General features: G+C 74.8%; 55 protein-coding genes and 2 pseudogenes (1 of these 57 only partly in view). 32 read left to right on the top strand and 25 right to left on the bottom strand.

The annotated features are described in order from the left end of the window. The 8 genes from AB0953_RS31495 to AB0953_RS31460 all read left to right on the top strand — a co-directional run. Window positions 1-1568, top strand: the 3' portion of a protein-coding gene (locus AB0953_RS31495; protein ID WP_366862987.1) for a Pls/PosA family non-ribosomal peptide synthetase. 991 nt of this gene lie to the left of the window's left edge; 1568 of the gene's 2559 nt are visible here — the last part of the coding sequence; the start codon falls outside the window, past its left edge; its stop codon occupies window positions 1566-1568. Further along, entirely contained in the window at window positions 1565-4165 is a 2601-nt protein-coding gene (locus AB0953_RS31490) for an amino acid adenylation domain-containing protein (RefSeq protein ID WP_366862986.1), read from the top strand. Before AB0953_RS31495 ends, AB0953_RS31490 begins: the two co-directional genes overlap by 4 nt. Then, entirely contained in the window at window positions 4162-5211 is a 1050-nt protein-coding gene (locus AB0953_RS31485; RefSeq protein WP_366862985.1) for a TauD/TfdA family dioxygenase, read from the top strand. Before AB0953_RS31490 ends, AB0953_RS31485 begins: the two co-directional genes overlap by 4 nt. Continuing rightward, entirely contained in the window at window positions 5208-6242 is a 1035-nt protein-coding gene (sbnB, locus tag AB0953_RS31480; protein ID WP_366862984.1) for a 2,3-diaminopropionate biosynthesis protein SbnB, read from the top strand. The genes AB0953_RS31485 and sbnB overlap by 4 nt, the downstream gene beginning before the upstream one ends. Window positions 6243-6310: 68 nt before the next feature. Then, the gene (gene sbnA / locus AB0953_RS31475) at window positions 6311-7279 is read left to right on the top strand and encodes a 2,3-diaminopropionate biosynthesis protein SbnA (protein WP_366862983.1); all 969 of its coding nucleotides are present in this window, start codon (window positions 6311-6313) and stop codon (window positions 7277-7279) included. A gap of 87 nt (window positions 7280-7366) precedes the next feature. Further along, window positions 7367-7924: a phosphatase PAP2 family protein gene (locus AB0953_RS31470; protein ID WP_366862982.1), complete on the top strand. Its 558-nt coding sequence runs from the start codon at window positions 7367-7369 to the stop codon at window positions 7922-7924. A 189-nt stretch (window positions 7925-8113) separates the two neighbouring features. Then, window positions 8114-8530 (top strand): CBS domain-containing protein, encoded by a 417-nt coding sequence (locus AB0953_RS31465; protein WP_366862981.1) that lies wholly within the window; start codon window positions 8114-8116, stop codon window positions 8528-8530. A 208-nt stretch (window positions 8531-8738) separates the two neighbouring features. Continuing rightward, window positions 8739-9014, top strand: a complete 276-nt coding sequence (locus tag AB0953_RS31460) for an isoamylase early set domain-containing protein (protein ID WP_366862980.1) — start codon at window positions 8739-8741, stop codon at window positions 9012-9014. 24 nt (window positions 9015-9038) lie between these two features. Here AB0953_RS31460 and AB0953_RS31455 read toward each other — a convergent pair whose 3' ends face one another. After that, window positions 9039-9446 carry an ATP-binding protein gene (locus AB0953_RS31455; protein WP_366862979.1) on the bottom strand — a complete coding sequence of 136 codons (408 nt, stop codon included), beginning with the start codon at window positions 9444-9446 and terminating at the stop codon, window positions 9039-9041. 236 nt (window positions 9447-9682) lie between these two features. Between AB0953_RS31455 and AB0953_RS31450 the strand changes: the two genes are divergently transcribed. From AB0953_RS31450 to katG, 3 genes are all read left to right on the top strand, one after another. Then, a complete protein-coding gene (locus AB0953_RS31450; RefSeq protein ID WP_366863000.1) occupies window positions 9683-12919 on the top strand; it encodes an amidohydrolase family protein in 3237 nt (1078 codons plus the stop codon). A 388-nt stretch (window positions 12920-13307) separates the two neighbouring features. Then, window positions 13308-13733 carry a hypothetical protein gene (locus AB0953_RS31445; protein ID WP_366862978.1) on the top strand — a complete coding sequence of 142 codons (426 nt, stop codon included), beginning with the start codon at window positions 13308-13310 and terminating at the stop codon, window positions 13731-13733. 251 nt (window positions 13734-13984) lie between these two features. Beyond that, the gene (gene katG / locus AB0953_RS31440; protein ID WP_366862977.1) at window positions 13985-16183 is read left to right on the top strand and encodes a catalase/peroxidase HPI; all 2199 of its coding nucleotides are present in this window, start codon (window positions 13985-13987) and stop codon (window positions 16181-16183) included. A gap of 76 nt (window positions 16184-16259) precedes the next feature. Here katG and AB0953_RS31435 read toward each other — a convergent pair whose 3' ends face one another. Next, on the bottom strand, window positions 16260-16904 hold the full coding sequence (locus AB0953_RS31435) for a dihydrofolate reductase family protein (RefSeq protein WP_366862976.1): 645 nt from the start codon (window positions 16902-16904) through the stop codon (window positions 16260-16262). Between the two features lie 219 nt (window positions 16905-17123). On the opposite strand from AB0953_RS31435, the gene AB0953_RS31430 reads away from it, so the two are divergent. The 3 genes from AB0953_RS31430 to AB0953_RS31420 all read left to right on the top strand — a co-directional run bounded on the left by AB0953_RS31430 (window position 17124) and on the right by AB0953_RS31420 (window position 18764). Continuing rightward, the gene (locus tag AB0953_RS31430) at window positions 17124-17822 is read left to right on the top strand and encodes an alpha/beta fold hydrolase (protein WP_366862975.1); all 699 of its coding nucleotides are present in this window, start codon (window positions 17124-17126) and stop codon (window positions 17820-17822) included. An 88-nt stretch (window positions 17823-17910) separates the two neighbouring features. Then, a complete protein-coding gene (locus tag AB0953_RS31425; protein WP_366862974.1) occupies window positions 17911-18282 on the top strand; it encodes a hypothetical protein in 372 nt (123 codons plus the stop codon). A 176-nt stretch (window positions 18283-18458) separates the two neighbouring features. Continuing rightward, a complete protein-coding gene (locus tag AB0953_RS31420) occupies window positions 18459-18764 on the top strand; it encodes a hypothetical protein (RefSeq protein ID WP_366862973.1) in 306 nt (101 codons plus the stop codon). A gap of 43 nt (window positions 18765-18807) precedes the next feature. On the opposite strand, the gene AB0953_RS31415 is transcribed toward AB0953_RS31420, so the two are convergent. The 3 genes and pseudogenes from AB0953_RS31415 to AB0953_RS31405 all read right to left on the bottom strand — a co-directional run. Continuing rightward, the gene (locus AB0953_RS31415) at window positions 18808-19860 is read right to left on the bottom strand and encodes a lactonase family protein (RefSeq protein WP_366862972.1); all 1053 of its coding nucleotides are present in this window, start codon (window positions 19858-19860) and stop codon (window positions 18808-18810) included. A gap of 81 nt (window positions 19861-19941) precedes the next feature. Continuing rightward, the gene (locus AB0953_RS31410; protein WP_366862971.1) at window positions 19942-20313 is read right to left on the bottom strand and encodes a hypothetical protein; all 372 of its coding nucleotides are present in this window, start codon (window positions 20311-20313) and stop codon (window positions 19942-19944) included. Continuing rightward, window positions 20297-20464, bottom strand: a pseudogene (locus tag AB0953_RS31405) (NAD(P)-binding domain-containing protein); the annotation flags it as partial. The gene AB0953_RS31410 and the pseudogene AB0953_RS31405, both read right to left, overlap by 17 nt. Window positions 20465-20490: 26 nt before the next feature. Between AB0953_RS31405 and AB0953_RS31400 the strand changes: the two are divergent. Next, window positions 20491-20706, top strand: a complete 216-nt coding sequence (locus tag AB0953_RS31400; protein WP_366862970.1) for a hypothetical protein — start codon at window positions 20491-20493, stop codon at window positions 20704-20706. A gap of 18 nt (window positions 20707-20724) precedes the next feature. Here AB0953_RS31400 and AB0953_RS31395 read toward each other — a convergent pair whose 3' ends face one another. After that, window positions 20725-21759 carry a helix-turn-helix domain-containing protein gene (locus AB0953_RS31395; RefSeq protein WP_366862969.1) on the bottom strand — a complete coding sequence of 345 codons (1035 nt, stop codon included), beginning with the start codon at window positions 21757-21759 and terminating at the stop codon, window positions 20725-20727. Window positions 21760-21900: 141 nt separating this feature from the next. Here AB0953_RS31395 and AB0953_RS31390 point away from each other — a divergent pair, with 141 nt between their 5' ends. After that, window positions 21901-22734 carry a dienelactone hydrolase family protein gene (locus AB0953_RS31390; RefSeq protein WP_366862968.1) on the top strand — a complete coding sequence of 278 codons (834 nt, stop codon included), beginning with the start codon at window positions 21901-21903 and terminating at the stop codon, window positions 22732-22734. A 29-nt stretch (window positions 22735-22763) separates the two neighbouring features. Here AB0953_RS31390 and AB0953_RS31385 read toward each other — a convergent pair whose 3' ends face one another. From AB0953_RS31385 to AB0953_RS31355, 7 genes are all read right to left on the bottom strand, one after another. Beyond that, window positions 22764-24026 (bottom strand): GNAT family N-acetyltransferase, encoded by a 1263-nt coding sequence (locus AB0953_RS31385; protein WP_366862967.1) that lies wholly within the window; start codon window positions 24024-24026, stop codon window positions 22764-22766. A 192-nt stretch (window positions 24027-24218) separates the two neighbouring features. Further along, the gene (locus AB0953_RS31380) at window positions 24219-24689 is read right to left on the bottom strand and encodes a hypothetical protein (RefSeq protein WP_366862966.1); all 471 of its coding nucleotides are present in this window, start codon (window positions 24687-24689) and stop codon (window positions 24219-24221) included. 156 nt (window positions 24690-24845) lie between these two features. Then, a complete protein-coding gene (locus tag AB0953_RS31375) occupies window positions 24846-25730 on the bottom strand; it encodes an aldo/keto reductase (protein ID WP_366862965.1) in 885 nt (294 codons plus the stop codon). 194 nt (window positions 25731-25924) lie between these two features. Further along, window positions 25925-26503 carry a hypothetical protein gene (locus tag AB0953_RS31370; protein WP_366862964.1) on the bottom strand — a complete coding sequence of 193 codons (579 nt, stop codon included), beginning with the start codon at window positions 26501-26503 and terminating at the stop codon, window positions 25925-25927. Window positions 26504-26593: 90 nt separating this feature from the next. Continuing rightward, window positions 26594-27196, bottom strand: coding sequence for a TIGR03086 family metal-binding protein (locus AB0953_RS31365; protein WP_366862963.1), 603 nt, complete (start codon window positions 27194-27196; stop codon window positions 26594-26596). Window positions 27197-27304: 108 nt separating this feature from the next. Then, window positions 27305-27913: a GPP34 family phosphoprotein gene (locus AB0953_RS31360; protein ID WP_366862962.1), complete on the bottom strand. Its 609-nt coding sequence runs from the start codon at window positions 27911-27913 to the stop codon at window positions 27305-27307. A gap of 190 nt (window positions 27914-28103) precedes the next feature. Then, window positions 28104-29573, bottom strand: coding sequence for an amidase (locus AB0953_RS31355; RefSeq protein WP_366862961.1), 1470 nt, complete (start codon window positions 29571-29573; stop codon window positions 28104-28106). A gap of 188 nt (window positions 29574-29761) precedes the next feature. On the opposite strand from AB0953_RS31355, the gene AB0953_RS31350 reads away from it, so the two are divergent. Beyond that, complete coding sequence (locus AB0953_RS31350; RefSeq protein WP_366862960.1) at window positions 29762-30364, top strand: TetR/AcrR family transcriptional regulator; 603 nt, start codon at window positions 29762-29764, stop codon at window positions 30362-30364. Window positions 30365-30569: 205 nt separating this feature from the next. Here the strand turns inward: AB0953_RS31350 and AB0953_RS31345 are convergent, their stop codons facing one another. Then, window positions 30570-31271, bottom strand: coding sequence for a hypothetical protein (locus AB0953_RS31345; protein WP_366862959.1), 702 nt, complete (start codon window positions 31269-31271; stop codon window positions 30570-30572). Window positions 31272-31806: 535 nt separating this feature from the next. Between AB0953_RS31345 and AB0953_RS31340 the strand changes: the two genes are divergently transcribed. The 3 genes from AB0953_RS31340 to AB0953_RS31330 are packed head-to-tail and all read left to right on the top strand — an operon-like array spanning window position 31807 to window position 35175. Continuing rightward, window positions 31807-32559 carry an ABC transporter ATP-binding protein gene (locus tag AB0953_RS31340; protein WP_366862958.1) on the top strand — a complete coding sequence of 251 codons (753 nt, stop codon included), beginning with the start codon at window positions 31807-31809 and terminating at the stop codon, window positions 32557-32559. Between the two features lie 5 nt (window positions 32560-32564). Further along, window positions 32565-33935: an FtsX-like permease family protein gene (locus tag AB0953_RS31335; RefSeq protein ID WP_366862957.1), complete on the top strand. Its 1371-nt coding sequence runs from the start codon at window positions 32565-32567 to the stop codon at window positions 33933-33935. Next, a complete protein-coding gene (locus tag AB0953_RS31330) occupies window positions 33928-35175 on the top strand; it encodes a sensor domain-containing protein (protein WP_366862956.1) in 1248 nt (415 codons plus the stop codon). The genes AB0953_RS31335 and AB0953_RS31330 overlap by 8 nt, the downstream gene beginning before the upstream one ends. A gap of 13 nt (window positions 35176-35188) precedes the next feature. On the opposite strand, the gene AB0953_RS31325 is transcribed toward AB0953_RS31330, so the two are convergent. Next, window positions 35189-35848, bottom strand: a complete 660-nt coding sequence (locus AB0953_RS31325; protein WP_366862955.1) for a response regulator transcription factor — start codon at window positions 35846-35848, stop codon at window positions 35189-35191. Window positions 35849-35854: 6 nt separating this feature from the next. Between AB0953_RS31325 and AB0953_RS31320 the strand changes: the two are divergent. Beyond that, a pseudogene (locus AB0953_RS31320) lies at window positions 35855-36061 on the top strand (DUF5958 family protein); the annotation flags it as partial. Window positions 36062-36133: 72 nt separating this feature from the next. On the opposite strand, the gene AB0953_RS31315 reads toward AB0953_RS31320, so the two are convergent. Continuing rightward, a complete protein-coding gene (locus AB0953_RS31315) occupies window positions 36134-36460 on the bottom strand; it encodes a hypothetical protein (protein WP_366863002.1) in 327 nt (108 codons plus the stop codon). 299 nt (window positions 36461-36759) lie between these two features. On the opposite strand from AB0953_RS31315, the gene AB0953_RS31310 reads away from it, so the two are divergent. After that, window positions 36760-36990: a hypothetical protein gene (locus tag AB0953_RS31310; protein ID WP_366862954.1), complete on the top strand. Its 231-nt coding sequence runs from the start codon at window positions 36760-36762 to the stop codon at window positions 36988-36990. Window positions 36991-37020: 30 nt separating this feature from the next. On the opposite strand, the gene AB0953_RS31305 is transcribed toward AB0953_RS31310, so the two are convergent. Beyond that, window positions 37021-37434, bottom strand: a complete 414-nt coding sequence (locus AB0953_RS31305; protein ID WP_366862953.1) for a DUF4345 domain-containing protein — start codon at window positions 37432-37434, stop codon at window positions 37021-37023. An 82-nt stretch (window positions 37435-37516) separates the two neighbouring features. On the opposite strand from AB0953_RS31305, the gene AB0953_RS31300 reads away from it, so the two are divergent. After that, the gene (locus tag AB0953_RS31300) at window positions 37517-38143 is read left to right on the top strand and encodes a helix-turn-helix domain-containing protein (protein WP_366862952.1); all 627 of its coding nucleotides are present in this window, start codon (window positions 37517-37519) and stop codon (window positions 38141-38143) included. Between the two features lie 155 nt (window positions 38144-38298). On the opposite strand, the gene AB0953_RS31295 is transcribed toward AB0953_RS31300, so the two are convergent. Continuing rightward, window positions 38299-39420: a nucleotide disphospho-sugar-binding domain-containing protein gene (locus tag AB0953_RS31295; RefSeq protein WP_366862951.1), complete on the bottom strand. Its 1122-nt coding sequence runs from the start codon at window positions 39418-39420 to the stop codon at window positions 38299-38301. A gap of 135 nt (window positions 39421-39555) precedes the next feature. After that, window positions 39556-40779: an erythromycin esterase family protein gene (locus AB0953_RS31290; RefSeq protein WP_366862950.1), complete on the bottom strand. Its 1224-nt coding sequence runs from the start codon at window positions 40777-40779 to the stop codon at window positions 39556-39558. A gap of 68 nt (window positions 40780-40847) precedes the next feature. Here AB0953_RS31290 and AB0953_RS31285 point away from each other — a divergent pair, with 68 nt between their 5' ends. Next, entirely contained in the window at window positions 40848-41609 is a 762-nt protein-coding gene (locus tag AB0953_RS31285) for a TioE family transcriptional regulator (RefSeq protein ID WP_366862949.1), read from the top strand. A gap of 163 nt (window positions 41610-41772) precedes the next feature. Here the strand turns inward: AB0953_RS31285 and AB0953_RS31280 are convergent, their stop codons facing one another. Continuing rightward, entirely contained in the window at window positions 41773-41967 is a 195-nt protein-coding gene (locus AB0953_RS31280) for a hypothetical protein (protein ID WP_366862948.1), read from the bottom strand. A 314-nt stretch (window positions 41968-42281) separates the two neighbouring features. On the opposite strand from AB0953_RS31280, the gene AB0953_RS31275 reads away from it, so the two are divergent. Further along, window positions 42282-42554 (top strand): hypothetical protein, encoded by a 273-nt coding sequence (locus AB0953_RS31275; protein WP_366862947.1) that lies wholly within the window; start codon window positions 42282-42284, stop codon window positions 42552-42554. Window positions 42555-42643: 89 nt separating this feature from the next. Then, window positions 42644-43441, top strand: coding sequence for a polysaccharide deacetylase family protein (locus AB0953_RS31270; RefSeq protein ID WP_366862946.1), 798 nt, complete (start codon window positions 42644-42646; stop codon window positions 43439-43441). 18 nt (window positions 43442-43459) lie between these two features. Here AB0953_RS31270 and AB0953_RS31265 read toward each other — a convergent pair whose 3' ends face one another. Then, the gene (locus tag AB0953_RS31265) at window positions 43460-44698 is read right to left on the bottom strand and encodes an FAD-dependent oxidoreductase (RefSeq protein ID WP_366862945.1); all 1239 of its coding nucleotides are present in this window, start codon (window positions 44696-44698) and stop codon (window positions 43460-43462) included. A gap of 207 nt (window positions 44699-44905) precedes the next feature. On the opposite strand from AB0953_RS31265, the gene AB0953_RS31260 reads away from it, so the two are divergent. Both AB0953_RS31260 and AB0953_RS31255 read left to right on the top strand, forming a co-directional pair. Then, window positions 44906-45784: a MerR family transcriptional regulator gene (locus tag AB0953_RS31260; protein ID WP_366862944.1), complete on the top strand. Its 879-nt coding sequence runs from the start codon at window positions 44906-44908 to the stop codon at window positions 45782-45784. After that, window positions 45781-46998: a glycosyltransferase gene (locus tag AB0953_RS31255; protein ID WP_366862943.1), complete on the top strand. Its 1218-nt coding sequence runs from the start codon at window positions 45781-45783 to the stop codon at window positions 46996-46998. The genes AB0953_RS31260 and AB0953_RS31255 overlap by 4 nt, the downstream gene beginning before the upstream one ends. A 73-nt stretch (window positions 46999-47071) precedes the next feature. On the opposite strand, the gene gap is transcribed toward AB0953_RS31255, so the two are convergent. From gap to AB0953_RS31235, 4 genes are all read right to left on the bottom strand, one after another. Then, complete coding sequence (gap, locus tag AB0953_RS31250) at window positions 47072-48070, bottom strand: type I glyceraldehyde-3-phosphate dehydrogenase (protein ID WP_366862942.1); 999 nt, start codon at window positions 48068-48070, stop codon at window positions 47072-47074. Between the two features lie 120 nt (window positions 48071-48190). Next, entirely contained in the window at window positions 48191-49177 is a 987-nt protein-coding gene (locus AB0953_RS31245) for a helix-turn-helix domain-containing protein (protein ID WP_366862941.1), read from the bottom strand. Window positions 49178-49353: 176 nt separating this feature from the next. After that, a complete protein-coding gene (locus AB0953_RS31240) occupies window positions 49354-50577 on the bottom strand; it encodes a M20 family metallopeptidase (RefSeq protein WP_366862940.1) in 1224 nt (407 codons plus the stop codon). 116 nt (window positions 50578-50693) lie between these two features. Next, a complete protein-coding gene (locus AB0953_RS31235; RefSeq protein ID WP_366862939.1) occupies window positions 50694-52868 on the bottom strand; it encodes a tetratricopeptide repeat protein in 2175 nt (724 codons plus the stop codon). 179 nt (window positions 52869-53047) lie between these two features. Here AB0953_RS31235 and AB0953_RS31230 point away from each other — a divergent pair, with 179 nt between their 5' ends. From AB0953_RS31230 to AB0953_RS31215, 4 genes are all read left to right on the top strand, one after another. After that, entirely contained in the window at window positions 53048-53233 is a 186-nt protein-coding gene (locus AB0953_RS31230; RefSeq protein ID WP_366862938.1) for a DUF6191 domain-containing protein, read from the top strand. A gap of 118 nt (window positions 53234-53351) precedes the next feature. Next, window positions 53352-54092 carry a 3-oxoacyl-ACP reductase family protein gene (locus AB0953_RS31225; protein ID WP_366862937.1) on the top strand — a complete coding sequence of 247 codons (741 nt, stop codon included), beginning with the start codon at window positions 53352-53354 and terminating at the stop codon, window positions 54090-54092. 219 nt (window positions 54093-54311) lie between these two features. After that, window positions 54312-54578, top strand: coding sequence for a GlsB/YeaQ/YmgE family stress response membrane protein (locus tag AB0953_RS31220; RefSeq protein ID WP_366862936.1), 267 nt, complete (start codon window positions 54312-54314; stop codon window positions 54576-54578). Between the two features lie 249 nt (window positions 54579-54827). Further along, the gene (locus tag AB0953_RS31215) at window positions 54828-55001 is read left to right on the top strand and encodes a hypothetical protein (protein ID WP_366862935.1); all 174 of its coding nucleotides are present in this window, start codon (window positions 54828-54830) and stop codon (window positions 54999-55001) included. Window positions 55002-55146: the final 145 nt, after the last annotated feature.

Below are 55146 nucleotides of genomic sequence, written 5' to 3'. Positions count from 1 at the left end.
CGGGCGAGCACTGGCACGGATCCCCGGCGCAGCGCACCGGCACGGACTTCCTGGCGGTCGCCCCGGCCCGGTGCGGTACCGCGCGGAGGGTTCTGCACGGCGTCGTGCAGATACTTGCCGCCCTTCTGGTCTACCTCCCCTTCTCGGCGGCCGCAGTCTCCTTCCTGCTGGCCCACTCCCCCCAGCTCGCCGCCACCGTGGCCCCGGGCCCGGCGGCGATCGCCGACTGGCCGTTCTACGCCGAGGCCCTGGCGGCCACGGCGCTGGTGTTCTTCGGGGGCCTGGCCCTCACGCTCCTCACGGTCACCACGCTGCCGCGCCTGCTCGACCGGGCCCTCACCCCCGACCGGGTCTACCCCTTGTACGGATTCCACTTCGGCGTGTACCGGGCGATCACGCTGCTGACCAACCGGCGCTTCCTGACGCGGCTGTTCGGCGACAGCTCCGCGATCGTGCACTACCTGGGCGCCCTCGGCTACCGCCTGCGCCCCGTGGAGCAGACCGGTTCGAACTTCGGCACGGAGGTCAGGCACGACTCCCCGTACCTGGCGTCCGTCGGGAGCGGCACGATGGTCGCCGACGGGCTGTCGATCAACAACGCCGACTTCTCCAGCACGTCCTTCCGGGTGCACAGGGTCTCCATCGGCCCGCGCAACTTCCTCGGCAACCGGATCGCGTACCCCTCGCGGGGCAGGACCGGCGACAACTGCCTGCTCGCGACCAAGGTCATGGTGCCGGTCGACGGGGAGATCCGGCAGGGTGTGGGTCTGCTGGGCTCGCCGAGCTTCGAGATCCCCCGGTCGGTCTCCCGGGACGGGGCGGTCGACCCCCCGGACGGCGGCCGCCCGCACGGGGCCGCGGCGACGCTGCGGCTGCTGCCGGCGAAGAACCGCCACAACGCGGTGACGATGGCCTGGTACCTGGCGGTGCGGTGGATCCACTTCTTCGTGCTCACGCTGATCCTCACCGTGGCCGCCGAGGCGTACGGCGTGTTCGGCCCCCTGGCCGTCGCGGCGGGCAACCTCTGCGTCGTGGTGTTCAGCATCGCGTACCTGGTCCTCATCGAACGGGCGGTCACGGCCCGGCACCCGACCGTTCCGTTGTTCTGCTCCATCTACGACCCGCGGTTCTGGGAGCGGGAGCGGTTCTGGAAGGTCCCGTCGGAGGGGTACCTGCGCCTGTTCAACGGCACCCCCTTCAAGCCGCTGGTGTGGCGGCTGCTCGGAGTCCGCATCGGCCGCCGCGTCTTCGACGACGGCTGCCACCTGACCGAGCGGACGATGGTGGCCATCGGCGACGAATGCACCCTCAACGCGGGGAGCATCGTCCAGTGCCACTCGCAGGAGGACGGTGCCTTCAAGTCGGACCGCACCGCCATCGGCGCCCGCTGCACGATCGGGGTCGGCGCCCTCGTGCACTACGGGGTGACGGTCGGGGACGGCGCGGTCCTGGCGCCCGACTCGTTCCTCATGAAGGGCACGACCGTCCCGCAGGGGGAGGTCTGGGGAGGGAACCCGGCGCGGCGCCTCCACGGGACCGCCCCCGGGCCGCGAAGGGGCGAGCCGTGACCGCGCCGGTGCAGAACGGGATCCGGGCCGCGCAGGACGCGCCGGGCGGGTTCACCGCGCTCCCCCGCTGGACCCTGACCCCGGTGCCGGGGACGGCGGAGTACCGGATCGCGGTGCCCGGGCCGCTCACCACGACCCTGCGCCGACTCGCGGACGCGTACGGAACACCGCTCGCGGAGGTGGTCCTGGCGGCCCACTTCAAGGTCCTCGACGCCCTGTCCGGCGGAGAAGGGATCACCGGCGGCCACCTCGCCGCGGCCGACGGCACCGCGCGGCCGTGCCCCCTGACGGCCGAACCCCCCTCCTGGCGGGAGCTCGTACGGGCCACCCATCGGGCGGCCGCCGCTGCCCCGGCCCCCGCCCGTCCGCCCGGACCCTCCCCCATGCCCCCTGCGCCCCCCGCGCCCCCGCCCGAGATCGTGTTCGACCCGTACGGCGGGGCCCCCGCCGACCCCGGCACGCCGCTGCGGGTGGCCCTGATCCGGCAGGGCGACCGGCACGTGCTGGAGCTGCGCTATCGGACCGACCTGATCGACGCGGACTGCGCCGCCCGGATCGCCGGCTACCACCTCACCGCGCTGCGGCTGCTCGCCGCCGACCCGGACGCGGCTCCCGGCCCGCAGACCCTGCTGGGCAGCGCCGAACTGCACCACCAACTCGAAGGGCTCGCCGGCCCCGCCCGGGAGCTGCCCGACCTGCGGGTCCACGAGATCTTCGAGCGGCAGGTGCGCGCACACCCCGACCGGATCGCCGCCGTCCACTGCGGCCGGCGGTGGACCTACGCCGAGCTCAACGCCCGCGCCAACCGGCTGGCCCACGCCCTCCTGGCCGGCGGGCTGCGGCGGGAGGACGCGGTGGCCGTGGTGAGCGAGCGCAACCTCGGCTGGCTCGCCGCCGTCCTGGCGGTCCTCAAGGCCGGCGGGGCGTACCTGCCGGTCGAACCGCACTTCCCCGCCGACCGCATCGCCACCATGCTCACCCGCGCCGCGTGCCGGTTCGTCCTGGCGGAGCCCGGGAGCACCTCCGGCCTCGACGGGGCGCTGGAGGCCCTGCCCGGGATCGGCGTCCTCGGCCTCGATGCCGCCCACGACGGTGCGAACGCCCCGGCCGGCCGCTCCCCTGCCGATCCCGACGGCACGACGTACGACCCCGGCCTGCCGATCCCGCCGCACTCGCTCGCCTACATCTTCTTCACCTCCGGATCGACCGGGGAGCCCAAGGGCGCGATGTGCGAGCACGCCGGGCTCCTCAACCACCTCTACGCCAAGATCGACGACCTGGGCATCGGCGAGGCCGACACGGTGGCCCAGACGGCACCCCAGTGCTTCGACATCTCCCTGTGGCAGCTGCTCTCGGCACTGCTCACCGGGGGCCGGACCCTGATCGTCCCCCAGGACGACGTCCTGGACGTCGGGCGCTTCCTCGACACCGTCGTCAGCGGCCGGGCCACGGTGCTGCAGGTGGTGCCCTCGTACCTCGAGACGCTCCTCTCCCTGCTGGAGCAGACCCCGAGGGCGCGGGCCCTCCCGGACCTGCGGTGCCTCTCGGTCACGGGGGAGGCGGTCCAGAAGCAGCTCGTCGCCCGCTGGTTCGCGGCCGAACCCGGGATCAGGCTCGTCAACGCGTACGGCCTCACCGAGACCTCGGACGACACCAACCACGAGGTCATGGACCGGGTCCCCGACACCCCGGCCGTCCCCCTCGGCCGGCCCGTCAACAACGTCCGCCTGTACGTGGTGGACCCGCACCTCAATCCGGTGCCGCTGGGCGCGCCGGGCGAGATCGTGCTGTCCGGAGTCTGTGTGGGGCGCGGGTACGTCAACGACCCCGAGCGCACCCGGCTCGCCTTCGGACCGGACCCGCACCGCCCGGGCAGCCGCCTGTACCGCAGCGGGGACTACGGCCGCTGGCTGCCGGACGGCAAGGTCGAGTACCTCGGCCGCCGGGACACCCAGGTCAAGGTCCGCGGCTTCCGCATCGAGATCGCGGAGATCGACAACGCCCTGCTGCGGGTGCCGGGAATCCGGGACGCCGCCGTGGTCGCCGTCCGGCACCCCGCGCACGGCCGCCACCTCGCGGCGTTCTACACCGCCGCAGCGCCGCTGGAGGCGTCCGGGCTGCGTGACGCGCTGGGCGGCATGCTGCCCGCGTACATGATCCCGTCCGTCTTCCACCGGGTCGCTGCCCTGCCCCTGACCGCCAACGGAAAGACCGACACCAAGGCGCTGGCCGCGCTCGCCGAGTCGGCCCCGCGCGTCGACGCACCGCCCGACGCGGACGGGCACGGCCCGCAGCCCCCGGCGACGCCCGCCGAACGCCGGGTCGCCGCAGCGTGGGCGGCAGCCCTCGGGCTGCCCGAGACGCAGATCGGACGGCAGGACCGGTTCTTCGACCTGGGCGGCACCTCGTTGACCGCCCTCAGGGTCGCCGTCGCCCTCGACCGGGCGATCACGTTCAAGGACATCACCGAACACCCGGTCCTCGCCGACCTCGCGCGGCTGGTCGACGGATCTCCGCCGCGCAGGACGCCGGGCCCCGCACCGGCGGCAGCGGCCGGTCACCCTTCCACCGCCGAGCCCGACAGGAGAGCCCCATGACCTCCACAGCCTCCGTACCCCCGCCACCCTCCGGTTCCGCTCCCGTCGCGGTGCCCGACACCGGCGCGCAGGACGCCGCCGGGGCCGGGGACGTCCTCGCGCTCCTGCACGTGCCGGACACGGCCGACGCCGCCACCTGGCTGCAGGAGCAGCGCCACGCCCTGCGGGCCGCGGTCCTCGAGCACGGCGCGGTCCTGGTCCGCGGCCTCGGCATCGAGGACCCGGCGGAGGTGGGGCGCGCCCTGCGGCAGCTCGGCGCCGCCCCGGTGGCGGAGACGGAGGCCTTCGCCTCGCGCCAGACGTACGGCGAGGGCGTCTACTCCTCGGCCGGCTGGCCGCCGAACCAGCCGATGTGCATGCACCACGAGCTGAGCTACACCACCGAGTTCCCCTCTCTGCTCCTCTTCGCCTGCCTCACGCCGCCCACCGCGGGCGGGGCCACCACCGTGGCGGACGCCGCCGCCGTCTTCGACGCCCTGCCGGCGGAGGTCACCGAGCCCTTCCTGCGGGAGGGCTGGCTCCTCACCCGCACGTACGGCAACGACATCGGTGCCTCCCTGACCGAAGCGTTCGGATCCGACGACCGCGACGCCGTCGAGCGCCACTGCCGGGCCCACGCCATCGCGTACGCATGGCGCCCGGACGGCACGCTGCACACCCGGCAGCGGCGCAGCGCCGTACTGCGGCATCCGCAGAGCGGCCGCCGGTGCTGGTTCAACCAGATCGCGTTCCTCAACGAATGGACGCTGGACCCCGACATCCGTGAGTACCTCGTCGACACCTACGGAGCCGAGGGCCTGCCCTTCAACACCCACTACGGAAACGGCGCCCCACTCGACCGGGACACCGTGCGGCTGATCAACGAGGTCTACGAGGCGCACACGGTGCGCCGCCCCTGGCAGGCGGGCGACCTGATGCTGGTCGACAACCTCCGCACCGCCCACGCCAGAGAGGCCTTCCAGGGCCCGCGGCGGGTCGTGGTCGCCATGGCCGACCCGCTGCGTGCCGCCGACTGCGAGCCGACCATCGAGGTGACCCTCACATGACTGCCGAACGACGGGTGCCGCCCTTCGCCGTGCTTTCGGGCGCGCAGGTCCAACGGGCACTGGACGGGAACGAGAAGCACATCGTGGACCTCGTCGAGCAGGCGTACCGGCTCCACGGCGCGGGCCGCTGTGTGAACCCGCCCTCGCTGTTCCTCCGCTTCCCGGACCGCCGCTCCTCGCGCATGATCGCACTGCCCGCCTCGCTCGGGGGAGCGAACCGGGTCGACGGGCTGAAGTGGATCTCCAGCTTCCCCGAGAACACCGAGGCCGGCCTGCCCCGGGCGTCGGCGGTGCTGATCCTCAACGACCCCCTGACCGGCTACCCCTTCGCCTGCCTCGAGAGCTCCATCATCAGCGCCACGAGGACGGCGGCCTCAGCGGTCCTGGCCGCCGACTGGCTCAGCCGGGGCCGCAGCCGGCCGACCCGCGTCGGGTTCTTCGGGGCGGGGCTGATCGCCCGCTACATCCACGGGTTCCTGACCGCCACGGGATGGGATTTCGAGGCGATCGGGGTGCACGACCTGTCGCCGCGCAACGCGGCCGCCTTCCGTACGTACCTGGAGCAGTCGGGCAGCACCGGGCTCATCGCGGTCCACGACAGCCCGCAGGACCTGATCCGTTGCAGCGACCTGGTGGTCTTCGCCACGGTCGCCGCCGAGCCGCACGTCGACCATGCGGCCTGGTTCGGCCACCACCCGCTGGTGCTGCACATATCGCTGCGGGACCTCGCTCCCGAAGTCCTCCTCGCCGCCACCAACATCGTCGACGACGTCGACCACAGCCTGCGCGCCGGCACCTCCGCGAACCTGACCGAGCAGCTCGTCGGAAACCACCGGTTCCTGCACGGAACCCTGGACGACGTCATGGCCGGCCGCGTGCAGGTGCCGCCGGGCCGGCCGGTGGTGTTCTCGCCCTTCGGCCTCGGGATCCTGGACCTGGCCGTGGGCAAGTACGTCTACGACGAGGTCGCCGCGGCCGGGGAGCTGCAGATCGTCGACGGCTTCTACCACGAGGTGACCCGCTACGGATGAAACGGCACCCCCATCAGCCCTCCCGCACTCACCCGCGCACACGAAGGACAGGCCAAGAGGAGGCCGACGTGCCCGTCATATCCGCTCCCCACGCCTTCAACGAAGAAGACCTCTACGTCGACCTGCAGCCCGTTCTCGGCTGTCGGCTGTTCCTCAAGTGCGAGGGGTTCAACTTCGCCGGCTCCGTCAAGCTGAAGGCCGCGGCCTCGATGGTGGAAGCGGCCGAGCAGGAAGGTGTGCTGACGCCCCGGTCCGCCCTGGTCGAGTCCTCCTCGGGGAACCTCGGGGTCGCCCTCAGCGTGATCGCGGCGAGCAAGCGCTACAGGTTCCTGTGCGTGACGGACTCCCGGTGCAACCTGGCGACCCGGCTGATGATGGAGGCGCTGGGCAGCCAGGTCCACGTCATCAACGATCCGGGCCCCCACGGCAGTTACCTGGCCGCACGGCTGGACTACGTACGCACGCTGTGCGCGTCCGACAGCCGCTGGGTCTGGCTCAGCCAGTACACGAACCCGGCCAACTGGCGTGCGCACTACCGCAGCACGGCGCCCGCCATCGCCCGGCAGTTCCCGCAGCTGGACGTCCTCTTCGTCGGCGCGGGGACCACGGGGACGCTGATGGGGTGCGCCCGGTACTTCAGGCACTGGCACAGGCCGGTGCGGATCGTCGCGGTGGACAGCGTCGGCTCGGTGACGTTCGGCGGCGCACCCGGCCGCCGGCTGATCCCCGGCCTGGGCATGGGCGTGCACCCGCCCCTGCTCGACGAGTCGTACGTCGACGAGGCGATCCTCGTGGAGGAGGCCGACACCATCCGCAGCTGCCGCCAGCTCGCCCACCGCGGCTTCCTCTTCGGCGGCTCGACGGGAACGGTGGTCAGCGGGGCCAGGCACTGGCTGGACCACCACGGCGACCCCTCCGTCACGGCGGTCGCGATCGCCCCCGACCTCGGCGAGCGCTACCTCGACACCGTGTACCAGGACAACTGGGTCCAGGCCCTGTACGGCGACGCCGCCGCCCCCACGCACCAGCGCCGCTGACCGGCGCCTGCCCGTGCACGTACGGACCTCCAGGGCGCATGCGCCGGGCGGGAGTGGAAAGGCGCCGGGCTGTGGAGGTGGCGGGAGATGAGGATGCCGGAAGGGCTGCGCAGCCGTGACCACCGGCTGACCCGGCGCATCGCGGCCTGTGACGCACCGGTGGCGCGCCGGCTGCTGCCTGCGGTCGAGGAGGCGGCCGAGCACACGAAGCTGTGGTGGGCCGCGGCCCTGGCGATGGCGGCCTGGGGAGGCTGGAGGGGCCGCAGGGCCGCAGCGGCCGGCGTCCTGGCGATGGCGGCGGCGGAGGTGTGGTCGAACGGGCTCGCGAAGCCGTTGGTCGAACGGCGCCGGCCCCCGGCCGAGTGGATCCCGCACGAAGGGGTCGCGGACCGGCCTGACAGTTCCTCGTTCCCCTCCGGGCACACGGCCGCCGCGGTGGCGTTCACCGCGGCGGTCGCGAGCCGGTGGCCGTGGGCGGGGGCCGCGTGCGCGGTCCCGACCGCCCTGGTGGCCGTCGAGCGGGTCCACAGCGGGGCCCACTACCCCTCCGACGTGGCCGCCGGAGCGATGATCGGTGGCGCGGCCGCCGCCCTGGTCCGCACGGCGCCCCGGGTCCTTCTCCGCCTTCTCCGCTTCCGGTGGTGACGAGGCGCGGAGGGCGGGCGGCTGCCGTTCGGCGGCGGCTGCCGTCCGGAGCCCGTGGTGCCGTTCAGGCGTGCGGGTGGAGAGTCGGCGTACGGCGTTAGGCCGGGGCACCGCTGCGGCACCCATGTCCCCGGCGCCCCCGGCCCGGGTGCGCGACCCCCGTGTACGAGGACGAAGGAGTGCTGCCGGATGACGACGGCCCGCGAGATCATGACCGAAGGCGCCGAGTGCATCGGCGCCGAGGAGACGGTGCTCGACGCCGCGAAGAAGATGACGCAGCTGGGAGTGGGTGCCCTGCCGATCTGCGGCACGGACGACAAACTCAAGGGCATGCTCACCGACCGCGACATCGTGGTGAAGGTCCTCGGCGTCGGCAAGGACCCGGCCACGGTGAAAGCCGGGGAGCTCGCCCAGGGCGAAGCGGTCACGATCGGCGCCGACGACGACGCCGGGGAGATCCTGCGCACCATGGCCGAGCACAAGGTCCGCCGCCTGCCCGTCATCGACGGTCACCGGCTGGTCGGCATGGTCGCCCAGGCGGACGTGGCGCGCGCGCTGCCCGACCCCCAGGTCGGTGACCTGCTCCAGGCACTGTCCACGGACTGAACCGGCCGGGCCCCCTGCGGCGCGGCCCGGCGCCGGCCGTGGGTGTCGGCGGTCGCCGGCGCGAGTGCGCGGTCGTCGCCGCCGACCGGGCGCCGACCGCCGGTCGGGTGACGGGACCGGGGCCGGCGGCGTGTACGCCGTCCGGCCCGCAGGGAGGGCGCGAGGATGCTCGGGTTCCGCTCACCCCCTGATCGGCTGGAGTCCGTCCGTGCTCGAACGCAAGAAGCTCAAGGGCCGCACCCAGGTCACCTTCGTCCTGCCCGAGGACACCCCGGCCGGGCCGGTCAGCGTGGTCGGCGACTTCAACCACTGGGACCCCTACGCCCACCCCCTCACCCCCCGCGGCGACGGCACCCGTACCGCCACCGTCGCCCTGTCGGCCAACAGCAGCCACGCCTTCCGCTACCTCGCCGCGGGGGACTACTGGTTCAACGACCCCGCCGCCGACCACCACGACGGCGCCAACAGCCACCTGCGCACCTGACCTCCGGGCCGGGCGGCGCCTGCTTCAGGCAGCCCTCTTGGGAACGTGGGCGTGGATGGTCTTGCCGCCCGCCTGCGTGGAGCGGACGTCCACCTCGCCGGCGAGTCGGCGCACCAGCCGCCAGCCGTAGCCGCCCATCGAACCGGTCGGGTCCATCGCCCGCAGCCGGGGCGGGTCGGGACTGGGGTCGGTGACGTCGATGTCGATGCCGTCCCCCGACCAGGCCAGGTCCAGTGAACACGAGCCGCCGGCGTGCCGGACGGCGTTGGTGACCAGCTCGCTGGCCACCAACAGGGCCGTGTCCGCCACACCGGAGGGGACCGGGTGTCCGCTGTGCACGGCATCGCGGACGAACCGGCGGATCTCCTCACGGGCCCGCGCCGCGGCGCTGCCGCCGCCGCATTCGCAGTGCCGTTTCGGCGGGTCTCCCACAGCCCCTCCTCGCCTTTGCACCCCGGGTCCATCAAGGCACCTGCCCCGTACCCCGTCCCGCTATGCCCCGTACGCCCGGATGCAGCCGGGAACCGCACGGGACGTTGCCCGGGTGGTGCGGGTACCGGGGGCCCGGGGGATCGAGCGCGCCCTCGTCCGACGGCGTTTCCGGCGACCGTCCTGATCGTTGAAGCGCCTGTCGGGAGAGTCTCCGGGAACGAGAGCGGGTGGCCGCAATGCCAGTGGCGCGCAGGACGGTCCTCCGGGCGGCGGCATCGGCGGGCGCGCTGCCCGTGCTGCCGGCACCGGCGGAGGCGGCAGCCGGGGAGCCGCCCGTGCGGGGCCGGGGTTCCGGGCGGCCGGCCGCGGACCGCGTGCGGCTGCTGTTGACCGCGGCCACGAACGGGGCGGCCACCGCCGTCGGGGAGCGGGTGGTGGCCGAGGTCCAGGGCGTGCTCTGGTCGGTGCCCGCGGACGGCTCCGCCGCCACCGCCCTCACCCCGGCCGACCTGGAGCCGAGCCGTCCGGTGCTCTCCCCGGACGGCGGGCAGGTGGCGGTCAGCGCCTACCGGAGCGGGAATTTCCACATCTGGCTGCTCGGAGCGGACGGTTCCGGCCTGCGCCCGCTCACCGAGGGCCCGTTCGACCACCGGGCGCCGGCATGGTCCCGGGACGGCCGCACGCTGGCGTTCTGCTCCGAGCGCGGCGGTGACCCGGTCGCCGGAAGCCCGTACCGGATCTGGACCCTGTCCGCCTCGGGAGGGGTGCCCCGGCAGCTGACGGGGCTCTCCGGGCAGCAGGGTCCGGGCCAGGGCGGGCCCTGGGAGGACTACGACCCCGCCTGGTCCGCGGACGGGCGCCGGGTGCTGTTCGTCCGGGGCACGGTGACCGGGGACGGCCTGGTGGCGCGCGTCCTGGCCTCGGTGGCCGCCGACGGCAGCGGCCCGGTCCGCACCGAGTACACCGCGCCCGAAGGCCGGCTGCTCGCCCCGGCGGTCTCCCCCGCCGGCCGCACGGCCTGGCTGTGCGCCCTGCCCGGCCCGCGCCGGGCGGAGACGCTGACCCTCTGGGCGGACGGCCGGCACGTCCCGCTCGACGGCGATCTCGCCGCCGCTCCCCCGCGCTGGCTCGGCGACGACCGCATCCTGCTCACCCTGGACGGGCAGTTCCGGGTGGTCCGCCCCGACCGCGGCGCCGCCGGCCCCGAGCCGGACCGGATCCTGGCCTTCCGCGCCGAACTGGACCTGCCCCGCCCGCGCTACCGGGTCAAGGACCACGAGCTGGAGGCCGGGCAGCGGCGCCCGGTCCGGGGGATCCACCTCCCCTCCCTGTCGCCGGACGGCCGGACGGTGGCCTTCGCCGCGCTCGGCGCCCTGTGGACCGCTCCGGTGGCCGGCGGGGCGCCCCGGCGGCTGGTCGGGCTCCCGCCCACCGCGTACGTGCAGGGCCCGGTCTGGAGCCCCGACGGCCGGGGCCTGGTGTACACGCACGACCGGGACGGGCTGAACGCGGTGTACCGCAAGGAGCTGTCCGGCGGCCCGGAGGAGGCGCTGACCCCGGGGGGCCGCGTGTACGGGACCCCCTCCCCCGACGGTACGCGGCTGGCGGCCCTCGACCTGACCGGGCGGCTGCTGGTCCGGGACCTCGCCACCGGCAGCGAGCGGTCCCTGGCGGCCCCGCTGGGCGGAGGCGGGCTGCCCGGCATGCCGAGTTGGTCGCCGGACGGCCGCCACCTGGTCCTCTGCGACCGCAACCGGCTCAACCAGCGGTTCCGCGAGGGCTACAACCTGATCCGGGTCGTCGACGCCGCCGGCGGCGCGGCCCGGCTGTACGCCCTGGCCCCGCACGTCTCGCTGTCCGACCGGTACGCCTCCGGCCCGGTCTGGTCACCGGACGGCCGGCACCTGGCCTGTGTCGCGGAGTCGGCGCTGTGGCTGCTGCCGGTCGCTCCGGACGGCACCCCCTGCGGCCCCGCCCGCCGGATCACCGACGAGCCGGCCGATCACCCCTCCTGGGCCGGGGACGCGCGGACCCTCCTCTACCAGTCGGGCGCCCGGCTGCGGCTGCTGCGCCTCACCGCGGACGGCTCCCCGGACGGACCCGCCCGGACGGTACCGGTCGCCCTGGACCGCCGCCGGCCCGAACCGGTGGACACACTCGTGCGCGCCGGACGGTTCTGGGACGGCACCGGTGCCCCGCCGCGCACCGAGGTGGACGTCCTGATCCGCGGCGGGCGCATCGCGGCCGTCGAGCCGCGGCGCGCGGGCGGCGGCACCCGGCGCCGCGCCGCGCGGACCGTGGACGTGGCGGAGGGCACCGTCCTGCCCGGTCTGTGGGACGCGCACGTGCACCCGTACTGCAACACCTACGGCGCCCGCCAAGGGGTGGCCGCCCTCGCCTACGGGGTCACCACGACCGTCTCCCTGGGCGGCTCCGCCCACGAGCAGGCCCGTCTGCGGCAGGACGTCCTGGCCGGACTGCTCGCCGCGCCGCGGCTGCTGACCTGCGGGGAGCACCTGGACGGCAGCAGGGTCGCGTACACGATGAGCCGCGCCCACCGCACCCGGGAGGGGGTGGCCCGCTCGCTCGCCCGGGCGGCGGAGCTGGACTGGGACGTCCTCAAGACGTACGTACGGGCGCCCGGCTGGCTGATGGCGGAGGCCGCCCGGTTCGCGCACGAGCGGCTCGGCGTGCGGGTCGGCTCCCACCTGTGCGCTGCGGGGATCGCCACGGGGCAGGACCTGACCACGCACCTGGTGGCCACCGAGCGCGCCGAGACCGGGCACGGCGCCACCGCCCAGGGGTTCACGTACGAGGACACCCTGGAGCTCTACACCCGCGGCCGGTTCCATCTGATCGCCACGCCGTTCACGGCGCTGCCGCTGCTCGGCGAGGATCCGGCGGCCGCCGAGGACGAGCGGGTGCGGACGCTCATGCCGCCGTGGGACGTGGCCGCCGTACGGGCCGCGGCGGCCGCACCGCCGACCGCCGGGCAACTGCTCGCCCTGGAGCGCGAGGTGTCGGTCTACCGGCGGATCCTGGCGGGTGGCGGGCTGGTCGCGCTGGGCACCGACGCCCCGCTCGTGCCGGTCGGCCTCCATCTGCACCTGGGGCTGCGGGCCTTGCACCGGTACGGCCTGAGCCCTGCCGAGGCCCTGGCCACCGCGACCCGCATCCCGGCCCGGGTGTTCGGGGTCGAGGACCGGCTGGGCACCGTCGAGCCGGGCAGGATCGCCGACCTGACGGTCGTCGACGGGGATCCGTTCACCGACTTCGCCGAGCTGATCCGGGTGAGGGCGGCGGTCCGCGGCGGGGTGGTCCACGAGCGTGCACGGCTCCTGGCTGCGTTCGCGGGCGGCGGTGCGGACGCGGCCCCGGAACCCGAGGGCGGGTGGCGCGGCGTCGCCCGTGGTCTGCTGCGGGACGCCTGCTGCGGCGAGGCGGTCGGCTGGGGCGCCCCGGGCCCCGCGTGATGCGCAGCCCGGTCAGGAGAGGGGGAGCGTCCCGGGCCGTTCCGGCCCGACTCCCCGCCGCAGTGGGCGTGTTAGCGTCTCCTCGGGATCACACAGGGGGCCGGGGGGGACCATGTACAGGCACGCACAGGCACACACGCGCACGGGCAGGCGTCGGCACCCGCGCGGGCGATCGCACCTTGCGGTCGCCCTTGCCGCGCTGACCGTCCTCTGCGCCACGGCATGCGGCAGCGACAACGGCGGCGGCCGCGCCTCGGGTCCCGCCCCCGAAGCGCCGCAGAAGGCGGCCACCGCCACGGCGTCCGCCCAGCCCACGCCTCCCCCTTCGCCCACGCCTCCCCTTTCGCCCGCGCCCGGCCCGAGCCGCGGCACGCCGGCCGAGGTGAAGGTGCGGACGCCCGCGGACTTCTGCGCGGACAAGGACGCGCTGCTCGTGCCGGCGGTCCGCATCGTCGTGCGGATCGTCGGCGTCGAGCAGCAGAAGCAGGGCGACGCCCACGTCCTGGGTGCCACCGAGCCGGAGCTGAAGTGCGGCCCGGGCGTCGACAACGACGGCTACTTCGACGCCGACACGCCCCTCGGCCCGTACTACCTGGCGCCCGACGCCGCCATCCGCCTGCTGACGTACGACGAGAAGGCGCAGCGCATGGGACTGACCGACCCGGTCCCGGTCGCGACGCTGCGGGACGTGCTCAAGGCGTGCAAGAGCGGCAAGCAGCCCGGCACGCCGTACACCTGCTCGGGCGGCTTCTTCCATGCGGCCATGGACACGAAGGGCGTGATCACCGAACTCACCGAGATCTTCCAGTCCTGAACGGGCGCAGATCCTCTTGAACGCGTTCAGAATGGTCGGCAGCCTCGGCCCGTTTACGGCCGGGCCGAGGCGACTAAAATCGGGTCCGGAATTTCGGATCGCACGGACACGGGTTGCTGTGCGTGTTCTCGTGGCTCTGAAGTCCGACGTGCCATACGGTCGTCGCCGGACGACCCGGCACCCCACGGGCGACGTCACGCGCGGGCAGTAGCCGGCAGCAGGAAAGAGCGCGACAGGAAAGAAGGACGGACATGTCCGGCAGCGAAAGCGAGAACCCGGTAATCCCCTCCCCGACCCCCACCGCGACGCGGCCCCGGACGAACCGGGACTGGTGGCCGAACCAGCTGGATCTCCAGGTCCTCCACCAGCACTCGCCCCGCTCCAATCCGATGGGCGAGGAATTCGACTACGCGGAAGAATTCAAGAAGCTCGACGTGGACGCGCTGAAGCGGGACCTGTTCGAGGTCATGACCGACTCGCAGGACTGGTGGCCCGCCGACTACGGCCACTACGGGCCCCTCTTCATCCGTATGAGCTGGCACGCCGCGGGCACGTACCGCATCGCCGACGGCCGCGGCGGGGGCGGCGCCGGAGCCCAGCGGTTCGCCCCGCTGAACAGCTGGCCGGACAACGCGAGCCTGGACAAGGCGCGCCGCCTGCTGTGGCCGGTCAAGCAGAAGTACGGAAAGCAGATCTCCTGGGCCGACCTCCTGGTATTCGCCGGCAACTGCGCTCTGGAGTCGATGGGTTTCAAGACATTCGGATTCGGGTTCGGGCGCGAGGACATCTGGGAGCCGGAGGAGATCTTCTGGGGACCCGAGGACACCTGGCTGGGAGACGAGCGCTACAGCGGAGACCGGGAACTCGCCCATCCGTTCGGCGCCGTCCAGATGGGCCTGATCTACGTGAATCCGGAGGGCCCGAACGGCAACCCGGACCCGCTGGCCGCCGCCAGGGACATCCGCGACACCTTCGGCCGGATGGCGATGAACGACGAGGAGACCGCCGCGCTCATCATCGGCGGCCACACGTTCGGAAAATGCCATGGCGCGGTCGACCCGCAGTACGTCGGACCGGAGCCCGAGGGCTGCCCCCTGGAAGCGCAGGGCCTCGGCTGGCCGAACACGTACGGCACCGGCAAGGGCGTCCACGCGATCACCAGCGGACTGGAGGGCGCCTGGACCAACAAGCCCACCACCTGGGACAACGGATATCTGGACAACCTGTTCCGGTACGACTGGGAGCTGACCACCAGCCCGGCCGGCGCCCATCAGTGGACGCCGAAGAACCCCGAGGCCCAGGGCACCGTGCCGGACGCCCACGACCCGTCGCGGCGGCACGCTCCCATGATGCTGACGACCGACCTGGCGCTGCGCGCCGACCCGATCTACGAGCCCATCGCCCGCCGCTTCCACGAGGACCCGGACGCCCTCGCCGACGCGTTCGCCCGGGCCTGGTACAAGCTGCTCCACCGCGACATGGGGCCCCTCTCCCGCTACCTCGGCCCCTGGGTCCCCGAACCCCAGCTGTGGCAGGACCCGGTCCCCCCGGTCGACCACGACCTCGTCACGGACGCGGACGTCGCCGCCCTCAAGGAGAAGATCCTCGCCTCCGGGCTGTCCGTCTCCGACCTGGTCTCGACGGCCTGGGCCTCGGCGGCCAGCTTCCGCGGCACCGACAAGCGCGGCGGCGCGAACGGCGCCCGGATCCGGCTCGCCCCGCAGAAGGACTGGGAGGTCAACGCCACCCCCGCGCTGGGCAGGGTCCTGCAGACCCTCGAGGGGATCCAGCGGGACTTCAACGGCACGGACGGCGCGCAGGCCGGCGGCACGAGGGTCTCCCTCGCCGACCTGATCGTGCTGGGCGGGTGCGCGGCCGTCGAGCGGGCCGCCAAGGACGCCGGGTACGACATCACGGTCCCGTTCGCACCGGGGCGCACCGACGCCTCGCAGGAGCAGACGGACGCGGAGTCGTTCGCCGTGCTGGAGCCGCGGGCGGACGGGTTCCGCAACTACCTGCGGGCCGGCGAGAAGCTCGCGCCGGAGACGCTGCTCCTGGACCGGGCCAACCTGCTGACGCTCACCGCTCCCGAGATGACCGTGCTGCTCGGCGGCATGCGGGCGCTGAACGCCAACGTCGGGCAGTCCCGGGACGGCGTCCTCACCGACCGGCCCGGGAAGCTGACGACGGACTTCTTCGTCAACCTGCTGGACATGGGCACGGAGTGGCACGCGTCCGAGTCGGGCGAGAACCAGTACGAAGGCCGGGACCGCGCCTCCGGCCAGGTCAAGTGGACCGCCACCGCCGTCGACCTCGTCTTCGGCTCGCACTCGCAGCTGCGGGCCATCTGCGAGGTGTACGCCTCCGCGGACGCGGGCGAGAAGTTCGTACGCGACTTCGCGGCCGCCTGGGACAAGGTCATGAACCTCGACCGGTTCGACCTGCGCTGAGCCCGGGCCGGGCCGGTCGGCGGTCGGCCGGCCGGCCCGGACGCCCCAGGCTCCGCTCCCGGGAGGGCGCGGCGCGTCACTTCCGCCAGAACAGGTGGTGGGTCACGCCGCTCGGGCTGGGCACGACGTCCAGGTGGAAGCGGTCGAGCAGTTCCTCCGGTGACTCCCACAGCCGCAGCCCCGACCCGAGCTTCACCGGCGAGACCGCCACGTGCAGGGTGTCGACGAGGTCCGCGTCGAGGAACTCCCTGATGGTGGTGACCCCGCCGCCGAGCCGGACGTCCTTGCCCTGCGCGGCCTCCCGCGCCTGCGCCAGGACCGTGGCGGGGTCGGCGTCGACGAAGTGGAACGTGGTGTCGGAGAGCGAGAACGACGGGCGCGGGTGGTGCGTCAGCACGAACACCGGGGTGTGGAACGGCGGCTCCTCGCCCCACCAGCCGCGCCAGTCGTGGTCCTGCCAGGGCCCGCGCTGGGGCCCGAACTTGTTGCGGCCCATGATCTCGGCACCGATGTTGTTCGCGAAGTCCCGGGTGAAGTAGTCGTCCAGGCCCCGGCTGCCGCCGGGGTCGGTGCGGTTGGGCCAGCTCGCGGTGGCCCCGGCCCAGGCGAACAGCTTCCCGGGGTCGACGTGCCCGAACGGCCTCTCCAGGCTCTGGTCCTCGCCGGCGGCGACGCCGTCGCTGCTCACGTTGAAGTTCTGGACCCTCAGCAACTGAGCCACGTGCTCCTCCTCTGTGGTGGTGGACGGTAGGGCAGACTCCCGCGGCCCGGAAAACTCATCGCCGGCCGGGCCGGGAACACCCGCCGCCGCCCGGGCCGGGGCCGGCCCCGTCACCCGCGCGTGCGCCGAAACGTTCCTGGAGTGAATACGGGCCTCCGAGCGGGTGACCGCGGCCGCCGCCGGGCCGCCCTCCGCACGGCGGTTCACTACACCCTTACCGTGAACACCGACATCCTGCGCGTGGTACCCGCCCTCGCCCTCGCCCTCTCGGCGACGTTCCTGCCGCGAACCGCCTCGGCCGAGCCGACCGCACCGTCCGGCGGCGTGCGGGACGCGCGCCCCGATCCCGTCGTCTTCGTCCACGGCTGGAACTCCGACGGCTCGACGTGGGACCGCATGGCCGCACGCTTCCGGTCCGACGGCTGGCCGGCCGACCTCCTCGACCAGTGGACGTACCCGACCGGCCAGTCCAACGCCACGACCGCCACCCGGCTCGCCGCCGAGATCGAGCGGGTGCTGGCCGCCACCGGCGCCGCCAAGGTCGACGTCGTGTCCCACTCCATGGGCTCGCTGTCCTCCCGCCACTACCTCAAGAACCTCGGCGGTGACTCCAAGGTCGACGCGTGGGTCTCCCTGGCCGGCCCCAACCACGGGACCAACACCGCCTACTGGTGCGGCGGAGCCTCCTGCACCGAGATGCGGCCCGGCTCCGCCTTCCTCACCGCGCTCAACACCGGCGACGAGACCCCGGGCTCCCCGCGGTACGCCACCTGGATGTCGCCCTGCGACACCATCATCAACCCGGACACGACCGTCGCCCTTGCGGGAGCGGTGAACCACCGGACGGGCTGCCTGGGACACACGGACTTCCCCCTCGACGCGGAGGTCTACCGCGAGGTCCGGGCACACATCCGCTGAGTCGATGTGGTGCAGGGCTCTCGACGTGGGTGGAGGCCGGCCCGGGCGGCAGCTGCGGGCCGATGGCGTTGTTGTTGACGCGGGTTCGGTGCCCCGGCACGCGCAGACGGCGGAGCGGGAAGAGATCCTGGCGGACCTGTGGGAGACGGGCGAGCCGAAGCCCGCCGGGCTGTCGGAGGCGGGGGCCCGGGTCCTGCCCTGGGCGTTCGAGGAGGGCACGGGGGCGTTCCTGTACTGGCTGGTCCGGCCCGGACAGCATCCCGACGAGTGGACCGTGCTCTACAACGAGGGGCGCGGCCCCCTGTGGGAGCACCACGGGCCGGGGTGCACCGCCTTCCTGCTCGCGGTGCTCACGGGAACGGCGCAGACCGAGTACTTCGGCCACCTCTACGAGGTGCTCAAGCCGACGGAGCACCGCTTCGAGACGGCCGGCCAGACCCCCGGAGCCGCCCGGGCCTGACGCCGCCGGGCCGTCCCCGGCGGGCCCCGGCCCGGATCCGCCGCAGCAGCGCGGCGCGGAGGGCCTGCTGCGGGGTCGCCCGGCGGCCTGCGCGGAGTTGCCGCGTACGCCGGCCGGTGCTTGCTTGGACAGGGAGAGCTCCCGGCCGGCGGGAGCGCCGCGGACCGGGAGGTCCCATGACGTTCGCGCAGATCATCGACTTCGAGACCGAGCGCGCCGACGAGATTCGCGAGCTCATGCACCAGTACGAGCAGACGGCCGGGGCGGGAGGCCGCAAGCTCGGCCCCAAGCACCGCACGCTGCTGCGCGACCGGGCCAATCCGAACCGCTATCTGGCCGTGGTCGAGTTCGACTCGTACGAGGAGGCCATGGCCAACAGCGACGCGCCGGAGACGACCGAGCTCGCCCGGCAGCTCTCGGCGCTCTGCACGCGGCCGCCCGCCTTCACGGACTGCGACGTGGTGGAGTCCGGGGACCTGTAGCGGCGAGGCCCCGGCCGGACGGGGAGTACTCCGGTTCGGCGGGTCAGGCGAGTACCAGGCAGGCCGCGGCCGGGACCTCCAGGCGGCCGGCCCGTTGCAGGCGGCCCGTCACCGGATCGGCCTCGAACCACGTGACGTCGCCGGACCACTCGTTGCACACGTAGAGCCGGCGCCCGGACGGGTCGGTCACCAGGTCCCGGGGCCAGCTGCCGCCGCACTGCACCGAGTCGACCGGCTGCGGCTTCTCGGCGCCGTCGGCGAGGGACAGCGTGACGACGAGGTCGGCGCCGCGGACGGCGGCCCGGAGGAAGCGCCCGTCCGGTGAGACGACCGGCACCGACGGGTACGGGCGCGGGTCCGACGGCGCGTCCGCCGGCAGGACCGAGACCTCGCCGACCGGCACCAGCCGCCCCTCGGCCGCGTCCCAGCGGCAGACGGTGAGCTGGGGCTCCAGCTCGTGCAGCACGTAGACCACCCCGCCGGCCGGGTGGAAGGCGAGGTGGCGCGGCCCGCTCCCGGCGCGCAGGGCGGTCTCGGCGTGCAGGCGCAACTCCCCGCTTCCCGGGGCGAGCGAGCAGACCCGTACCGAGTCGGTGCCGAGGTCCACGCTGAGCACCCAGCGGCCGGACGGGTCGGGCAGCACCTGGTGGGCGTGCGGCCCCTGCTGCCGGTCCCGGTCCGGGCCCGCACCGCGGTGGGCCAGGACGGAAGGGGGCCCGCCGGGGGTGCCGTCGGCGCCCAGGGGCAGGCTGCTCACCGTGCCGGAACCGTAGTGCGCGGCCAGCAGCCGGCCGCCGGCCACGCTGAGGTGGGTCGGGCCGCGGCCGCCGGACGGGACGGGCCGGCCGAGGGGCGTCAGGCCCTCCGGTGTCGGCCGGTACGCCGCCACGGCGCCCTCGTCGGTCTCGCTCAGCGCGTACAGCACTCCGCCACCGGGCGCGAGAGCCAGCCAGGCGGGGTTCGGCAGGCCGTCGGCGACGCCGTCGAGCGGGGTCAGCGCTCCGCTCGCCGGATCGACGGCCGCGGTGGTGATCCCCCGGCCGCCCCCCGAGGTGAACGAACCGATGTACGCGCGTGTGCTGCCGCCCTCGACCATGGGGCGAAGGTAACAGCAGGGACCGCCGCGGCCGGGGAGGCCGCTCGGTCCTTCGGCCGTACGGCGGGGGGTCGAAACGCGCTAGTGCGGCGCGGTGGGGTTCACGGTGCTCCAGTCCTCTTCGCCGCGGCCCTCGGCGAGGGCCTCGGCGAAGAGCGAGAGGACGCCGTCGAGGAGGGGGTGGTGGCTCTGGCCGGCTCCGTCGGCCAGGCGGGCCGCGTAGGCGAGGTCCTTGCGGGCCCATGCGGCGGAGAAGTTCAGCGGCTCGGGCGGGGTCAGGTAGCTCTCCCAGGCGAGCCGGGTGACGACGCCTCCGGGCCGGTCGAGCAGGGCCTCGCCGACCTGTGCCGCAGTTCCCGGGCGATCGCGTCGGCCACGGGCGGCAGCGCGGCCAGGCCGTTCGCGTCGCCGCCCGCGAGGAGCACCAGGTTCCCGTCCGGGCCCCGGCCGCACCGCCGGTGAGCGGCATGTCGCAGAAGGCCGCGCCCTGCCGGGCGCACCGTGCGGCCAGTTCCTCGGCCCAGTCGACGGGCAGGGTGGCGGAGGTGATGAGCACGGCGTTGCGGCCGGCGCCCGCCAGGATGCCGTCGGACCCCTGCCTCACCGCGCGGGAGGAGGCCTCGTCGGCGGTTGCTGCGGATGCTGGACATCGTCGACCCGTGCCCCGCGTACGTACTCAGCCGGGCCAACGACCTCCTCGCCGCCAACCCGCGCGGCCTGTGCCTGCTGCCCGGCATCGACGCATGGCCGCAGAACCGCCGGACCACCGCCCGCTACACCTTCCTCCACCCCGCCGCCCGCAGCCTCCACGGCAATTGGGAGGACGTGGCCGCGGCCACCGGCTGATCGTCTACCTGCGGACGCTCAGGGGCGCCCGGCGGCCGCGGTGCGGCGGAAGGCGGTGCGGTAGGCGCTCGGGCGGTGGCCGGTGTGGCGGGCGAAGAGGGCGGCGAAGGTCCCCGGGTCCCGGTAGCCGACGGCCGCGGCCACGGCGGCGACCGTGCGGTCGGTGGTCTCCAGGAGGTGGCGGGCGCGGCGGATGCGGGAGGCCTGCAGGTGGGACAGCGGGCTGCGGCCGGTCTCCGCGGCGAAGCGGCGCAGCAGCGTGCGGGTGCTGACCCCGAAGGCGTCCGCGAGCGCGGCGAGGTCGTACGGCTCGGCGAGGCCCTGGTCGAGCCGGCGCATGACCCGCTGGGAGAACTCCCGGCCGGGCTGCGGCAGGAGGCGGTGGTCGACGTACGGGGTCTGCGAGGTCCGCGCGTCGTCGACGAGCGCCACCCGGGCGGTGGTCCGGGCCACCCGGGCGCCGCTGTGCCGGCGCACCAGGTCCAGCGCGAAGTCGTACATGGCGGAGAAGGCGGCCGTGGTCGTGACCCCGGCGTCGGTGAGGACCAGGTGCTCGGGCTGCACGTCGGCGCCCGGGCAGCGCCTGGCCAGTTCGCCGGCGTGCAGCCAGGAGGTGGTGGCCCGGCGCCCGTCGAGGAGCCCGGCATCGGCGAGCAGGAACGCGCCGACGCAGAGGGAGACGACGGCGGTCCCGGCGGAGGCCTGCGCGCGGATCGCGGCGATCTCGGGCGCGAGGCGGGCGAGGCGGGCGTCGGGGTCGGTGTCCGGGAGCAGTTCGAAGCCGGGGACGACGAGGACGTCGACCTCGCGCAGGGGGCGCACGTCCAGGGCGGCGCCGCCCGAGGCGACGACCCGGCGGCGGGGCGAGAGGACCGACACGCGGTAGCCGGGGGCGTCGGGACCGGCGATGTGGCCGGCCATCGTCAACAGGTCGGGCACGCCGAAGACTTCGGACGCGAAGCAGTCCGGGTACGCCAGGATCCCGACCCGCAGGGCGCCCGGTCCCGCGCCCGGGCCCGTACCGTCCTGCGGCGGTCGCGCCGCCTCCGCCATGCTGCCGTACCCCCTGGTGTCCCCGCCGCCCGCGTGGCGGCGGCCGTGTGCCGCCCGCCCGGCTCGCGTGGGCGAGATTACCCCCGGCCTTGGCGGTCCCGCCCCTCACCCGGCGCCCGGTTCCGGGGCCAGGCTGGGCCCATGAGCGACGACGACCCGATCGACGACTTCACCCGCCGGAGCATGGCCGTGGAGGGGGTGGAGAAGACCGTGTACGTGGCCGGGGCCGGGCCCGCGGTCGTGGTGCTGCCCGAGATGCCGGGCATCAGCCCCGACGTCCTGCGGCTCGCGCGCTGGGTGCGGGACGCGGGCTTCACCGTCCACGTGCCCTCGCTGTTCGGGACCGACGGCGCCTTCCCCACGGTCGGGGGCGGCCGGGAGGTCGTCCGCCGGGCCTGTGTCAGCGCGGAGTTCCGTGCTTTCGCCGGGGGCGGGACCAGCCCGGTGACCCTCTGGCTGCGCGGCCTGGCCCGCCAGGCCCACGCCGCCTGCGGCGGGCCGGGGGTGGGGGCGATCGGCCTGTGCTTCACCGGCAACTTCGCGCTCACCATGGCCCTGGAACCGGCGGTGATCGCCCCGGTGGTCAACCACCCCTCGCTGCCGCTCGACGACCCCGGCGGACTCGAACTCGACGCGGCGGACGCGCGGGCGGTGCGCGACCGGCTGCACCGCGACCGCCTCACGGTCCTCGCCTACCGCTTCGAGGGCGACCGCTGGTGCACGGGGCAGCGCTTCGCCGCGTACCGGGCGCTGCTCGGCGAGGCCTTCGACGGGCGCGTCCTGCCGGACAGCGCCGCCCACCCGGCGCCGCCGCCCTTCTTCGCCGAGCTGGTGGGGACCCCGCACAGCGTCGTCACCGCCCACCTCGTGGACGAGGCCGGCCACCCCACCGTACGGGCCCGCGACGAGATCCTGGCCTTCCTCGCCGACCGCCTGCTGGACCCGTCCGGAACCCGGCCGCAGCCCGCCGGCTGAGCGGGCTGCGGGCCGACGGGCCGCGGGGGTCAGAACCAGTGCAGGCAGTGCGGCGAGCGCTCGGCGCGGAAGAGGGCGTCGGCGCGGAGGGCGGCGTCCGGGCGGTGGGCCCGGATGTGTCCGGCCCGCACGAGCGTGCTCGGGGCGGTGCCGCCGAGGTAGACCGAGCCCAGGTCGCCGACATCGAGGGACAGGTCGGGCCCGCGGTCGGTCGGGACGCATTCGGCCTTGCCGTCCCGCACGGACAGCAGGTAGCGGCCGTGCTCGCCGAGGAACGGGTCGTCGACGTCGAGGACGAGCTCGCCGTCCGTGGACCAGCCGCGCGCGGTCAGTGCACGCGGGACGTCCAGCAGCCGCACCCAGAGCCAGTCGGAGGCGCCGCTCACCTCGCCGGCGCGGAAGTCCGCGAGCTGCCAGCGCAGCGGGTGGTCGGTCGGGACGTGCTTGAAGGCGACCTCGGAGACCAGGTCGTGGCCGAGCAGGAAGCGGGCCAGGGCCGTGTGGACGGCGTCGTCGGCGGCGATGATCTCGTCGACCTTCAGGGACCGGGCATCGCCGATCGAGTAGCAGGCGTACCCGTCCGGGGTGCCGGCGGCGTCCCGGTGCACGGCGATGTACCGCGGCGCCGGAGCGATCGGCGGCTGTCCGGCGCCCGAGGTCCACCAGCGGTGCGGCCGGGACAGGGCGCCGGGCTGGGCGCGGCGGTACCGGTCGTACACCTCCTCCAGGATGTCGCCGCACTCGGCACGCCGCATCACCTCGACGGAGCCGGTGTCGGAGCCGGTGTCGGAGCGGGTGTCCGAGCCGGGCGCCGGGGCGTCTCCCGCTCCCCCGCCCGCCCGGGGAAGGGCGAGGGCCGCCCGGTGGCGCTGCACCGTCAGGTGCGCCGTGTAGGTCGCCGGCCCGTAGCCGAACCTGCGGTAGATCAGGGCCTCGGAGGCCAGCAGTACGGAGAGGCACTCCCCCCGGGCCCGCAGTGCGGTGAGCTGATGGCGCATCATCGCCGTGAGCACGCCCCGGCGCCGGTGCGAGGGAAGGACCCCGACGGCGGTGACCCCGGAGGTCGGGACGAGGACCTCTCCGGGGAGGGTGAGCTCGAAGGAGTACGCACCGGCGGTGCCGACGGGCCGCCCGTCCGCCGTCACGGCGAGCAGGCTGCGGTCCATTTCGTACGCCGCCCAGAAGACCCCGCCGCCGTCCTCGCGCGGGGTCTCCCGGAAGAGCCCGAACGCCGCGTGCACCGTGTCGACGAAGACCTCGCGGTCCTGCTCGGTCGTGGGACGAATGTCCATTGCTGCTGCTGCCTCCCCTGGATCCGGGCACCACGCCCCGCGGTGCCCCGCCCCAGTGCAGCGCCGGCGCACCGCCGGGTCAAACGGTTTACGGGCCCCGTGGTTCCCGGGCGGCGGGGGGCCGGTCGGCCCGGCGATGCGTCCGTGCGCGTCGCCGGGCCGACCTGGGAGAGTGCGCCGGGCGCAGGGGCGTCAGCAGGTGAGGGTGACCTCGTGGACGACCGGCCGGGCCGACCAGGGGAAGGAGGCCACGCCGAACGTGCCGCGGACCGTCGCGCCGCAGGGGGCGGTGATCGCCGGACCGTGCACCTCGAGCGTCGTGGAGGTGAAGACGACCGGCCTGTCCTGCGTGACGGGCGGGGTGCCGGCGCCCACGACCTCGACGGACAGCGTGGTGAAGAGCTCCTTCGGGGCCGGCGTCGGGCTGCCGGGAGAGGGCGGCCCGGCGAGGCCGACCCTGCCGTGGAACTCCACCGCGGTACCGATGACCTCCGCGCACAACCTGGTGGCCAGGCCTGCCTGGAGGCCCGAGTTCCCGCAGGTGGTCACGGTCTGGTCGGCGGCGGCCGCGGGGGTCGCGGCGGCCGGGCTCGCGGCGGCCGGGCCGGCGGCCACAACGGTCAGGCCGGCGACGCCGACCGCGAGAAGGGCTAAGCGGTTCATGGGGACGTGCGCTCCTTCGTCTTCCTCGATGCGTGACGGGTCATCAACCCGCTCTGTGAGATGTGATATTTCACATCCCACAAGAATACGAGATGATCGCGCCCTGAACGCCTCCCGTCCGAGGGTGAACAGTTCTCCAGCGGCCAGCTCCCGAGGTCAGCGCGGGGGTTCGCGGTCGAGCAGCGCCAGCTCCGCCTCGCTCAGCTCCAGGTGCGCGGCCCGAGCCGAGTCCGTGATGGAGGCCGGGCGGCTGGCTCCCGGCAGCGGGATCACGGCCGGGGAGCGGGTGAGCAGCCAAGCCAGCGCCACCTGCTGCGGGCTGACGCCGCGTCCGGCCGCGACGCGGTGGAACGCGGTGCCCGCGGAGGTCGGGCCGGAGGGTCCCTCGAGGGAGCTGCGGGAGAGGCCGCCGAGGGGGCTCCAGGGGAGGAACGCCAGACCCAGTTCCGTACTCAGCCGCAGCTGGGGCTCGCTGTCGCGGACGGCGGGCGAGTACTGGTTCTGCACGGAGACGAGGCCGGGACCGAGGATCGCGTGCGCCTCGCGGATCTGGGCGGTGGTGACGTTGGAGATGCCGGCGCTGCGGATCGTGCCGGCGTCGAGGAGTTCGCGCAGGGCGCCCACGGACTCCGCCCAGGGCACGGCCGGGTCCGGCTTGTGCAGCTGGTACAGGCCGATCGCCTCGGCGCCCAGCCGCCGGGCGGAGGCCTCGGCGGCGCGCTTGAGGTGCTCCGGGGTGCCCGTGACGGTCCAACTGCCGTCGCCGGGGCGGCCCCGGCCGCCCTTGGTGGCGACCAGGACGCCGGAGGTGTCGCCGCCGTAGCGGGCCAGGGCCCGGGCGATCAGCAGTTCGTTGTGGCCCTCCTCGCCGGCGTGCCAGTGGTAGCTGTCGGCGGTGTCGATGAGCGTGACGCCGGCGTCGAGGGCGGCGTGGACGGTGGCGATGGCCCGGCTCTCGTCGGGACGGTGTTCGATGGACAGCGGCATGGCTCCCAGGCCGATGGCGCTGACCGGGATGTCTGCGAGGGTGCGGTACTGCACGGCGGTTCGTCTTCCTTGGCGGATGGCCGGTCCGGGGTGGGCGGCAGCGGATGGATGCCTCCACCCTGGACTCCCGTCGCCATCAGCAGAAGTAGCGACTTACTGCACACGTCTTCAGCCGTACTGTTGACCGCCCGTGCCGGCACCGGTACGGGCACCGGCACCGCGCCCTTCGCGGACGGCCGGCGCCGCCCCTAAGGACGGCGGCCCTGTGCCGCCGGGGCGGCTCCCGCGCGGGAACGGCGCAGCAGCACGTCGAAACAGTGGTGGAGATCGCCGGCCTTGTCCGGCGGGACGGCGTAGGCGGTGACGGATCCGTCGGTCCGCTGGACCGTCACGACGGCGCCGGCACGGGGATCCGTGTGGTGCCACACTCCTGCGAGGACCGCGCCGGGCACCCATCCCGGCTCGCTCTCCGGGCCGCCGCCGCCCCACCTGCGCTTCACCGCCCGCCGGTAGCCGGGAATCAGCAGTGCGGGGAGTGTCGCGACGACGAAGAGGAAGAGCAGGGCGTTCGCGACCACCCCGGCGGTCCAGTGCAACAGCACCAGCAGCGTCCCGTAGCAGACCGCGGCGATGAACACCCACATGCAGGCCGTGACGGCGGCCTCCGGTGCCCCGGTCCTGCGGAGGAAGGTGAAGACCCCGATCGATGCGAGCAGCACCAGGGCGGTGACGCATCCGGCTTCCTCGCCGAAGAACGTGTCGGCCGTGCGGCCGCTGCGCCCGTCCGGCCTGACGACGAAGCCGTGGTCGTGGAACCGGAGGGTCATGCGCCCTCCTGGCGTGGCTGTCACGCCGTTGATCTCGTACATGTGATCACGCTAGCGGCGGTGTACGCCCGTTCGGTGGCCGCCCCCTGGTCACCGGTTGCCGGGCGGGGACCAGCGCGGATCGCGCCCGCTCAGTCCCACGGCCCGGTCCAGCAGCGGGGCGTCGTCGGGTACCGGCACGACGGGGCCGAAGATGCCCCCGCCGCGGCTCTCGTCCTCGGCGGCCGCCAGCAGGAACGCGTACGAGGCCTGCAGCGCGGCCCGGTCGGGTGCGTACGCCTGGCCGGTGGCCCGGGCCAGGTCCCAGCCGTGGATGACCAGTTCGTCGGCGGCCACCCTCCCCGCGACGTCCCCGGGCAGGTCCACGCCGCCCGCGCGGGTCATGCCGGTCCATGCGGACGGATCCCGCCAGGCGTCGGCGAGCTCACCGAGGACCCGGGGCAGTTCCTCGCGCCAGGAGGACGGCAGGGAGGGGGCGGTCGCGCCGGGGGCCGTGTCGGTGGTGGGGCCCAGGTCCTTGCGTGCGGCGTCGCGGAAGGCGGCGGCGAGGTGCGCGAGGTGGCCCAGCAGGCCGTCGACCGCGTACCCGGGGCAGGGCGTCCGGTCGGCGAGCCGGTCGTCCGTGACGCCCGCCACGAGACGGGCCACCGCCTCGGCCTGCGGCCCGAGGTCGAGAGTCGCCGCATCGGTCATGTACCGCTCCCTCCGAAACGATGGCTTCGAAGCGTAGACCGCAGCCGCGCCCCCGCCCCGGCGCAACGCGGGCCGCCGGTCCGCGAGGCCCGCCGAGTGGCGCAGGGCCTACGGAAGCCGCCACACGTTGGCGAAGGCCGCGTTCTCGATGGAGCGCCGCTGGCGCACGGCTTCCAGTTCCGTCACCGCGTCGTTGACGGCGGCCAGCACGGTCGACACCGCTTCGTCGTCCGGGCCGGCATCGTTCTCGGGGATCCCGCTGCGGCGGATGCCGACGGCCGATGCGAGGGCCCTGAGGACGGGTTCGTCCTCCTCCCAACGGCTCTGCGCAAGACGCCGGGCGGGCGTGTCGACGAGCTCCATGCGCTCGGCCCCGAAGTTCAGGCGGCCGCGCCGCGCACGCGCCAGCAGGCCGTCCTCCTCGAACGCGGCCTGGTAGGCCGCCGCCAGGTCACGGCCCCTGCGCCACAGCCAGTCCTCGACGTGTTCATACGGCTCCTGCCGAACGAGTGCCGAAGCCGCCGCGCCCAGCAGCCGGTCGTCCGGGACCGACTGCGGGCCCGGCACGATGAGATCGCCGTCCAGGTCGATGGCCTGCGCACGGAGGAGGTCGACCAGTTCGGCGCCCGCGAGGGACAGGGACAGGTCACCCTGCCCCACGGAGTGCTCGGGATGAGGCTCCAGGGCAATGGTGAACAGGTCTTTTGCCGTGGTCATGTACGGCTCCCTTGTCGTCGGCGGTACCCGTCCCGCCGAGGGGCGGGCTGCGGGTCAAGCATCGCTCAACCGCTGCCCGTTCCACCGCACGTCCGGGCCCGCGCAGCGCCACGAGGTGGCGCGTGTCGTGCGGATGGCGGTGGGGTGGCAGCGGTCGTCGTCCGTGAGGGACCATGCTCGCGTACGGAGGTCAGTGACTGGTCCCGGAGCGGCCACAGGGGCCAACACCGTTGGCGTACTGGCCGGCGCGGCGGGGGTCGACCGGTGTGAGGACGCCGAGGCGGTCCTCGACCGCCTCGGCGGCGGCCAGGCAGAGGTCCTCGCGGAAGGCGCGTCCGATGATCTGCACTCCGGCGGGGAGCCCCTCGCGCAGTCCGGTCGGGACGGCGACGGCGGGTATCCCCACGAAGCTGGTCGCGGTGCACAGGCGCATGCCGGAGGCGACCCGGTCGCGGCCGGCCCGGTCGCGCGACTCCAGGCCCGGCTCGACCGGCGGCTCGGTGAAGGACGGGCCGAGCACCAGGGGGTACGTGTCGAGGAAGCCCGCCCAGGAGCGGCGGATGTCCAGCCAGGTGCCCATGAGCTTCACCAGTTCTTCGGCGGTGGCGGGCGGCGTCCGTTCCATGGCCAGCTGGATGTAGCGGTCCCCGCCCTCGCCCAGGAGGGTGCGGACCACCGGCCAGGTGGGGGCGAACTCGGTCACCGTGATCCGGTCGTACGCCTCGAGGGCCTCGTCCAGGCGCGGGACGTCCGGGACTTCGCACACCTCGTACCCGGCGTCGCGGAGCGCGTCGGCCGCGTCGGCGACGGCCGCACGGACCGCGGGGTGGACCCCGCGGCCGCCGGGGTCCGCCACCACGGCGACCTTCACCGGTCCGGGGAGCGGGGGTCCGTACGCGGGTACGGGTACGGCCCTCGGGTCCCGCGGGTCGGTGCCGGCAAGGGCCTCATAGGCCAGGCGGAGGTCCGCCACGGTACGGGCGAACGGGCCGTCGGTGACGAGCATCTGGGACGCCGGGCCGGGGTCGTCGGGGCCGAGCACGCGGTGGTCGGCGGGGAAGCGGCCGGTGGTCGGCTTCAGTCCGGCCACGCCGCAGAACTGGGCGGGGACGCGGATGGAGCCGCCGGAGTCGTTGCCGAGGCCGAGGGCGGCCATGCCCGTGGCCACGGCCACGGCGTCGCCGCCGCTGCTGCCCCCCGGGGTCCGGCCGGGGTCCCACGGGTTGGCGGTGTCGCCGAAGAGCTCGCTGCGGGTGTGCATCCCGGCCAGGATGAGGGTGGGGACGTTCGCGTGGCCGATCGGGATGGCCCCGGCGGCGCGCAGCCGGGCCACGGGGGGCGCGTCGGCCCGGGCGACGAGGTCGCGGAAGCGCGGCACGCCGAAGGTGGTCGGGACGCCCTCGACGGGGGTGGTCTCCTTGACCGTGAACGGCACGCCCGCGAGGGGCCCGAGCCGCTCGCCGGCGGCGCGCCGGCGGTCCGTGAGTGCCGCGTCGGCGCGCGCCCGATCCGCCATGAGCTGGGTGATGGCGTTCACCGTGGGGTTGACCTCGGCGATGCGCTCCAGGTGGCTCTCGACCAGTTCGACGGCGGACACCTCGCCGCTGCGCACGGCTTCCGCCTGGGCGGCGGCCGGCTTCTGCCACAGGGCTTCCCGCATGGGTCGTACTCTCCCGTCCTCGTTCTCGATGTGTGCGGCGCGTTGCGTTGCGACGCGTTGGGATGCGTTGTGATGCGCCCGCATCGGAACGGTACAACGGAATCGATGCGACCGCATCGAATAAGCTGTGCGGTGCGCCCCTCCGCGGTGGACGGGGACCGCGGCAGGAACGGGGAGGCGAGGCGGACATGCCCAGGCAGGTGGACCACGAGGCCCGGCGCCGGCTCATCGCCGAGGCCGTGTGCCGGCTCGCCGACGAGAGCGGGCTGGAGGGCGTGACCCTGCGCGACGTCGCCGACCGGGCCGAGGTGTCGATGGGCGCCGTCCAGCGCTGCTTCCGCACCAAGGAGGAGATGCTCGCCTTCACCCTCGGGTACGTGGGCGAGCGGATCGACGCACGGGTGCGGGCCCGGCTCGTACGGAGCCCGGCCCAGTCGGCTGCGTCGGCCCTGGGCCACGCGGCCGCGGAGGTCGCCCTGCTGCGCGAGGAGCACCGCGCCGAGGCCCGGGTCTGGCTCGCGTTCGTCGCCCAGGCTGCGGTCAGCGCGCCGCTGGCCGAGACCCTCCGGGCGAACTACGCGGCGCTGCACGAGGTGTTCGCCCGGCTCCTGGCCGAGGCCGCAGAGGGCGGCGCCCCCACCGGGCCACTCGGCCCGCAGCACGAGGCCCGCACGCTGCTCGCCCTCGCCGACGGCCTCACCACTCACGTCCTGATCGGGCACCTCACCGCCCGGGAGGCCCAGGACGTCCTCCACGCCCACCTGGCCCGCCTCTGGGGGAACGACGCGTGACCGGATTCCCCGAGGTCACCGCGGGGGCCGGGCCCTACTTCGCCGTGAGCGGTTCCAGGACCACGGAGCCGGGCAGGGCCGCTGCCATGTCGTGGGCGTAGACCCCGGGCCGGACCCAGATGAACCAGTTGCCGGCGGCGACGACGGTCTGGCCGTACGGACCGCTGCGCCGTGATGCGATACGGGCTTGCGTGTGTGCATTGAGTCAGTTGCTCCTCGGGGGCCTGGGCGCAGGCCCCGGGCTCGGGGAGGGAGTGCCGGGTTCCGCGGGGCCGGTTCCGGTTCCGGTGTGCGGGCCGCCGCCTTCCTGGTAGAACGTCCCGTCCGGCAGCGTGAACGCCCTGCGGTGGTTCTCCATCACCGCCCGCGCCGTGTCCGACTTCATGTGGGTGATGCCCAGGGACTTGTCCGGCTTGAGTGACTGCTGCAATGTCCAGTTGAAGACCCGTCCGGCCTCGGCCAGGGGGCCGGTCAGGCCCGGGCTGAAGTTCTGGTACCCCTGCTGTTCCTGCCACAGGATCGCGAGCAGCAGCTTCCGGCTGACGCCCGTCTCGGCCGCGGCCCGGTCGAGGGCGGGGAACTGGGCCGGGGAGACGTTGATCGGGTGCAGGCCGTCGGTGCCGCCCGACAGGGCCAGGGCGATGGCGAGCGGGGATCCGGGCGTCAGGGCTTCCTGGGCCAGTTTCGGGTCGGAGACGGCGGTGAGGCCCTCGATCGTGCGCAGGGCGCGGGCCGTGTCCGCGTCGGCCCGGGGGGCCTTGCCCAGGGCGTCGGCGATGATCCCCTGCGGGTGGTTGACGGGTTCGAGGTGCTCGGTGCTGCCCTGCGGCACCATGACGGGGTGCGACAGCTGCACGCGGCCGCTGTCGTCGACCTTCAGGCCGTGGGCGGGCGTAGTCCAGGGCACTGTTGAGGTCCCGCTGTGCCGCCGCGATCACGTCGGCCAGGTCGTCGTAGGCCTTGGCCATGGCGCGCAGGGCCAGTGCGGACGTCTCGTAGTCGTCTGCGTGCTTCACGAACCGTTCGGTTGCGGTGCGGCCGGCCTCGCCCACCCAGCACCGGCTGATCGTCCGGGCGACGTCCTGGCGCGCGTACGAGGCGAGGCCGTCGCACTGCTTCGCCACGGCCACCGCGTCGTCCGCCGCGGAGCGCCACTTCTGCGGGTCCGCCTTCCTCAGCTCGGGTACGGACACCATCAGGCGTCCTCCAGTGCGCCCCCGGCGGCACGCAGCCGGCCTGCTATCGCCTGGTCCTCCGCGCTGATGGCAGCGGTACCGGCGGCCAGGGCGTCGGCCGCGTCGTCTGTGACGCGCGCGGGGACCCTTTCTGACCGGACGTCCACATCCAACGGGCAGGGCCGCGCCCGGCGTTCGGTTTTCCACACCCTCGATTCGGGTGGGGACACGATCGATTGCCGTGGCCGCGCCTTCGAGGATGGGCGCATGGTGGAGATGGTGAATGAGGTCGGTCCGGGGAGCGCCGCACGGGCGGACGGGCTGCATCGGGAGTACGGGCGGGGCGCCGGCGCCGTCCGGGCGTTGCGCGGAGTGTCGGTGGCCCTGGCGCCCGGGACGTTCACGGCGGTGATGGGGCCGTCGGGATCGGGCAAGACGACGTTGCTGCACTGCCTTGCCGGAATGGACCGGCCCACGCGCGGCACGGTGTGGTGGGGATCCACCGAGGTGACGGGGCTGCCCGAACGGCGGCTGGCGCAGCTGCGGCGCAGCCGGGTGGGGTTCGTCTTCCAGGCGTTCAACCTGATGCCGGCCATGACCGTCGCCCAGAACGTCGAGCTCCCCGGACGGCTGGCGGGGAAGCGGCCCGGCCGGGACCGGGTGGCGGATGCGCTCGCCCGGGTGGGACTGGCCGGGCGCGAACGGCACCGGCCCGGGCAGCTGTCGGGCGGGCAGCAGCAGCGGGTGGCGATCGCCCGGGCCCTGGTGTCCCGGCCCGAGGTGCTGTTCGCCGACGAGCCGACCGGTGCGCTCGACCGGGCCACCGGGCACGAGATCCTGGCCCTGCTGCGCGACGGGGTGGACCGGGACGGCCGTACCTGCGTGATGGTGACCCACGACCCGGTGGCCGCCGGGTACGCGGACCGGGTGCTGCTGCTCGCCGACGGCTTGGTGGTCGACGAGCTCGACCGGCCCACCGCCGGCCGGGTCGGCGAACGCCTGAGCCGGCTGGGCGGGTGAGGGCGGTGGTTGCGATCGCCCTCGGCCAGATGCGCCGGCGTCCGGCGGCCTTCGCCGGCCTGGCGGTGGCACTGTTCCTGGCCGTCGCCACGGTGACGCTGTTCGGCTCGCTGTTCGCCGCCGACCTCGCGGCCCCCGCGGCGGGCCGGGCGGCGGTGGACGGGCCCGGCCTGAAGGTGATCGCCGTCGCCTTCGGTGAGATCGCCGTGCTGGTGGCGTTCTTCGTCGTGGTCAATGCGCTCGGCTTCGCCCTGCGTCAGCAGCACCGCGAGCTGGCCTTGCTGCGTACCGTCGCGGCGACTCCCGTCCAGGCGCGGCGGCTGGTGCGCGGCCAGGTCTTCGCGACCGCGGTGCTGGTGGCCGTGCCGGGCTGCCTCGTCGGCGCGGCGGCGGCCCGGCGGCTCCTGGCCGAGCTGCAGCGCCGCGGTATGGCGGCGCCGGGCGTGCAGGTGCCGGGGACGCCGGTGCCGATGCTGGTCGCGCTGGCTGCGGCGCTCGCCGTCGGCTTGGCCGCCTCGGCCCTCGCGGCGTGGCGGATCTCCCGCATTCCGCCCGCGGCCGCCCTCACCGCGAGCTCGACCGAGCAGGGGCGGACGGGTGCAGCGCGCCTGCTCGCCGGGATCGGCGCGCTGGTGGGCGGCGGGCTGCTGCTGCGGCTGGCCGCGACGCGGCCGGTGGAGCAGCTGGACAAGGCGGGGCAGGCGGCGTTGCTCGGCTCGCTGGTGCTGCTGGTCGCGGTCGCCCTGCTGGGCCCGCTCGCGGCGCGCATCCTGGCGGCCGTGCTGGGTGCGCCGGTACGGGCGCTGGCGCCCGGGGCGGGTTGGCTGGCCGATGCCAACCTTCGCGGGTACGCGCGCCGGCTGTCCTCCGCCGTGGTGCCGGTGGCACTGCTCGTGGGCCTGTCGGGCACCATGGTGATCATGACCCACACCGCCGGGGCCGGAGCCCCGGGCGCGGCCACGCGCGTCACCTCCGCGACCGATGTCTGGCTGCGCCAGGCGGAGTTGGCGCTGCTGGTCTGCTTCGCCGCCGTCTCCACCGTCAACACGCTCGTCGCCGTGACGGCCGACCGGCGCCGCGAGTTCGCCCTGCTGCGGCTGGTCGGCGCGACCCGCGCGCAGCTGATGCGCATGCTGACCGCGGAGGCCGTGCTGACCGCAGCGGTGGGCGTGCTGCTCGGCGCCGCCGTCGCGGGCGCCTCGTCCGCGGCGTTCAGCGCGGCGGTGACCGGCTCTGCGGTGCCGGCCGTACCGGTGGCCGCCTGTCGGTGGATCGTTGCGGGTGCTGCGGCGCTGACCGTCCCGGCGATCCTGGCCACGGGCGTGCGGGCGGTACGCGGCCCGGCGGCGGAGCTGGTGAGCGGTGGCCGTGACTGAGCAGGAGGGGGCGGCGAAGGCCCGGCGGCGGTGCCGTCCCTCCGTCCGGGCCGGCGACTGGGCCTTCGCGGTCGTCGGGATGCCGCTCGGGCTGGTCGGCGGCGTCTATGCACTCGCCGTGCTGTACGCGGGGGCCCTGCTGTCGCTCACCGTGCTCGGCCTGCCGTTCGTGGTCGCCGCGCTGCTGGGGGCGCGCGGCCTCGGCGCGCTGCACCGGCGCCTGGTGGCGCGGATGCTCGGCGCGTACGTGGAGGGGCCGGGCGAGTTGGCCCGCCCGGCGGGGGTGGTGGCCCGGGGCCGCACGGTGCTGACCGACCCGGTCGCCTGGCGGACGCTGCTCTACCTGGTGCTGCGGCTGCCCCTCGGTCTGCTCGGGTTCGCCGCCGCCGTGGTGCTCCCCCTCGCCAGCGGCTGGCTGATCGGCTTCCCGCTCTGGGTGCGCCTGCTGCAACCGGGCCCGCGGCCGGCCGGCTGGCCGGATGCCGCCTGCGTGGTGCTCGGCCTGCTGCTCCTGTCCGCCGTGCCGGGCGCGGTCCGGGCGCTGAGCGGGGCCGAGCGGCGGCTCGCGCGGCTGCTGCTCGGCCCGGCCCGGGCCCAGCGGCGGGTGCGGGAGTTGGAGGCCGCCCGCGCCACCCTGCTCGCGGAGAACGCCGACCGGCTCCGCCGCCTGGAGCGTGACCTGCACGACGGGACCCAGGCCCGGCTGGTCGCCCTGGCCATCACCCTGTCGCTGGCCGGGGACGCGCTCGCTCCCGCCGCCGGCCCGGATCTGGGGCGGCTGCGCGTCCTGGTGGACCGGGCCCGCGGCCAGACCGACGACACCATCGCCGAGCTGCGGCGGCTCACCCGGGGCATCCACCCGGTGGCGCTGGACGGCGGTCTCGAGCAGGCCCTGCCGGGGCTCACCGCCACCTCGCCGGTGCCCGTCGGCATCCGCCTGGACCTTGACGTGCGGCCCGACCACGCCGTCGAGCAGGCCCTGTACTTCTGCGCCGCCGAGCTGCTCACCAACGTGGCCAAGCACAGCGGTGCCGGCTCGGCCGAGCTGACGGCACAGACGGCCGGCGGCCGCATCCGCCTCAGCGTGCGCGACGACGGCCGCGGCGGCGCGGCCCCGGGCGCCGGCAGCGGCCTGACCGGTCTGGCGGAGCGGCTCGCCGTGGTGGACGGCGTACTGCGGGTCGACAGCCCGCCCGGCGGCCCCACGGTGGTCACCGCCGAGCTGCCCGTGCGTCTGTGACGGGCGACCGGCCTCAGCTCTCGGCCAGGTAGGTGAGGACGGCCTTCACCCGGCGGTTGTCGGCTCCGGTCGCCCGCAGGTCGAACTTGGTGAAGACGGCGGCCACGTGCTTCTCCACCGCCCGTTCCGAGACCACCAGCAACCCGGCGATGGAGCGGTTGGAATGGCCTTGGGCCATCAGCTGCAGCACCTCGCGCTCGCGCGGCGTCAAGGAGTCCACCCGGCTGCGCCGTCCCCCGCGCATCAGCTGGGTGACCACCTCCGGGTCGAGCGCCGTGCCTCCGTCGGCGACGCGGTGCAGGGCGTCCACGAACTCCGAGGTGCGGGCGACCCGTTCCTTCAGCAGATACCCGATGCCGGCCGCTCCGTCCGCCAGCAGCCGGGACGCCCAGGCGGTCTCGACGTGCTGGGAGAAGACCAGGATGCCGGTCCCGGGCGTCCTCGCCCGGATCTCGACGGCCGCGCGGATGCCCTCGTCCGTGTGGGTGGGCGGCATCCGGATGTCCACCACGGCCACGTCGGGCCGGTGCTCGGCCACCGCGTCGAGCAGCTCGGCCGCCGTCCCCACCGCCGCCGCCACTTCGCATCCGCGGGCACCCAGCAGCTCCACCATGCCGTCCCGCAGCACGACGGAGTCCTCGGCCAACACCACCCGCACGCACCTGTCGATCACGGACCCATTATCGACCCGGGCCGGCAACCGTTCGGCGGCCGGGGCGGAGGCAGTGGGCGCCTGCCGACCCGCAGGAGGGACCCGCCCCGCTACGGGTTCGCGGGGCTCCCCGCCGACGAACACGTGACGGCGTTCCGCGTGCTCGTCTCGGTGTTCGCCGTGGCCGACAGCCGCCGCAGGCAGACGCACTGCAAGGGGAGTTGCGGGCACTTCTGGCACAACCTGGGTGCGGCGGACGGGGATGCGCAGCAGGGGCCACTTCGGCCCGGGGCGGGCGGTCGGGTCTCACGTCGGGATGCGGTGGAGGGCCTTGGGGGCGTCGCGGACGCCGCGCGAGAGCCGCTCGGCGATCGCCGCGACCATGGTGCGGGGCCGGCGGGGCGCCAGGTGGGCGGTCACCGCGTGGCTCAGGCCCGCGGTGACGTACGCGCGGTCCGCGGCCAGGCCCCGGTCGGCCGGCTCGGCGCCGATGCGGCGGGCGGGCGTCCGGTGCGGTGAGGTCCCGTCCTGGGACCAGGACGTGGGCGTCCACCCCGTGAGCCGGGCCGCGTCGGTCGGAGGGCGGCCAGGCGGTCGGCGGAGCGGGTCCTGGCCGAGAATCCGGGCGTCCATCGAACAGGTCGCCGAGGCGGCCGGAGTCACCCGCACCACCGAGCACCGGCGGTTCGCCAACCGGCAGGCCCTGGTCGACGCCCTGGCCGCCGAAGCCGCACTGAAACTCGCCGAGGCCATCGAGGACGGCCACCCCGAGACCGCCCCGCCGCTGGTCGCGCTGCACCCCGCCACGGCCAACGTCCTTCGCGTCAAGGGCGCTTGGGGCTTCGCCCTCGGGCCTGCCGCGGCCCGCAGCCAGCGGGCCGCCCGGACGCACGAGGAGATCGCTGCACCGCTGCACCGAACCGCTCGGCCGGATGCAGGCCGAGGGCGTGATCGCCCCCGACGCGGACCTGGAGTGGGTGCGCCGCGTCCTCTACGCGCTCATCAGCGAAGCCCTGCACGGAGGGGCCGACGCCGGCGGCGGCTGTGGCGAGCCCGCCTCCGCCCCCGATCCTGATCCCGACCCCGATCCCGATCCCGATGCGCTGGCGACGCGCATCATCGACACCCTGCTCCACGGAGTCGGCCCGCGCCGTACCTCCTGAGCCCCCGCGGGCCGGGCGGCCGGGCGGGCGTCACACGCGGACCCGCCCACCGCCCCCGGCGAGCGCCTTCTCCTCCGCGTCCGCCAGCCACAGGAACACCGGCGCCAGCACCAGTTCGACGACCGTCAGCACCACCTGGAACCAGTGCGGCCATCCGGACGCCGCGAGCGAGAGCAGGCGCCCGACAGCGCCCAGCAGGAACACCCCGGCCAGCCCGCGCACGGCCGCCGCCGGAATGGGCGAGCGGCGGGCCGCCCGGAGCCAGGCCAGCCCGTATCCCGCGAAGATCGCCCCGAAGAACCGCCCGAGACTGTCGATCGTCGGGCCGGCCGAATCGGCGCCCGGGATCGACCGGTTGCCGAGCAGCACGTGCCCGATCCCGATGGCGAGACACGCGTACCCCATCGCCCGCACGAGTCCCCGCAGGATCCTGGCCTTGGCCATGACTGGTCACCCCTCCGCCTACTAGACGTGTGTCCACTAAGCTAGCCGCCACTACTGGACACATGTCAAGTAGGCTGGATCCGTGCCTCCCCGCCAGCGACTCAGCCCCGCCGAACGCCGCTCCCAACTCCTCGGCGTCGCCGCGCAGCTCTTCGCCGCGCACCCCTACGACGACGTGTTGATGGAGGACGTCGCCGAGCGCGCCGGGGTCTCCCGCGCGCTGCTCTACCAGCACTTCGCGACCAAGCGGGAGCTCTTCGCCGCCCTCTACCGGCAGGTCGCCGAGCACCTGCTGGCCCGTACCCGCCTCGACCCTGCGGACACCCTGGTGGAACAGCTCACCGAGGGACTGGACGCCCACATCGCGTACTTCGCCGAGAACCGCAACACGGTGTTGGCCGCCAACCGCGCCCTCGCCGGCGACCCCGTGATCCAGACGATCATCAGCGACGAGCTCGACGCCCTGCGCGAGCGCCTCCTCGGCGTCCTCCCCCTCGCGGACGGGGCCGCCCGGCAGGCCGTCTCGGGCGTCCTGAAGAGCTGGCTGGTCTTCGTCCAGGTCCTGTGCGTGGACTGGCTCGCGCAGACGGCGGAGACGAGGCAGCCGAGGTGTACGCCTGCCGAACTGCGTGACGTCTGCATCGGCGCCCTCCTCGGCGCCGTCCGCCCCCTCCTGGACGAGGACCCCGCCCCCGACTGGCCGCGCTAGCGCGGGCCTTGCTGCCGCCGCCGCGGCAACCGGCCCGCACAGACGCGCGGCCCGGCTGCGCGTCTGGGGGGTGACCCCCCTCGTGCAGCCGGGCCGCACACCGCCTCGCGGGCACCCCCAGGGGCAACCCGGCCGCCGCGCCGGGTTCGCCGGGCCTAGGAAGCGGCCAGGGCCTCCAGGGCGGGGACCGATGCCGCCGGGGTCGGCAGGGCCGCGTTCTCGGCCTGAAGGCGTGCAGCGGCCTCGCGCAGCTCCGCGTCCCCGATCAGGCGGTTCAGCAGCGCGGCGTCGACGTCCTCGGAGGCGGAGCGCAGGGCGGCGCCGGTCGCCGTGAGGGCGTCGGCGTTGGCGAAGTGGTCGGCGCCCTGGGGCAGCAGGAGCTGGGGCAGACCGGCCTGCAGGGCGGTGAGCAGGGTGCCGGAGCCGCCGTGGTGGATCAGCGCGTCGGAAGCGGTCAGCAGCTCGGCCAGCGGGACCCAGGGCAGCGGGCGCACGTTGTCCGGGAGGGTGCCGAGCGGTGCGAGGTCGGCGTCGCCGACGGCGAGCAGGAACTCGGCGTCCACCGACGCGGCGGCCTCGATCAGCCGGACGATGGCGCGGACGCCGTCCATCTCGGTCAGCACGGTGCCCAGCGTGACGGCCACGCGCGGGCGGGTGCCGCGGCGGAGCAGCCCGGCCGGGATGGTGCCGCCGCCGTTGTAGGCGACGTAGCGCATGCGCAGGCCGCCCGGGTCGCCGCCGAGGGAGGCGGGGACGATGTTCAGCGGGGTCGGCGCGGCGGGGCCGGCGACCTGGTACGTCTCGTACGCCTCGGTGAAGTGCGCGGCGATCCGGCCGACCATGTCGAGGCCGGAGGTGACGCCGAAGTTCTGGATCGCGGACGGGATTTTCAACTTGGCGGCGACCAGCGGGGCGGAGGCCTGGAAGGAGTCGTAGACCAGCAGGTCCGCGCCCCACCCGTCGGCGACGTCCAGCAGGCCTTCTACCGTGGGCCGGGAGACCAGGGCGAAGCCGTGGGCCGCCCGGTCCAGGATCTGGTCCGTCGTCATGTCGTGGGCGACGTACCGCACCTCCTCACCGGTCGACTGCTCGAACACCTCCCGGACGGTGCGGCCGTCACCGATCTCGACGATCGGAAAACCCGCCTGGCGGAGCTGGGCCAGCGGCTGCGAACCTGCGAACAGCACCTCGTGGCCCGCCGCGCGCAGCGCTTGCGCCGTCGGAACCATCGGGAAGAGGTGGCCGGCCGCTGCGGGTCCGGTGAAGAGTATGCGCACGGTGTCTCCTTGCCCATGATCTGTCTTCCGGGGCGGGTCGTGCGGACCCGCCCCGGTTCCCCTCGGTGAACTCGCGGAAAGCGGTGGTGTGTTCCCCCTACAGGGATCGAAATCCGGACAATCGCCCACCGGTGGTCACGCCGAAGCGGCCTGACCGCCCTCACCGCCGCTGTCCCTGACGAACACCAGGCCGTCGACGTGCGCCAGGTGGGCAGGGTCGAGGGGGGCGTAGCCGAACCAGGGGGACGTGCGGTGTGCGGGAGGTGCGGGGGCGAGGGCGGCGGCCAGGCCCCGGGGGTCGACCAGGTGGTGGTCCCCGGGGAGCGCGTAGAGGAGGCCCTCGACGGTGTCCGGCGGCGGGGCGTCCACTCCGCGGTGCCGGATCGTGCCGAGGGCCGTGGCCACGAAGGCGTACGCGCTGCCGAGCCGGGCGCCCACCAGGGCGCCGGCGCCCCACCAGTGCAGCGGCGCTCCGCCCATCCGCATCGTGCTCCTGTCCCGCTGGAGGTGGGAGTTGTGGGCGTGGACGAGGGCCGGGCCGCGGGCGGCGAGGGCGAGGAGGTTGTCGGCCATCATCTGGTCCCGTGCGCTCACCAGCCGGGCCAGGCGGGCCGGCGAGGTGTCGGCCATCCAGTGGTGGTAGCGCAGCAGGCCGGTGGCGGTGCGCGCGTACAGGTGGGCCCGCTCCCGCTCCTCGGGCGAGGCCGCCGTGAGGAGGTGCGGAGCCTGCTGGTCGAGCAGCGCCGTCAGGTCATCGGCGAGCAGCCGCAGCCGGCGGGCTTCGTCCGACCGCCCTGCGGACCGGCCCGGATCCCTCATGGCGGCGGGGTCGGTCCAGCGGTCGTCCGTGCCGAGCAGGGCGTCGAGCGCGTCCCGGGTGCAGGGGAGGAGGTCCGGGTCCAGGTGGGCCGCGAGGTGGTCGTGGAGTGCGGTCAGGGCCTGCCGGGGGCTCTCGGCGCCGGTGATCTCCAGCGGGCCGTCGAATCCGGCGAAGCGGAGCTGCTCGGGCGCGGGCCGGCCGTCGTTGTACGCGCGCATCCAGCGCACGAGCTCCCGGTTGCCGGCGAAGGCGCCCCAGCCGTGGCTGAATCCGTGCTCCATCGCCTCCTCGAGCGTGCCGGTGCCGGAGGTGACGTAATCGTCCACGACCCGGCCCTTCATGCAGTCGACCTCCATGGCGATGGTCCGGTAGCCGGCCTGCTCGACGAGCTGCCGGAAGAGCGCGTTGCGCAGGCCGAGCAGGGTCTCCTCGCCGTGGGTGGGCTCGCCCAGGGCGAGCAGTCGGGGTCGGGTCGGCAGCAGCCCCATGACGGAGGCAGCGTCGACGGCACGGGCGGTGTCCTTGATGTCGGTCGCCATGCCTTCAACGCTATCGTTGAACCCCCGGTTGAAGGTTCGGCGGTCAGCGGGCCGATATCGTCGGCCGCATGGGGAGAAAACTTCAAAGCGGGGAGCGGCTCCGGCCGGTCGATCTGGCGCGCGGGCACGGTCTGTCGACGCAGGCGGTGAGGAACTACGAGGAGGCCGGCATCCTTCCGGCCGCCCGGCGGACGGCCCACGGCCACCGCACCTACACCCCGCTGCACGCGGGGGCCCTGCGGGCGTTCCTCGCCCTGGTGCCGGGCCACGGGCACCGGGCGGCGACGGCGATCATGCGGGCCGTGAACGAGGGCGCGACGGAGGAGGCGCTCCGCCTCGTCGACGAGAGCCACGTCCAACTCCTCGACGACCGGCGGACCCTGGGGGCCGTGGAAGCCGCCCTGCGCGATCTGGAGCCCGGTGCGGGGGCCGGGGCGGGCGCGGGGGCAGGCGCACGTGCCGGTTCCGCCGGGTCCGCCCAGTCCGGCGGCACGTTCATCGGGCCGCTGGCCCGACGGCTCGGCATCCGGCCCGCGACCCTGCGCGCGTGGGAGCGCGCCGGGCTGGTGCGCCCGCGCCGCGACGCGCTCACCGGGTACCGCGTCTACGACGAGGCCGACGTACGCGATGCCCGGCTGGTCCAGCAGCTCAGGCGGGGCGGCTACCTGCTGGAGCAGATCGCCCCGCTGATCACCGAGGTCCGGGCGGCAGGCGGTCTGGAGCCGCTCCAGACGGCGCTGGCCGACTGGCACGGCCGGCTGTCCGCCCGCGGGCGGGCCCTGCTGAGCGGGGCCGCCGCGTTGGAGGCGTACCTGCGTGCGCGCGGGTGAGGGCCGGGCGGCGCCACGGACGCGGGGTCGAGCCGAGGGGCGCTCACCTGGCCGTGCCGATGCCCCGTGCAGGGGCTCCCGCATCGTCGCGCCGCGGCCCGGTCGCGTCCAGCGCAGCCGGGGCTGCCGCCGGGAACGGGTCGGCGGGGGGCGCCCCGGTCCGTCAGCCGGCGTCGGCCTCGGGGTGGGTCTGCGTCCTCAGCGTCCAGTACTCGCCCAGGCACACGTCCGGCAGCGGCGGGAACCGGTGGCCCTTCACATCGGTGCTCCAGTGGTGCTCGCCGCCGCAGTCGCACTCGTAGATGCCGCTGGAGGGCACGATCTCCCCCGGGTGCCACGACGTCTTCTCCTGGCTCATGCCACCAGGTCTACGTCGCCGCCGGCCACGGCGCCACCCAGGCCCCCGGGCGGCCGGTCGACCGCTCCCCCCGCCGGCTGCGGCCCCCTCAGATGCCGGATCGGCCTCCAGGCCCCGCCGGGCGGGCTGAAGCGGCCGGCCGACACCTGGCGCCCGCCTCTGGCCGTGCAGCGGGCGGCGGCCGAGACCGGGCGGGCCGGGGATCCGCCGCCCGAGAAGGTGGCCCGGGATCCGGGAGCGGCTCCCCGCACAACCGGCCGGGCGGCCGGATCGAGGTGGCCGCGGCGCCGGGCCCGGCCGGAGGCGGCCTGACGGTGTCGAGCACCAGGCCGGTGATCGACCGGGAGGACGCGCCCCGCCTGCCGGAGCCGTTCCGGCGCCGGGCCGAGCCCCGCCACAGGGCGGGCGAGGGCGCCGGCCTCGGCCTCTCCCCGGTCGCCTCGATCGCCCGCGCCCACGGCGCCCGCCCGGAGGCGGAGGCGGGCCCGGCGCCGGTCGGGGGCCTGACGGTCCGCGTCCGCTTCGAGGCCGCGGACGGGCCGGCGCCGCAGTCGCTCCGCCCGAATCGCCCGATCCGCGGCATGTGAGGAGTCCCACCCTTCCTTGACCGGGGCAGGAGGGGCTCCCTAGCGTCGATCGGGGGAACCGATCGTGGAGGAAGAACGCGCCCATGGGCATGAGCAGCAGTTCCGTGCGCCGCCGACGGGCGGGAGCCGCAGTGGCGGCGACCGCACTGTGTCTATTGGCGGCGGCCGTACCACCGGCCCTCGCCGCGGCGGAGGACTCCTCCGCCGGCCACGCGCGCACGGCGGCCTCCTCCGGCTCGGCCATGCATTCCGGGTCGGGCCCGGCCCGCACGGTCATTCCGCCGGACATCTCCCGGCTGGCCCAGGGCACGGGCCGGGACATCGCGATCACCATCGACGACGGCCCCGACCCCACGTGGACCCCGCAGGTCCTGCGGGTGCTCCGGCAGAACCACGTCAAGGCCACGTTCTGCATCGTGGGCACCCGCGCCCAGGAGCACCCCGAGCTCGTCCGCGCGGTCGCGGCCGACGGACACCAGCTGTGCGACCACACCGTCGACCACGACGTGACGATGGACCACAAGCCGGTCGCCTACCAGCGGCAGCAGATCCTGGACGGCAAGGCCATGATCGAGAAGGCCGTGCCGGGCGTCGCGGTCACCTACTACCGCGCCCCGGGCGGCGCCTTCACCCCCGAGAGCCGCGCCATAGCCGCGGCGAACGGGATGCGGCCCCTGGGCTGGAGCGTGGACCCCAAGGACTGGAGCCGACCGGGCCTGCCGGCCATCGTCTCCGCGGTGGAGGGCACGCTGCCCGTGCGCCCCACGGTCCTCTTCCACGACGGCGGCGGCGACCGCAGCCAGACCGTGGCCGCCCTCGCGCAGTACCTCCCCTGGCTCAGGGCCCAGGGCTACACCTTCGCCTTCCCGGCCCGGACCGGCCCCTGAGACCCTGAGGCCGGCGGGTCAGCGCAGCGATTCCCTCGGCGGCCGCTCGCGCAGCGCGCCGTACGCGAGGAAGTAGGCCGGGAGCCGGTTCAGCCACCGCGAGTCGGTGACCAGCTCGGTCAGCCGCTTCGCCTTCCTCGGGTCGCCGAACGCGGCCCGGCCGGCCAGCAGCGGCTCGATGACCTGGGCGTGGGCGAGGCGCTGCAGGCCCTGGGTGGCCACGGTGGTGGGCCAGCGGCGGTGCTGGACGCGGCGCACGTCCCGCAGTCCCACCGAGCCTTCGCGCAGCGGGCCCACCAGGTACCGGGCGGCGGCGACCGCGTCCTGTACGGCCAGGTTGATGCCGATGCCGAAGACCGGTGACATGGCGTGGGCGGCGTCCCCGATGCACAGCAGCCCCGGCCGGTGCCAGCGGCGCAGCCGGTCCAGGCGTACGTCGAGCAGCTTGACCTCGTCCCAGGAGGTGACGGCGTGGGCGCGGTCGGCGAGCCAGGGGGCTGCGTCGGTGAACTGGGCCATGAAGCGCTCCAGGCCCGCGGCGCGGCGCTCGGCGTCGGTCCCCTTGGGGATGAGCGCGGCGCACTGCCAGTAGTCGCCGCGGTCGATGAGCGCGGTGAAGAACCTCTCCCCCAGGGCGCCGACGAGCCCGCTGGGGTCCTCCTCGCGGCGCGGCAGCCGGAACCACCAGGCGTCCATCGGGCACGGGAAGCCCTGCAGCCCGAGCTCGGGCAGCTCCCTGGCCAGCGAGGTGCGGCCGTCGCAGGCCACGGTGAGGGTGGCCCTGAGCTCACCGGTGCTGCCGTCGGCGGTGCGGTAGCGCACGCCCGTGACCCGTCCGCCCTCGTTCAGGAAGGACGTCGCCCCGGTGTCCATGCGCAGCCGGAAGGTCGGTTCCCGGCCCGCTTCGTCGGCGAGGAGGTCGAGCAGGTCCCACTGGGGCACCATCGCGATGTAGTTGTACGGGCCGTGCAGCGCTGCGATGTTGCCGATCGTCACCAGGGAGCGGTCCGGGGCGAGGGGCAGCTGCACCGAGGACACGTGGCGCTGCGGCAGCCGGGCGAAGCGTTCGGCGAGGCCGATGTCGTCGAGCAGGGCGAGCGTGGACGGGTGCACGGTGTCGCCGCGGAAGTCGCGCAGGAAGTCACCGTGCTTCTCGAGCACCGTCACCTCCACGCCGGCCCGGGCCAGCAGCAGGCCCAGGACCATGCCGGCGGGCCCGCCGCCCACCACGCAGCAGGTCGTTCGCTCCACGGCCATCCCTTTCTCCGCAGGCCCAGGACGTGGCCCGGGGGACCGCTCCCGCGTCGCGCACGCGTTGCACCGGGTCGCCGTGGGGGGTCTTCCTACCGGTACTGTCCACGCTCCGGACCCGAAAGGGCGCCAGGCACGCCCGGCAGCCGCCGTCCGGGTTGACCCTCCCCCTGCGTCAGGCTCGAGGCTGAGGACGAACGAAAGGGCAGGTCCATGGGATACACGGTGGGTCAGGTCTCGGCTTTTGCCGGGGTGACCGTACGCACGCTGCACCACTACGACAGGACGGGACTGCTCTCGCCCGGAGACCGCAGCCGGGCGGGCTACCGCCGCTACGACGACGCCGACCTCGCACGGCTCCAGCAGATCCTCTTCTACCGGGAACTGGGCTTCCCGCTGGACGAGATAGCCCGGATCCTCGCGGATCCGCAGGCGAACGCGCTGGAGCACCTGCGGGCCCGGCAGCGGCAGCTGGCGGAGGAGATCGGCCGGCTGCAGCGGCTGACCGAGGTGGCCGAGCGGGCGATCGAGGTCCAGCAGACCGGCGTGTCCCTGACGCCCGAGGAGCGCTTCGAGGTCTTCGGCGAGATCGCCTTCGACCTCACCTACGCCACCGACGCGCAGCTGAAGTGGCAGGGTTCCCGGGGGCACCGGGAGGCGATGGCCCGGGCGTCCGCGCACACCAAGGAGGACTGGCGCCGGCTCATGGGCGAGGCCGCGGCCTGGCGGACGGAGCTGCTCGCCGCCTTCGACGACGGCGAACCCGCCGACGGGGAACGGGCCATGGACGTCGCCGAGGGCCACCGGCTGCACGTCTCCCGCTGGTTCACGCCCTGCCCGCCTGACATGCACCGGCGCATCGCCGACGACTTCGCCGTCGACGCGCGCGCCTTCGCGCTCGTCGTGCCGCCGACGCAGCAGCGCCCGGGGCTGGCCGCGTACCTGGCCGGGGCGGTCCACGCCAATGCGTCCCGCCGCACCGGAGCCGACGCCGGCCCGGACGCGGGCGCCGACGCGGACGCGGAGGCGGGTGCGGGAACCGGTTCCGCCGCATCCGTACCGCACGCACCGCAGGTGGGGAAAGACCGATGAGGATCCTGATCGCCACGGCCGGATCGCGCGGCGACGTCGCGCCCTACACCGGGCTGGGCGCCGCCCTGCGCCGCGCCGGGCACGAGGTCGCCCTGGCCGCCACGGAAGCCTTCGCGCCCCTGGCGGCGGAAGCCGGGCTGGAGTTCCGGCGGCTGCCGGCGGACCCCCGGGCGCACGGCGGTGTCCGCTCGCAGCGCGAACTGCTGCGGGCCGCGTCCGCGTTCATGACGGAGCTGGGAGAGGGGTTCGCCGGTGCGGTGGCGCAGGGTACGGACCTGCTCCTGCTGTCCACGACCACCGCCCCGCTCGGCTGGCACGTCTCGGAGGCGACCGGGATACCGGGCCTCGGCGTGTACCTCCAGCCGACCGCGCCGACCGGTGACTTCGCCCCGACCGTGATGGGGACCCGGTCCCTGGGCCGGTTCGGCAACCGCGCCGCCGGGCGGTTCGCGCTGCGCATGGCCGACCGGGTCTTCGAGCCGGCGGTGGCCCGGCTGCGCGAGAGCCTGGGGCTGCCCGCGCTGACCGCCGTAGGGATGCGCCGGCGGCAGGAGCAGGCCGGCTGGCCCGTCCTGCACGGCTTCAGCACGGCGCTGGTGCCGCGCCCCTCCGACTGGGCGCCCGGGCTGGAGGTGACCGGCTCCTGGTGGCCGTACGCCGACCCGCACGGGCAACTCCCCGCGGAGCTGGTGGACTTCCTCGAGGCCGGTCCGCCGCCGGTGCTCGTCGGCTTCGGCAGCATGGCCGCCGGGGAGGGTGAACGCCTCGGCGGGATCGCGGTGCGCGCCCTGCGGCGGGCCGGGCTGCGCGGCGTCCTGCAGTCGGGCAGCGCGGGGCTCGCCGCCGACGGGGGCGGGGACGACGTACTGACCATCGGCGACGTGCCGCACGCGCTGCTGTTCCCCCGGCTGGCGGCCGTCGTCCACCACGCGGGGGCGGGCACGTCGGCGGCGGCGCTGCGCGCGGGGGTCCCGTCGGTCACCGTGCCGGTGGCCGCGGACCAGCCCTTCTGGGCCGCACGGCTGGCCGCGATCGGCGCGGCGCCGGCGCCGGTCCCGTTCCGCTCGCTGACGGCCGAAGGCCTCGCCGGGGCGCTGGTGGACGCGGTGCGGGAGCCGTCGTACGCGCGGGCGGCCGGGGCCGCCGCACGGCACATGGCCCAGGAGGACGGAGCGGGCGCCGTCGTATCGGCCGTGCACCGGCTGGCCGGGTGAGCCGCCGCGGCACCGGGCCACCCGGGTCCTCCCGGCCCGTGCGTGCGCGGGCGGGGAGGACCGGTGTCGGGTGTCAGCGGGTGGCGATGAGGGTGAGCGTGTCGATGACGCGGTTCGAGAAGCCCCACTCGTTGTCGTACCAGGCGACCACCTTGACGTGGCGGCCGTCGACGCGGGTGAGGGCCGAGTCGAAGATCGACGAGGCGGGGTTGCCCACGATGTCGGCCGACACGAGCGGGTCGTCCGAGTACTCCAGGACCCCGGCCAGGGACCCCTGCGCGGCGGTGCGGTACGCCTCCAGCACTTCCTCGCGCGTCACGTCGCGGGCGACGGTCGTGTTGAGCTCGACGATCGAACCCACCGGGACCGGCACGCGGATCGAGTCGCCCGACAGCTTGCCGTCGAGGTTCGGCAGGACGAGGCCGATCGCCTTGGCGGCGCCCGTCGTGGTCGGCACGATGTTGACGGCCGCGGCGCGGGCGCGGCGGGGGTCGCGGTGCGGGCCGTCCTGCAGGTTCTGCTCCTGCGTGTAGGCGTGGACCGTCGTCATGAAGCCGTGCTCGATGCCGGCGAGCTCGTCGAGTACGGCGGCCAGCGGCGCGAGCGCGTTGGTCGTGCACGAGGCGTTCGAGACGACCGTGTGCGCGTCCGGGTCGTAGGCGTCGGTGTTGACGCCGTACGCGAGCGTGACGTCGGCGCCGTCGGAGGGGGCGCTGACCAGGACCTTCTTCGCACCGGCCTTGATGTGGGCGCGGGCGGCCTCGGCGGAGGTGAAGCGTCCGGTCGCTTCGAGCACGATGTCGATGCCGAGCTCGGCCCACGGCAGCTGCTCCGGCTCCCGCTCGGCGAGCACCGTGATGCGGCGGCCGTCGACGACGAGCGCGTTGCCCTCGGCCGTCACCGGGCGGCCGAGCCGGCCGGAGGTGCTGTCGTACGCGAGGAGCCGCGCGAGCGCAGTGGGCTCGGAGAGGTCGTTGACGGCGACCACCTCGAGGTCGCTGTCGCGTTCGAGCAGAGCGCGCAGCACGTTGCGTCCGATGCGGCCGAATCCGTTGATGGCGATGCGAGTCATGAGCGGTGTCCCCTTCTGTTCGCCACCAGGTTCGCGCGTGCCGTCCGGCCCCGACAGTGGCGAGATTGCCACGGTTCGAAAGTATCCCGCCACCCTTCGCCGGGCGGGGTGCCGGCGCGGCTACTCGCCCCGGGTGAAGGTGCGCCGGTACTCGGTCGGGCTGGTGCCGAGGATGCGCTGGAAGTGCAGCCGCAGGTTGGCGCCGGTGCCGAGGCCGACGTCGGCGGCGATCTGCTCGACGCTCCGCTCCGAGCGTTCGAGCAGCTCACGTGCGACGTCGACCCGGGCCCGCATGATCCACTGCATCGGCGTGTACCCCGTGTCCTGGGCGAACCGCCGGGAGAACGTGCGCGGCGACACCGCCGCGTGCTGGGCGAGCGCTTCGAGGGTCAGGGGCTCGCCCAGCCGGTGCAGCGCCCATTCGCGGGTGGCGGCGAAGCGTTCGCCGAGCGGCTCGGGCACGCTGCGCGGCAGGTACTGCGCCTGGCCGCCGCTGCGGTACGGGGCCGCGACCAGCCGCCGGGCCGCATGGTTCGAGGCGGCCACGCCGAGGTCGCCGCGCAGGATGTGCAGGCACAGGTCGATGCCCGAGGCGGCGCCGGCCGAGGTCAGCACACTGCCCTCGTCGACGAACAGGACGTTCTCGTCGAGCCGGACGAGCGGATGCTTCGCCACGAGCGCCCGGGCGTAGTGCCAGTGGGTCGTGGCCCGCTTGCCGTCGAGCAGGCCCGTGGCGGCGAGCGCGAACGCGCCCGTGGAGATGGCGGCCAGCCGCGCGCCGCGCCGGTGGGCGGCGACCAGCGCGTCGACCACGTCCTGCGGCGGGTCGTCGCGGTCCGGGAACCGGTAGCCGGGGACGAAGACGATGTCGGCCCACTCCAGCGCCTCCAGCCCGTGGGTGACGGAGTACGACAGGCCGTCGCCGCCCGTCACGGGGCCGGGCGACGCGCCGCAGACCCGCACCTCGTACGGCATGCTCGCCCTGGTGCTGAAGACCTGTGCGGGAATGCCGACGTCGAGCGGCTTGGCGCCCTCCAGGACGAGGACGGCGACACGGTGCAGGCGGGGAGCGGGGGCGGGGGCCGAGGCGGAGGCGGAGGCGGACACGTGACCGAGGGTACGCGGGCGCCCGGACCGCCTGGAAAACCCGTGTGCGCCCGCGGGGAATTCCCCTGTTGCACCGGTCCCCCGCGCTCCTCGCCCTCGACGCCGGGCCGGGATGCGCAGCGCATCCCGGCTCCATGTCGCCCGGCGGTCGGCGGCAGGTGGCCGGCGGCCTCGGGTCAGCCGGTCAGATGGCCGAGGGCCACGGCGGCGTGGAGCGCCGTGCCCGTGGCCATGGCGGCCTCGTCGAAGACCACGCGGTTGGAGTGGCAGTCGGGCGTGCCCTCGGCCGGGAGTCCGGCGGGGCGGGCTCCGAGGACCGCCATGGTGCCGGGGACGCGCTGCAGGACGTAGGAGAAGTCCTCCGCGCCCATGACGGGATCCGGCAGGTCGTGCACGGCCTCCGCCCCGAGGAGCGCGGTGGCGGCACGGTGGACGGCGGCGGTGAAGTCCGGGTCGTTGAGCAGGGGCGGGTAGCCCTCGGTCAGGACCACCTCCGCCTCGGCGCCGTACGCGGCCGCGACGTGGCGGGCGGTGCGCTCGATGCCGGTGCGCACCGCCTCGCGGGTGGCGGGGGTGAGGGTGCGGAAGGTGCCGTGGAGCTCGGCCGTCTCGGGGATGACGTTCGTGGTCGTGCCGGCCGCGATACGGGCGATGGTGACCACCGCCGGGTCGAAGACGTTCACGCTGCGGGTCACCATCGTCTGCAGGGCCCCGACGATCGCGCAGGCCACCGGGACCGGGTCCAGGGCGCGGTGCGGGGCTGCGGCGTGGCCGCCGCGGCCCCGTACGGTGATGTGGATCTGGTCGGCGGCGGCATACGTCGGGCCGTGCCGCAGGTGTACGGTGCCGGACTCGAAGCGGGTGGTGACGTGCATCGCGAAGGCGGCGTCCACGCCCTTGCCGTCGGCGGTGTCCAGGACGCCTTCGTCGATCATGCGTGCGGCGCCGCCGCCGCTCTCCTCGGCGGGCTGGAACATGAACACCACCCGCCCCGCCAGTTCGTGGCGGCGGCCCGAGAGCAGGCGGCAGGCGCCGACGAGCATCGCGGTGTGCAGGTCGTGCCCGCAGGCGTGCATGGCGCCGGGCAGCCGTGAGGCGTACTCCAGGCCGGTCTCCTCGCCCAGGGGCAGGGCGTCCATGTCGGCGCGCAGCAGGATCGTCGGGCCGGGGCGCGCGCCGTCCAGGGTGGCGGTGAGCGAACTGAGGCCGCGGCCGGGGGCGAGGGTCAGCGGGAGTCCGGCGAGGGCGGCCAGGACCTGCTCCTGGGTGTGGGGCAGGTGCGGACCCACCTCGGGGTGGCGGTGCACGGCGCGGCGTACGGCGATGAGGTCCGGCAGCAGCGCGCGGGCCTCGCGCAGGAGTTCGGCCGGGTGCTCTGTCGTGTCGCCCTGGACGGTCATCGATGGCTCTCCCTGTGCGGCGGTCGGCGGCGGGTCGGGGCGGTTCGTGCGGTGTGGTGCTGGACGATACGGGGCCGTCGTCGGGGCGTCCGGGGACAACGCCGATCCGGCGCGCGTCACGTCAGGCCCGGCTCCGCCGCGGGGAGGGCGGCCAGCAGGTTCCGGCCGAGGCGCAGGTGGCGGTGGCCGTGTTCGAGCAGTGCCCCGGCTTCGCCGAGGGTCCGGGTCAGCAGGGCGCGGGCGTCGTCGGGGCGGTCCGAGGCGGCCAGGGCCCGGGCCCATTCCAGCCGGGCGTAGATCGTGTGGGGGTGGTCGGAGCCCATGACGCGCGTGCGGTCGGCCACCAGCGACTCCCACGCCTCGGCGGCCTGGGCGGCGCGGCCGGCCCGGGCGGCGAGCGCGGCGCGGCTGCTGCGGACGGCGAGGGTGTGCGGATCGTCGGGGCCGAGGCACCGTTCGGCGTCGGCCTGCAGTTCGGTCAGCCGGTGCTCGGCCAGGGCGGGGTCGTCGGCGCCGTACCAGATCAGACTTCGCCGGACGGCCAGGACCTGGGGGTGGCCGGGGCCTTCGACGCGCAGCCGGTCGGCGAGCAGCCGGTCCAGCTGGCGGGCGGCCTCCGCCCGGGCGCCCGACTGGCCCGTGAAGTAGGCGAGCTGGTGCCGGGCGGCCAGGGTGTCCGGGTGGTCGGCGCCGAGCACCGCCGCGGCGTCGGCGGCCAGGGCGGCGAACCGGGCGGCCGCGGCGTGCGGGTTGCCGGCCTCGCCCGTGAAGTAGGCCAACTGGTGGCGGGCGGCCAGGGTGTCGGGGTGGCGGGGGCCGAGCCGGTCCTCGCGGCGCCGGGTGATCCCGGCGAGCTCGGCGGCGGCCCGGCGCGGCTGTCCCGCGTCCCCGACCGTGATGGCGAGGAGGAAGTCCGCGCCCGCCACCCCGTTCAGCCGGGCCCGGGACAGCGCCTCGGCGGCCCTTCGCGGCCGGCCGTCCTGGTGGGCCTGGAGCCCGATGTCGTAGGTCTCGGCCGGCGTCACCCTTGTGATCAGCGCCTGCCAGAGGTGGTCCGGGACCGGCGGCAGGCCCGGCGCGTTCAGCAGGTAGTCGAAGGCCGCGTACCCCTGGGTGTAGTTGCCGACGAGCAGGCCGCTGGTGGCGTAGGCGGCCGTGCAGGCCCAGTCCATCGCCGCATCGAAGGGCTCCGGCTGCAGGTCGCCGCCGCCCCGGGCCGTCAGGTACGGCACGTGCAGTTCGCGCAGCCACTCCCGGCTGACCGGCCTGCGCAGCCCGGCACGCCGGCAGTCCACGGCGGCGGCCACCACGGCCGCGCCGCGCGGATTGGCCCCGGGAGCCCAGGCGTTCTGCCAGGTGGCGAGCAGTTCGGGCCCCGCGGCGAGGACTTCGGCGATCCCGAAGCGTTCCCCGGCCCGCAGGGCCGCGCCGATGCGCGGATCCTGCCGGTGGGCCAGGGCCCGTCGGCGCTCCGCCGCCGACCAGTGCCGGGCGAGCCGGACCACCACCGCCCGCTGGAGGACGTCCCTCTGGGTGCGCCAGGCGTCGCGGTCGGAGCCGGTCAGCCGGCTCTCCTCGCGGGCGTCGAAGCGGCGGTACTCCTGGGTGCGCATGGTGGCCAGCACCACCCGCCGCCCCGGCCGGCCCGCCCACAGCCCGGCCAGCATCGAGGCGGTCAGGCCGCCCGCGCCGAGGAAGTCCTCCAGGTCGTCCAGCCACAGCACCGAGCGGCGCCGGCGCGCGGCCACCCGTAACGCCTCCGCCAGTGCCGCCCGGCTCAGGGGGCGGACGAAGGCGTGCCGCGGAAAGAGCGCGCGGGCCACCTCGTGCGCCAGCCGGGACTTGCCGGCCGTGGACTCCCCCACCAGCAGGACGAATCCCGCCCGGCCGAGGGCCTCGCGCAGCCGGGGTTCCGCATCGCGGGGGATGTACGCGGGCGGCGCGCCGGGTATCCGGCTCCCGTCGGCGGGGTGGCCGTCCGCGGGGTGTGCGCCGGCCAGCTCGGGGCGGTCCACCCGGCGCACCGAGGGGATCCGGCCCGAGGGGGTGCGCAGCAGTCCGGCCGGGCCGGCTGCGTCCGCTGCCGGGTGGGCGCCGGTGCGGTGCTGCGGCTGGAGCCGCTCGGCGGCCAGCCCGGACAGGGTGGTCACGGCGGCACCGATGCCGGTGGCCCATGCCCCGCTGGTCCACAGCGAGGCGAGGGCCAGAGCCACCGCACCGAGGCACACCGCCCCCAGATAGGCCGGCCAGCCGGGCGCCCGGCCGTTCCCCCGTACCCGCAACAGCGGCATGTCGCCCCCCGCACGTCCCGTGGCCTGCCGCCATTTTCACCCCGGGGCGCCGTTTCGGTACCGGGGTTGACCGGACGATCCGCGACCGCGGACCGGGCCCGTGTCCCGGGCACGGGCCGGCGTCCTGTGCCGGCCGGCCCGGGTTGCTGCCGTGGCGCAACGGCGCTCGCCGGGGCCAGGTGTCGGCCACGGGGTTCGAGGAGCTGCACGCGAGCCCGTCGCCGGGCGAGCAGCACGAGCTGGAGGAGCGGCAGTCGGCCCTGGTCATGCCGGACGACGAGGACGTCGGTGCTCCGCCGAACCGGCCGACGGTGGACCTGGCCGCCGGAACGGCGGTCGTACGGCCGGCGGGCTCCGAGCGGTAGGAGCACCGCCCCCGCCCCTTGCGTCCCGCTGCGCCGGTCCGGCTCGAGCTTGAACCTGACACCGGTGTCAACTCCTAGCCTGTCGCCCTCACAGCAACGGTGCACGGAGGAGAGAGCGATGAGTGACCTGACCGGCAAGGTGGCGCTGGTGACCGGCGGCAGCCGCGGGATCGGCGCGGCGACGGCCCGGCGGCTGGCGGAGGCAGGGGCGTCGGTTGCGCTGACCTACCTCCGGGCGGCGGACCGGGCGCGCGAGGTCGCCGAGCGGATCGAGGCGCGCGGCGGCAGGGCCGTGGCCGTCCGGGCCGACCTGACGGAGCCGACTGCCGCGGCGGAGGCGGTGGAGCAGACGGTACGGGAACTGGGCCGCATCGACATCCTGGTCAACAACGCGGGCTTCCTCACCCACGGCCCGCTGGAGGAGGTGACCGCCGCGGAACTGGACCGGGTGCTCGCCGCGGACGTGCGCTCGGTGTTCCTGGCCTCCCAGGCCGCCGCGCGGCACATGGCCGACGGCGGGCGGATCATCAGCATCGGATCCTGCTTCAACGGGCGCGTTCCCGGCTCGAACTTCGTCCTGCAGGCCACCGCCAAGTCCGCGCTCATCGGTCTGACCAGGGGACTTGCCCGGGAGCTGGGGCCGCGCGGCATCACCGCCACCATCGTGGACCCCGGTCCGATCGACACCGACATGAACCCGGCCGACGGCGAGACCGCGGACCACCAGCGCTCCCTCACCGCCCTCGGGAGGTACGGCCGGGCCGAGGACATCGCCGCCGCGGTGGCCTACCTGGCGGGTCCCGGCGGCCGCTACATCACCGGCACCTCCCTCGCCGTGGACGGCGGCTACACCGCCTGACGGCTGCCTCCCGCCGGGACCGGGAGCCGACCCGGCCGGCGCGGCGGCCCCGCCCCGCCCGCCCCGAAGCCCCGCGGAGCGATCACCACCCGTGTTCGGGCGTGGCGTTTTCCGCGCCCGGCGCCCGGCATTTCCGGTCGTCTGCATTTCCATGTTTGAAATGCCGCGGCCGGTGCATACGGATGGACACAGGACACATACGGTGGCGAGAGGAACTCCATGGGCATCATCGGTTGGATTCTTCTGGGCCTGCTCGCCGGCATCATCGCGAAGGCGCTGATGCCGGGCCGGGACCCCGGCGGATGCATTCTGACCATATTGATCGGCATTGCCGGTGCCCTTCTGGGCGGATGGCTCGGAAAGGTCATATTCCACGTCGACTCCATTGACGGCTTCTTCGAGCTCTCCACGTGGATCGCCGCCATTGTCGGTTCCCTCATCCTCCTGGCGATCTATCGCCTGGTGGCCGGCCGGAGGCATTCGTGAGGCTCGTTCCCGGACGGCATCGACACAGGAGGTGGGGCCGGCGGTGGAGCAGGCGATGGACGCCCCGGGCCGTCCGCCGCCGCGTCCTGCTGCGGGCGACGGCATGGGGCATGCGGCTGACGGCGGCCGGCGCCTTCTGGGCGCTGCGCCACGGGCTGCGGGTCGCGTTCCGGGCCACGGCGCCCCACCGCTCCCCACTGGCGGGCGGGCGGTGGCCGTGACGCGGACCGCTACGAGAGGAGGGACGCCATGAGCGGCAGCGAGAAGATCAAGGCGAAGGCCGAGCAATTCGTCGGCAAGACCGTGAGGAAGACGGCGCACGTCCTGGGCAACAAGACCACGGAGGCCAAGGGGAGCGCCTTGGAGGCCCGCGGAAAGGCCCGGGAGGTCAAGGAGCGGGGAAAGGGCCACTTCAAGCACTGACCCGTCGCGCCTTCGCGGCCGAGGCCCCGGCTTTCGCAGCCGGGGCGGCAGGGCACCGTCGGTCGCACACGGCGTGCGTCGGGCTCGTCGGGATGTCCGTCCCTCTCAGACGTCCAGCTGGTCCGCGACCGCGCGCAGCAGACCG

The sequence above is a fragment of the Streptomyces sp. NPDC046866 genome (assembly GCF_040704625.1).
Classification (GTDB): Bacteria; Actinomycetota; Actinomycetes; order Streptomycetales; family Streptomycetaceae; genus Streptomyces.
Note: the sequence above shows the minus strand (reverse complement) of the source record. Positions and strands in the feature narration are given on the sequence as shown.

Bases quoted from the DNA above. Each gene is read 5' to 3' on its own strand.
- AB0953_RS31485 (WP_366862985.1), top strand. From the start codon at position 4,162: ATGACCTCCACAGCCTCCGTACCCCCGCCACCCTCCGGTTCCGCTCCC.
- sbnB (WP_366862984.1), top strand. From the start codon at position 5,208: ATGACTGCCGAACGACGGGTGCCGCCCTTCGCCGTGCTTTCGGGCGCG.
- AB0953_RS31470 (WP_366862982.1), top strand. From the start codon at position 7,367: ATGAGGATGCCGGAAGGGCTGCGCAGCCGTGACCACCGGCTGACCCGG.
- AB0953_RS31465 (WP_366862981.1), top strand. From the start codon at position 8,114: ATGACGACGGCCCGCGAGATCATGACCGAAGGCGCCGAGTGCATCGGC.
- AB0953_RS31450 (WP_366863000.1), top strand. From the start codon at position 9,683: ATGCCAGTGGCGCGCAGGACGGTCCTCCGGGCGGCGGCATCGGCGGGC.
- katG (WP_366862977.1), top strand. From the start codon at position 13,985: ATGTCCGGCAGCGAAAGCGAGAACCCGGTAATCCCCTCCCCGACCCCC.
- AB0953_RS31420 (WP_366862973.1), top strand. From the start codon at position 18,459: ATGACGTTCGCGCAGATCATCGACTTCGAGACCGAGCGCGCCGACGAG.
- AB0953_RS31415 (WP_366862972.1), bottom strand. From the start codon at position 19,860: ATGGTCGAGGGCGGCAGCACACGCGCGTACATCGGTTCGTTCACCTCG.
- AB0953_RS31395 (WP_366862969.1), bottom strand. From the start codon at position 21,759: ATGGCGGAGGCGGCGCGACCGCCGCAGGACGGTACGGGCCCGGGCGCG.
- AB0953_RS31390 (WP_366862968.1), top strand. From the start codon at position 21,901: ATGAGCGACGACGACCCGATCGACGACTTCACCCGCCGGAGCATGGCC.
- AB0953_RS31385 (WP_366862967.1), bottom strand. From the start codon at position 24,026: ATGGACATTCGTCCCACGACCGAGCAGGACCGCGAGGTCTTCGTCGAC.
- AB0953_RS31380 (WP_366862966.1), bottom strand. From the start codon at position 24,689: ATGAACCGCTTAGCCCTTCTCGCGGTCGGCGTCGCCGGCCTGACCGTT.
- AB0953_RS31370 (WP_366862964.1), bottom strand. From the start codon at position 26,503: ATGACCCTCCGGTTCCACGACCACGGCTTCGTCGTCAGGCCGGACGGG.
- AB0953_RS31365 (WP_366862963.1), bottom strand. From the start codon at position 27,196: ATGACCGATGCGGCGACTCTCGACCTCGGGCCGCAGGCCGAGGCGGTG.
- AB0953_RS31360 (WP_366862962.1), bottom strand. From the start codon at position 27,913: ATGACCACGGCAAAAGACCTGTTCACCATTGCCCTGGAGCCTCATCCC.
- AB0953_RS31355 (WP_366862961.1), bottom strand. From the start codon at position 29,573: ATGCGGGAAGCCCTGTGGCAGAAGCCGGCCGCCGCCCAGGCGGAAGCC.
- AB0953_RS31350 (WP_366862960.1), top strand. From the start codon at position 29,762: ATGCCCAGGCAGGTGGACCACGAGGCCCGGCGCCGGCTCATCGCCGAG.
- AB0953_RS31340 (WP_366862958.1), top strand. From the start codon at position 31,807: ATGGTGGAGATGGTGAATGAGGTCGGTCCGGGGAGCGCCGCACGGGCG.
- AB0953_RS31315 (WP_366863002.1), bottom strand. From the start codon at position 36,460: ATGGACGCCCGGATTCTCGGCCAGGACCCGCTCCGCCGACCGCCTGGC.
- AB0953_RS31310 (WP_366862954.1), top strand. From the start codon at position 36,760: ATGCAGGCCGAGGGCGTGATCGCCCCCGACGCGGACCTGGAGTGGGTG.
- AB0953_RS31305 (WP_366862953.1), bottom strand. From the start codon at position 37,434: ATGGCCAAGGCCAGGATCCTGCGGGGACTCGTGCGGGCGATGGGGTAC.
- AB0953_RS31290 (WP_366862950.1), bottom strand. From the start codon at position 40,779: ATGGCGACCGACATCAAGGACACCGCCCGTGCCGTCGACGCTGCCTCC.
- AB0953_RS31285 (WP_366862949.1), top strand. From the start codon at position 40,848: ATGGGGAGAAAACTTCAAAGCGGGGAGCGGCTCCGGCCGGTCGATCTG.
- AB0953_RS31280 (WP_366862948.1), bottom strand. From the start codon at position 41,967: ATGAGCCAGGAGAAGACGTCGTGGCACCCGGGGGAGATCGTGCCCTCC.
- AB0953_RS31270 (WP_366862946.1), top strand. From the start codon at position 42,644: ATGAGCAGCAGTTCCGTGCGCCGCCGACGGGCGGGAGCCGCAGTGGCG.
- AB0953_RS31265 (WP_366862945.1), bottom strand. From the start codon at position 44,698: ATGGCCGTGGAGCGAACGACCTGCTGCGTGGTGGGCGGCGGGCCCGCC.
- AB0953_RS31260 (WP_366862944.1), top strand. From the start codon at position 44,906: ATGGGATACACGGTGGGTCAGGTCTCGGCTTTTGCCGGGGTGACCGTA.
- AB0953_RS31255 (WP_366862943.1), top strand. From the start codon at position 45,781: ATGAGGATCCTGATCGCCACGGCCGGATCGCGCGGCGACGTCGCGCCC.
- gap (WP_366862942.1), bottom strand. From the start codon at position 48,070: ATGACTCGCATCGCCATCAACGGATTCGGCCGCATCGGACGCAACGTG.
- AB0953_RS31240 (WP_366862940.1), bottom strand. From the start codon at position 50,577: ATGACCGTCCAGGGCGACACGACAGAGCACCCGGCCGAACTCCTGCGC.
- AB0953_RS31235 (WP_366862939.1), bottom strand. From the start codon at position 52,868: ATGCCGCTGTTGCGGGTACGGGGGAACGGCCGGGCGCCCGGCTGGCCG.
- AB0953_RS31225 (WP_366862937.1), top strand. From the start codon at position 53,352: ATGAGTGACCTGACCGGCAAGGTGGCGCTGGTGACCGGCGGCAGCCGC.
- AB0953_RS31220 (WP_366862936.1), top strand. From the start codon at position 54,312: ATGGGCATCATCGGTTGGATTCTTCTGGGCCTGCTCGCCGGCATCATC.
- AB0953_RS31215 (WP_366862935.1), top strand. From the start codon at position 54,828: ATGAGCGGCAGCGAGAAGATCAAGGCGAAGGCCGAGCAATTCGTCGGC.